The organism is Bradyrhizobium sp. Crot121 (assembly GCF_059512385.1).
Map to the genome: position 1 here is coordinate 1 of NZ_JCAMOR010000029.1, position 57,671 is coordinate 57,671.

At 62.6% G+C, this 57,671-nt stretch carries 50 protein-coding genes (1 of these 50 running past the window's edge); 7 read left to right on the plus strand and 43 right to left on the minus strand.

Annotated features, from left to right (window positions below):
- Positions 1–235: 235 nt before the first annotated feature.
- The 16 genes from lpxB to AC5ZGW_RS24020 form a co-directional block, all read right to left on the minus strand.
- Positions 236–1,423, minus strand: a complete 1,188-nt coding sequence (gene lpxB, locus AC5ZGW_RS23945) for a lipid-A-disaccharide synthase (protein ID WP_165435554.1) — start codon at positions 1,421–1,423, stop codon at positions 236–238.
- Positions 1,423–2,280 (minus strand): LpxI family protein, encoded by an 858-nt coding sequence (locus AC5ZGW_RS23950; RefSeq protein ID WP_130229734.1) that lies wholly within the window; start codon positions 2,278–2,280, stop codon positions 1,423–1,425. The genes lpxB and AC5ZGW_RS23950 overlap by 1 nt, the downstream gene beginning before the upstream one ends.
- 19 nt (positions 2,281–2,299) lie before the next feature.
- Positions 2,300–3,097 carry an acyl-ACP--UDP-N-acetylglucosamine O-acyltransferase gene (gene lpxA, locus AC5ZGW_RS23955; protein ID WP_130229733.1) on the minus strand — a complete coding sequence of 266 codons (798 nt, stop codon included), beginning with the start codon at positions 3,095–3,097 and terminating at the stop codon, positions 2,300–2,302.
- A gap of 156 nt (positions 3,098–3,253) precedes the next feature.
- Complete coding sequence (gene fabZ / locus AC5ZGW_RS23960) at positions 3,254–3,712, minus strand: 3-hydroxyacyl-ACP dehydratase FabZ (protein WP_028162751.1); 459 nt, start codon at positions 3,710–3,712, stop codon at positions 3,254–3,256.
- Positions 3,712–4,779 carry a UDP-3-O-(3-hydroxymyristoyl)glucosamine N-acyltransferase gene (lpxD, locus tag AC5ZGW_RS23965; RefSeq protein ID WP_130229732.1) on the minus strand — a complete coding sequence of 356 codons (1,068 nt, stop codon included), beginning with the start codon at positions 4,777–4,779 and terminating at the stop codon, positions 3,712–3,714. Before lpxD ends, fabZ begins: the two co-directional genes overlap by 1 nt.
- Positions 4,780–4,811: 32 nt before the next feature.
- The gene (gene bamA / locus AC5ZGW_RS23970; protein ID WP_130229731.1) at positions 4,812–7,391 is read right to left on the minus strand and encodes an outer membrane protein assembly factor BamA; all 2,580 of its coding nucleotides are present in this window, start codon (positions 7,389–7,391) and stop codon (positions 4,812–4,814) included.
- Positions 7,392–7,566: 175 nt separating this feature from the next.
- Positions 7,567–8,718 (minus strand): RIP metalloprotease RseP, encoded by a 1,152-nt coding sequence (gene rseP / locus AC5ZGW_RS23975; RefSeq protein WP_130229730.1) that lies wholly within the window; start codon positions 8,716–8,718, stop codon positions 7,567–7,569.
- A 42-nt stretch (positions 8,719–8,760) separates the two neighbouring features.
- Entirely contained in the window at positions 8,761–9,984 is a 1,224-nt protein-coding gene (gene dxr / locus AC5ZGW_RS23980) for a 1-deoxy-D-xylulose-5-phosphate reductoisomerase (RefSeq protein WP_130229729.1), read from the minus strand.
- A 4-nt stretch (positions 9,985–9,988) separates the two neighbouring features.
- Positions 9,989–10,837 (minus strand): phosphatidate cytidylyltransferase, encoded by an 849-nt coding sequence (locus tag AC5ZGW_RS23985; protein WP_130229728.1) that lies wholly within the window; start codon positions 10,835–10,837, stop codon positions 9,989–9,991.
- The gene (locus tag AC5ZGW_RS23990) at positions 10,834–11,592 is read right to left on the minus strand and encodes an isoprenyl transferase (protein WP_130229727.1); all 759 of its coding nucleotides are present in this window, start codon (positions 11,590–11,592) and stop codon (positions 10,834–10,836) included. The genes AC5ZGW_RS23985 and AC5ZGW_RS23990 overlap by 4 nt, the downstream gene beginning before the upstream one ends.
- 14 nt (positions 11,593–11,606) lie before the next feature.
- A complete protein-coding gene (gene frr, locus AC5ZGW_RS23995) occupies positions 11,607–12,170 on the minus strand; it encodes a ribosome recycling factor (protein ID WP_130229726.1) in 564 nt (187 codons plus the stop codon).
- A gap of 152 nt (positions 12,171–12,322) precedes the next feature.
- Positions 12,323–13,039: a UMP kinase gene (gene pyrH / locus AC5ZGW_RS24000; protein WP_028162759.1), complete on the minus strand. Its 717-nt coding sequence runs from the start codon at positions 13,037–13,039 to the stop codon at positions 12,323–12,325.
- Between the two features lie 66 nt (positions 13,040–13,105).
- A complete protein-coding gene (gene tsf / locus AC5ZGW_RS24005; protein ID WP_130229725.1) occupies positions 13,106–14,029 on the minus strand; it encodes a translation elongation factor Ts in 924 nt (307 codons plus the stop codon).
- 126 nt (positions 14,030–14,155) lie between these two features.
- Positions 14,156–15,154 carry a 30S ribosomal protein S2 gene (locus tag AC5ZGW_RS24010; RefSeq protein ID WP_130229724.1) on the minus strand — a complete coding sequence of 333 codons (999 nt, stop codon included), beginning with the start codon at positions 15,152–15,154 and terminating at the stop codon, positions 14,156–14,158.
- Between the two features lie 333 nt (positions 15,155–15,487).
- Positions 15,488–18,934, minus strand: coding sequence for a DNA polymerase III subunit alpha (gene dnaE / locus AC5ZGW_RS24015; RefSeq protein WP_463328388.1), 3,447 nt, complete (start codon positions 18,932–18,934; stop codon positions 15,488–15,490).
- A 766-nt stretch (positions 18,935–19,700) separates the two neighbouring features.
- Positions 19,701–20,447 carry an outer membrane protein gene (locus AC5ZGW_RS24020; protein ID WP_130226897.1) on the minus strand — a complete coding sequence of 249 codons (747 nt, stop codon included), beginning with the start codon at positions 20,445–20,447 and terminating at the stop codon, positions 19,701–19,703.
- A 304-nt stretch (positions 20,448–20,751) separates the two neighbouring features.
- On the opposite strand from AC5ZGW_RS24020, the gene AC5ZGW_RS24025 reads away from it, so the two are divergent.
- Entirely contained in the window at positions 20,752–21,048 is a 297-nt protein-coding gene (locus AC5ZGW_RS24025) for a DUF3551 domain-containing protein (protein ID WP_130226896.1), read from the plus strand.
- 139 nt (positions 21,049–21,187) lie between these two features.
- Complete coding sequence (locus AC5ZGW_RS24030; RefSeq protein ID WP_130226895.1) at positions 21,188–21,481, plus strand: DUF3551 domain-containing protein; 294 nt, start codon at positions 21,188–21,190, stop codon at positions 21,479–21,481.
- 65 nt (positions 21,482–21,546) lie between these two features.
- On the opposite strand, the gene AC5ZGW_RS24035 is transcribed toward AC5ZGW_RS24030, so the two are convergent.
- The 8 genes from AC5ZGW_RS24035 to AC5ZGW_RS24070 form a co-directional block, all read right to left on the minus strand.
- A complete protein-coding gene (locus AC5ZGW_RS24035; RefSeq protein ID WP_028162765.1) occupies positions 21,547–22,245 on the minus strand; it encodes an ABC transporter ATP-binding protein in 699 nt (232 codons plus the stop codon).
- An 8-nt stretch (positions 22,246–22,253) separates the two neighbouring features.
- On the minus strand, positions 22,254–23,534 hold the full coding sequence (locus tag AC5ZGW_RS24040; RefSeq protein ID WP_130226894.1) for a lipoprotein-releasing ABC transporter permease subunit: 1,281 nt from the start codon (positions 23,532–23,534) through the stop codon (positions 22,254–22,256).
- A gap of 75 nt (positions 23,535–23,609) precedes the next feature.
- On the minus strand, positions 23,610–24,929 hold the full coding sequence (proS, locus tag AC5ZGW_RS24045; protein ID WP_130226893.1) for a proline--tRNA ligase: 1,320 nt from the start codon (positions 24,927–24,929) through the stop codon (positions 23,610–23,612).
- 210 nt (positions 24,930–25,139) lie between these two features.
- Positions 25,140–25,667 carry a copper chaperone PCu(A)C gene (locus tag AC5ZGW_RS24050; RefSeq protein ID WP_130226892.1) on the minus strand — a complete coding sequence of 176 codons (528 nt, stop codon included), beginning with the start codon at positions 25,665–25,667 and terminating at the stop codon, positions 25,140–25,142.
- 31 nt (positions 25,668–25,698) lie between these two features.
- Positions 25,699–26,202: a TlpA family protein disulfide reductase gene (locus AC5ZGW_RS24055; RefSeq protein WP_028162769.1), complete on the minus strand. Its 504-nt coding sequence runs from the start codon at positions 26,200–26,202 to the stop codon at positions 25,699–25,701.
- Complete coding sequence (locus AC5ZGW_RS24060) at positions 26,199–27,425, minus strand: exo-alpha-sialidase (protein ID WP_496113968.1); 1,227 nt, start codon at positions 27,423–27,425, stop codon at positions 26,199–26,201. Before AC5ZGW_RS24060 ends, AC5ZGW_RS24055 begins: the two co-directional genes overlap by 4 nt.
- Before the next feature lie 11 nt (positions 27,426–27,436).
- Positions 27,437–29,830 (minus strand): TonB-dependent receptor family protein, encoded by a 2,394-nt coding sequence (locus AC5ZGW_RS24065; protein ID WP_130226891.1) that lies wholly within the window; start codon positions 29,828–29,830, stop codon positions 27,437–27,439.
- 87 nt (positions 29,831–29,917) lie between these two features.
- On the minus strand, positions 29,918–30,286 hold the full coding sequence (locus tag AC5ZGW_RS24070; protein WP_130226890.1) for a DUF2946 domain-containing protein: 369 nt from the start codon (positions 30,284–30,286) through the stop codon (positions 29,918–29,920).
- Between the two features lie 451 nt (positions 30,287–30,737).
- Here AC5ZGW_RS24070 and AC5ZGW_RS24075 point away from each other — a divergent pair, with 451 nt between their 5' ends.
- The 4 genes from AC5ZGW_RS24075 (at position 30,738) to AC5ZGW_RS24090 (ending at position 34,939) form a co-directional block, all read left to right on the plus strand.
- Positions 30,738–31,148, plus strand: a complete 411-nt coding sequence (locus AC5ZGW_RS24075) for a globin (protein ID WP_463328390.1) — start codon at positions 30,738–30,740, stop codon at positions 31,146–31,148.
- Between the two features lie 210 nt (positions 31,149–31,358).
- The gene (locus AC5ZGW_RS24080; protein ID WP_130226888.1) at positions 31,359–32,381 is read left to right on the plus strand and encodes a sugar ABC transporter substrate-binding protein; all 1,023 of its coding nucleotides are present in this window, start codon (positions 31,359–31,361) and stop codon (positions 32,379–32,381) included.
- Between the two features lie 9 nt (positions 32,382–32,390).
- On the plus strand, positions 32,391–33,893 hold the full coding sequence (locus tag AC5ZGW_RS24085) for a sugar ABC transporter ATP-binding protein (RefSeq protein WP_130226887.1): 1,503 nt from the start codon (positions 32,391–32,393) through the stop codon (positions 33,891–33,893).
- Between the two features lie 11 nt (positions 33,894–33,904).
- Positions 33,905–34,939: an ABC transporter permease gene (locus AC5ZGW_RS24090; RefSeq protein ID WP_245474784.1), complete on the plus strand. Its 1,035-nt coding sequence runs from the start codon at positions 33,905–33,907 to the stop codon at positions 34,937–34,939.
- 8 nt (positions 34,940–34,947) lie between these two features.
- On the opposite strand, the gene AC5ZGW_RS24095 is transcribed toward AC5ZGW_RS24090, so the two are convergent.
- From AC5ZGW_RS24095 to AC5ZGW_RS24105, 3 genes are all read right to left on the minus strand, one after another.
- A complete protein-coding gene (locus AC5ZGW_RS24095; protein ID WP_207231051.1) occupies positions 34,948–35,910 on the minus strand; it encodes a GntR family transcriptional regulator in 963 nt (320 codons plus the stop codon).
- A 123-nt stretch (positions 35,911–36,033) separates the two neighbouring features.
- A complete protein-coding gene (locus tag AC5ZGW_RS24100; protein WP_130226885.1) occupies positions 36,034–37,059 on the minus strand; it encodes an alpha/beta fold hydrolase in 1,026 nt (341 codons plus the stop codon).
- A complete protein-coding gene (locus tag AC5ZGW_RS24105; protein ID WP_130226884.1) occupies positions 37,060–37,884 on the minus strand; it encodes a phytanoyl-CoA dioxygenase family protein in 825 nt (274 codons plus the stop codon).
- 178 nt (positions 37,885–38,062) lie between these two features.
- Here AC5ZGW_RS24105 and AC5ZGW_RS24110 point away from each other — a divergent pair, with 178 nt between their 5' ends.
- The gene (locus AC5ZGW_RS24110) at positions 38,063–39,301 is read left to right on the plus strand and encodes an ABC transporter substrate-binding protein (protein WP_130226883.1); all 1,239 of its coding nucleotides are present in this window, start codon (positions 38,063–38,065) and stop codon (positions 39,299–39,301) included.
- Positions 39,302–39,415: 114 nt separating this feature from the next.
- Here AC5ZGW_RS24110 and AC5ZGW_RS24115 read toward each other — a convergent pair whose 3' ends face one another.
- The 16 genes from AC5ZGW_RS24115 to nuoH form a co-directional block, all read right to left on the minus strand.
- Entirely contained in the window at positions 39,416–41,218 is a 1,803-nt protein-coding gene (locus tag AC5ZGW_RS24115; protein WP_130226882.1) for an NAD(P)/FAD-dependent oxidoreductase, read from the minus strand.
- Positions 41,219–41,305: 87 nt separating this feature from the next.
- Positions 41,306–42,382: a 2,3-butanediol dehydrogenase gene (locus AC5ZGW_RS24120; protein WP_130226881.1), complete on the minus strand. Its 1,077-nt coding sequence runs from the start codon at positions 42,380–42,382 to the stop codon at positions 41,306–41,308.
- A gap of 148 nt (positions 42,383–42,530) precedes the next feature.
- Entirely contained in the window at positions 42,531–43,592 is a 1,062-nt protein-coding gene (locus tag AC5ZGW_RS24125) for a hypothetical protein (protein WP_130226880.1), read from the minus strand.
- A gap of 142 nt (positions 43,593–43,734) precedes the next feature.
- Positions 43,735–44,523, minus strand: a complete 789-nt coding sequence (locus AC5ZGW_RS24130; protein WP_130226879.1) for an SDR family NAD(P)-dependent oxidoreductase — start codon at positions 44,521–44,523, stop codon at positions 43,735–43,737.
- Between the two features lie 277 nt (positions 44,524–44,800).
- Positions 44,801–46,696 carry a sigma-54-dependent Fis family transcriptional regulator gene (locus AC5ZGW_RS24135; protein WP_130226878.1) on the minus strand — a complete coding sequence of 632 codons (1,896 nt, stop codon included), beginning with the start codon at positions 46,694–46,696 and terminating at the stop codon, positions 44,801–44,803.
- Positions 46,697–46,956: 260 nt separating this feature from the next.
- Positions 46,957–47,232, minus strand: coding sequence for a DUF1467 family protein (locus AC5ZGW_RS24140; protein WP_028162786.1), 276 nt, complete (start codon positions 47,230–47,232; stop codon positions 46,957–46,959).
- A gap of 106 nt (positions 47,233–47,338) precedes the next feature.
- The gene (gene mce / locus AC5ZGW_RS24145) at positions 47,339–47,743 is read right to left on the minus strand and encodes a methylmalonyl-CoA epimerase (RefSeq protein WP_028162787.1); all 405 of its coding nucleotides are present in this window, start codon (positions 47,741–47,743) and stop codon (positions 47,339–47,341) included.
- Between the two features lie 55 nt (positions 47,744–47,798).
- Entirely contained in the window at positions 47,799–49,469 is a 1,671-nt protein-coding gene (locus tag AC5ZGW_RS24150) for a ribonuclease J (RefSeq protein WP_463328393.1), read from the minus strand.
- Complete coding sequence (locus AC5ZGW_RS24155) at positions 49,469–50,281, minus strand: biotin--[acetyl-CoA-carboxylase] ligase (RefSeq protein WP_130226877.1); 813 nt, start codon at positions 50,279–50,281, stop codon at positions 49,469–49,471. Before AC5ZGW_RS24155 ends, AC5ZGW_RS24150 begins: the two co-directional genes overlap by 1 nt.
- Positions 50,282–51,718: an NADH-quinone oxidoreductase subunit NuoN gene (gene nuoN / locus AC5ZGW_RS24160; protein WP_130226876.1), complete on the minus strand. Its 1,437-nt coding sequence runs from the start codon at positions 51,716–51,718 to the stop codon at positions 50,282–50,284.
- A gap of 11 nt (positions 51,719–51,729) precedes the next feature.
- Entirely contained in the window at positions 51,730–53,241 is a 1,512-nt protein-coding gene (locus AC5ZGW_RS24165) for an NADH-quinone oxidoreductase subunit M (protein ID WP_028162791.1), read from the minus strand.
- Entirely contained in the window at positions 53,241–55,310 is a 2,070-nt protein-coding gene (nuoL, locus tag AC5ZGW_RS24170; RefSeq protein WP_130226875.1) for an NADH-quinone oxidoreductase subunit L, read from the minus strand. The genes AC5ZGW_RS24165 and nuoL overlap by 1 nt, the downstream gene beginning before the upstream one ends.
- Before the next feature lie 7 nt (positions 55,311–55,317).
- Complete coding sequence (nuoK, locus tag AC5ZGW_RS24175; protein WP_028162793.1) at positions 55,318–55,626, minus strand: NADH-quinone oxidoreductase subunit NuoK; 309 nt, start codon at positions 55,624–55,626, stop codon at positions 55,318–55,320.
- The gene (locus AC5ZGW_RS24180; RefSeq protein ID WP_130226874.1) at positions 55,623–56,261 is read right to left on the minus strand and encodes an NADH-quinone oxidoreductase subunit J; all 639 of its coding nucleotides are present in this window, start codon (positions 56,259–56,261) and stop codon (positions 55,623–55,625) included. The genes nuoK and AC5ZGW_RS24180 overlap by 4 nt, the downstream gene beginning before the upstream one ends.
- Positions 56,262–56,320: 59 nt before the next feature.
- Positions 56,321–56,809, minus strand: coding sequence for an NADH-quinone oxidoreductase subunit NuoI (nuoI, locus tag AC5ZGW_RS24185; RefSeq protein ID WP_027575308.1), 489 nt, complete (start codon positions 56,807–56,809; stop codon positions 56,321–56,323).
- Between the two features lie 7 nt (positions 56,810–56,816).
- Positions 56,817–57,671, minus strand: the 3' portion of a protein-coding gene (gene nuoH / locus AC5ZGW_RS24190) for an NADH-quinone oxidoreductase subunit NuoH (RefSeq protein ID WP_028162795.1). The gene runs 216 nt beyond the window's last position; the window shows 855 of its 1,071 coding nt (coding positions 217–1,071); its start codon lies off the right edge, out of view — the gene reads right to left on this strand; its stop codon occupies positions 56,817–56,819.

A 57,671-nucleotide genomic window follows, 5' to 3' on the forward strand; every position in this document is an offset into this window, starting at 1 on the left:
TCTCTTCTCAAGCCAGGAGTGCGCCAACTATCTCAAAAACTCAGGATATGTTTCTATATAAAAACATCATGCTCTAGGCAAGCTTCATGCAACTAAGTCGCAACTGCAATAAGCTGCGGAGCCTTGCTTGGGGCCAAGCACGGCTCGAGCGCGACCGACCGTAAGGCTCATAGGGATGGATGAAGACGAACCAGATGCCGGCGTGCTGGCCGGGTGTCTTGAACGACGGGCTAATTTAGTTCGTCTGCCGGCCGTTCCGCATTGTCGCCAGCACGATGTCGGCGGCGCGAACGCTTGGCGGCTGGTCGCCGGTCGACATGATCGCGTCCATCGTGGCGAAGGCCTCGATCTGGCTGCGGCGCAGCGCGGAATCCGCGAGCACCTCGCCGAGCGCCTGCGACAGCTTTTCGGGCGTCGCGTTCTCCTGCAGGAATTCCGGGATCACCTCCCGGCCGATCACGAGATTGGCCAGGATCACCGATGGCACGCGGATCGCGCGGCGCAGGATGAAGGCCTCGATGGCGCCGACGCGGTAGGCCGTCACCATCGGAACGCCTGACAGCGCCAGCTCCAGCGTCACGGTGCCGGATTTGGCGAACGCGGCATGTGCGATCCTGAACGCGGCGCGCTTCTCGCTCTCGCCGACCACGATCTGCGGCTTGACCTGCCAGCCCTGCACACCCTCGCGGATCACAGCTTCCAGATGCGGCATGGTCGGAAGGACCGGCTCGAACACAACGCCGCTTGCGCGCAATTGCGCCAGCGTTTCGCCGAACAGCGCGAGGTGATGCCTGATCTCGCTGCGCCGGCTCCCGGGCAGCACCAGCAGGACCGGCGGCTGCGCATCGCGCCGCTTTGCTTCCTCGTCGTTCGGCCGCAGCGAGGCAAACTGCTCGGTCAGGGGATGGCCGACATAGCTGCAGGGCGGCCCGCGCAGCTTGCGATATTCTTCCGGCTCGAACGGCAACAGCGCCAGCACGTGATCGACATAGCCGAGCATCGCGCGCGCCCTGCCCGGTCGCCAGGCCCAGACCGACGGCGACACATAGTCGACGATCGGAATGGTAGGATTGCGCGCCCGGACGCGACGGGCGACGCGATGGGTGAAGTCGGGGCTGTCGATGATGACCAGCACGTCCGGCGCCGCATCGATCACGGCATCCGTAGCGTGTCGGATCAATCGCAGGATTTTCGGCAACTGCTGCACAACAGCGGCAAGGCCGACAATCGAAAGTTCTTCGATCGGAAACAGCGACGTGAGGCCCTCGCGCGCCATCATGCGGCCGCCGACGCCGGCAAACTGCACGGCATCGCCGAGCCGCTGGCGCAGCACCTTCATCAGCGCCGCCCCGAGGCGATCGCCGGATTCCTCCGTCGCGATCAGGAAGATCTTGCGCGTGATGTCTGGGGCGCGGCCGTGCATCAGCTTGGCACACCGACGACGAACAGCCGTCTTGCGTCCGCAGCCTCGATCATCGCCTGCGGTTCGGCGGCAAGCGTATTGCCGGCAATGACGGCAATCCCGGCAAGGCCCGCTTTCGCGGCGCCCTCGACCGTGCGCGGCCCGACTGTCGGCAGATCGTAGCGCAGATCCTGGCTGCTCTTGGGCGCCTTCACCAGCACGCCGCGACCGCTCGGGGCACGGATGCGGCCGTCGGCACGCAGCCGCGCCACACGCGCCAGAAGCCCGTCGGTGCCCTCGATGTCCTCGACCGCGACCACATGCCCGTCGATCACAACCGCAGCCTGGCCGATGTCGAACGGACCGAGCGCGGCAAGCACCTCGCGCCCCCTTGCAATGTCGGCGCTGGCGTTGCCAGCCGGCGTCGTGCGCGTGATGCAACCTGCGGGCATCAGCAGATCCGGGGCGACATCCTTGATCCCGACCATGCGAAATCCATCCTGCTCGAGAATGCGGCCCACCCCCGATAGCAGATGATCGTCACCGCCTCGAAACGCGCGGATGACGTTTGCGAGAACACGGAGCGTCTTCAGATCCAGCCGGATTTCCGACAGCGCCGGCCGCATCAAGGTGCCGATGAAGATCAGGTCGCGGCAGCCCTCCTCGCGAAACAATCTGGTCGCCCGCCCGAGCTGGCCGACCGAAATCCAGCGGTGGCGGAAACCCTCGACACGGACCGGATCGCACGCACCGCGCAATGCGAACAGCACCGGCGCGATACCGCGTTTGGCAAGCGACTCCGCAACCGCAAACGGCATGGTGCCGCCGCCTGCGATGACGCCAACTGGAGAGGAAATCGCTGGAGCCGCTGACGTCATGGCTCGGGCGCCCCTCGCATCAGTGCTTGCCGTCGACAGCCGGAAGACAGAGCGGCCGCTTGCCTTTGCCGATGAAGGCGAGGATTTCGGCGATCGCCGGATCCTCGGCGGCCAGCGGCTGCACCGCGGCCAATCGCTCGGCGAAGACGCCCTCGCCATGGAATAGCTTCTGGTAGAAGGCGCGGACGGTCACCAGCCGCTCCCTGGTGAACTTGCGGCGCTTCATGCCGATGATGTTGAGACCTTCGAGCACGGCATACTGGCCGTTGGCGAGGCCGAACGGGATGATGTCGTCGCGCACGCCGCAGACGCCACCGACCATCACCTGTCGCCCGATCCGGGTGAACTGGTGCACGGCCGAAAGCCCGCCGATATAGACGAAGTCCCCGATCTCGCAGTGACCGCCAAGCGTGGCTGATGTCGCAAAGATCACATCATTGCCGACCATGCAGTCATGACCGACATGGCTGTTGTTCATGAAATAGCCGCGGTCGCCGACGCGCGTCAGCCCGCCGCCTTTCACCGTGCCGATGTTCATCGTCACACCTTCGCGGATGGTGCAGCCGGTGCCGATCTCAAGCCGCGTCGGCTCTCCGCGGTAGCTCAGATCCTGCGGCGGTCCGCCCAGCACCGCAAACGGCGAGATCACGCATTCCGCGCCGATCGACGTATGGCCGGAGACGGTCACATGCGCATCAAGCTTGCAGTTCGCGCCGATCGCGACGTTGGGGCCGATGATGCAATAGGGGCCGATCGAGGTGCTCTCGCCGATCACGGCGCCATCCGCAATCCGCGCGGTGGGATCGATCATGCTCATTACGACAGGCCCGCTACTGGTTGATGCGCAAGCGCGCTAAACAATCGAATTTTCCGGCTGTTAGCGCGACATTGCCCGGCATGTCCAGTGACGTATGATGACTGCATATTGCAGCGCGCGGTACACGGGACGAAGATTGAAGGCGCGCCGAGCCGATCAATCCGTCAGCATCGCGCCGACATCGGCTTCGGCGACGATCTGACCGTTGACCTTGGCGTCGCCGTGAAACCACCACATGGTCTTGCGGCGGCCGATCGAGCGCATGTGGTACTCGATGGTGTCGCCGGGCATCACGGGCTTACGGAATTTGCACTTGTCGATGGTGAGGAAGTAGACCGCGCGCGGCTTCTCGGTGCCCTCCACCGACTTGATGCCGATCACGCCGGCAGTCTGCGCCATGGCCTCGATCATCATCACGCCGGGATAGACGGGACGTTCGGGAAAATGCCCGAGGAACGATGGTTCGTTGTACGTGACGTTCTTGACCCCGATGCCGCTATAGTCGGCGCGGATGTTGATGACCCGGTCGATCAACAACATCGGATAGCGGTGCGGCAGCGTCTTGAGGATGTCGTTGATGTCCACAAGCTCGAACCTGACCGGTGACTCCTCCATCACTCCCTTTCCTCGCCTTTCGAATTCGGCGCACCGTCACGCACCAGGCGCTCCACCGCAAGGATCTCCCTAAACCACTGTTTGGTCGGTTTGGCAAAGTGACCGCCCCAGCGGCCGTTGGCTGGAATGTCGTCCTTCACGGCACTCATCGCGGTGACCTGGGCGCCGTCGCCGATCTTCAGATGGTTGTTGATGCCCACCTTGGCGCCCAGCGCGACATTGTCGCCAATGGTCAGGCTGCCCGCGAGCCCGATCTGGGCCGCCAACAAGCAGTGCCTGCCGATGGTCACATTGTGGCCGATCTGGACCTGGTTGTCGACTTTAGTACCCTCGCCGATCACGGAGTCACGCAGGCTACCGCGGTCGATGGTGGAACCGGCGCCGATCTCGACATTGTTCTGGATCAGGACCCGACCGGTCTGCGGCACCTTCAGATGGCCGTCGGGCCCGAAGAAGATGAAGCCGTAGCCGTCCTGGCCGATGTTGCAGCCGGGATGGATCAGCACGTTGTTGCCGATCAGCGTGTTCTGGATCGTCGTCTTGGCGCCGACATTGCAGTCGCGTCCGATCTTGACATCGGCCCCGATCACGGCGCCCGCCCCGACGACAGTCCCCGAACCGATCTCGACCCTGGCCCCGATCACGGCCAACGGGTCGACGATCACGCCGTCCTCCAGATGCGCCGTGGGGTCGATGATCGCCGACGGCGCGATGCCTTCGACACCGAACCACGAGCCCGGCCTGAGCGCGTCGCTGTGCCATTGCCGGGCCAGTTGCACGAAGGCGTGGAACGGCTTTGCGGCCCGCAACACGGCCACATGGGCAGGCACGTCCGCCTCGAAGCGCGGGCTGACCAGACAAGCGCCGGCCTTGGTTGCGGCGAGCTGGTCGACATATTTGAGATTGTCGAAAAACGTCAGATGCATCGGGCCAGCCTCGTCGAGCGAGGCAAGCCCCTTGATCACATGATCGCCCCTGGCGGGATCGACCAAATGCGCCTTCGTCAACGCGGCGATGTCAGCCAGCGTCGACGAAGGGGGACTCTTGAAGAAGATCGGCAGCGCCATTCCATCCGTCGCAGTGCGGCCGACGATCGCGGTTAGAACGATGTTCCGCCGCCAAACTTGAATTGCTGCACGCGATCGAACTGACCCTTGGTAAGTGGGACCGCGTAGTCGAACCGCAGCGGACCGAACGGCGATTGCCAGATCAGGCCGACACCGACCGAGGTGCGGACGACGTTACCATTATCGTACTGCAGTCCGAGGCAGGTTCCAGGATTGGACGGGACCACCCCATTGCCGACAGTTGGCGGAATGCAGCCCGGCACGTTGACCTCGCCCGTCTGCGCCCACGACGTCGGTCCCTTGTAGTCATAGAGACCACCGGCGTCAGCATAGATCGACCCCTTGAGCCCGACTTCCTTCGGCAGGAACCAGAACGGCATCTGCAATTCCGCCGACACGCCCCAGTACTTGGTGCCGCCGAGCGCGTCCATCGTGCCGAACGGGTTGATGTCGCGCGGACCAATGCCGTTCGGAGCAAAACCGCGGACCAGGTTCGGACCCATCTGGAAGTGGTCGAGCATCCGGATCTGATCGTTGCCGACCTGGTTGAGAATACCACCCTGGGCATGGATCAGGCCGACGATATCGGCGACCAGCGGGGTGTAGTACTTCACGTCGATCGCGGACTTGATGTAGCTGACGTCGCCACCGACGCCGGCGAAGTCCTGCTTGAAGTCGACCAGCAGGCCGTCCGTCGGGTTCTTGTTGTTGTCGAGCGTGTTGTAGTTGAGCGAGTAGCCGAGCGCCGACGTGAGCGTCTTGCCGCCCTGCAACTCCTTGCGGACCGGCAGCGAAGCTTCGCCGTCGCTGTAGCACCACAGGCCGAGTCCGGAGCTGTCGGTGGCGCTCTGGCCCCCAGCCGTCGCAGTGCCTCCCGCAGGAATTCCGTTCAATTGCGCGAAGGCCGGCGACGGGTTGAAGGCAAGCAGGCCGTTGTTGGGATTGTTGTTACAGTTCGCGAGCTGGTACGGCAGGCTGATCTTCTGCTGATAGATCGAGTAGCGGAGCTGCAACGCGAGGTCTTCACGCAGGCTGAAGCCTAGCCGCGGGCTGAAGCCGAGCGTTTCGGTACCGTACGAAATGTAGCTGTTTGCGAGTTGCTGGCGCTGGTACAGGTCGAGACCGAGCGCGACGCGATAGTCGAGCAAATACGGCTCGACGAACGACAGCGAGTAGCCGCGCGCATATTGTCCGTAGGTCACCGACGCCTTCGCAAACAGGCCTCGTCCCAGGAAGTTGCGTTCCGAGATACTGACTTCGGCGAGCGCACCGTCCGTGGTCGAATAGCCGCCCGAGACCGAGAAGTCGCCGGTCGACTTCTCCTCGAGATCGACGACCAGGACGACGCGGTCGCTGGACGAGCCCGGCTCGGTGGTGATCTTCACGCTCTTGAAGAAGTCGAGGTTCTTCAGCCGCCGCTCGGCGCGGTCGACCAGGGCGCGGTTGTAGGCGTCACCCTCGGAGAGATCGAACTCGCGGCGGATCACGTAGTCGCGGGTGCGGGTATTGCCGCGAATATTGATACGCTCGATATAGGTCCGCGGGCCCTCGTCCACGGCGAACACGATCGAGACCGTGTGATTCTCGAAATTGCGATCGCCGCGCGGCCGCACGACGGCGAAGGCGTAGCCGCGCCGCGAGGCTTCGATCTGCATTTCCTCAACCGATTTCTCCAGCGCCTCGGCGTTGTATAGAGAGCCGACGGAAACACGCGAGAACGAGCTCAGCGAGTTCGGATCCAGCGTCGCGATCGAAGACTGGTAGCTGACGGACGCCACCCGATACTGCTGTCCCTCCTCGATCTTGAAGGTGACGAGGAAGCCCTTCTTTTCGGGATCGTATTCGGTCAGCGCGGCCACCACCTGCACGTCGGCGAAGCCGTGCTTGAGGTAGAAACGGCGAATCAGGTCGCGGTCGGCCTCGACCCGATCGGGATCGTAGGTGTCGGCGCCGCCGAGGAAGCTCAGCAGGTTTGATTCGCGGGTCTTGATGACGTCGCGCAGGCGATAAGAGGAATAGTAATTGTTGCCGATGAACTCGATCGACCGGACACCGGTCTTCTGGCCTTCGGTGATGGTGAAGATCAGGTCGACGCGGTTGTTCGGCTGCTCGATGATCTCCGGGTTGACGCGCACGTCATAGCGGCCAGAACGGCGGTAGATTTCGACGATACGCTGGGCATCGGACTGCACCATCGGGCGCGAGAAGGTACCGCGCGGCTTCGACTGGATTTCAGCCGAAAGCTGGTCGTCCTTGATCTTCTTGTTGCCCTCAAAGGCGATGCGGCCGATCACGGGGTTTTCGACCACGGTGACGACGATCCGGCCGCCGGCGGGCGTGATTCGAACGTCCTGGAACAGGCCGGTCTCGATCAGCGCCTTCAGGCCATCGTCGATGTCAGCCTGGCTCAGGCGCCCGCCCGGACCCGGCTTGAAGTAGGAGCGGATGGTCTCGACCTCGACACGGCGGTTCCCCTCCACCGTGATCGATTCCACCGTCTGCGCAACGGCAGGCGCAGACACAAACATTGCCGCCAGCGAGGCAGCTACCGGCACAGCGAACATGATCAGAGCGGCAAGCAAGCCCCCCCGCACTCGCATTCCAACAATCATGCGCACCGCGCCCTTATCATTCCACGGCCGGCCCGTTCCCCAACGGACCGGCAGATTCCCAACCTTGCTGCACAGCTTGTAGCCAATTTTGTTACGTCGGCAACCGACTGACGGCTGTGCAATTCCATTTTCATTCCAAGACGTTGCCGTTAGGCAACGCCACAAAAAAGCCGTTTCACGATGCCGCGAGATGGAGAATGTCGTTGTAGGTCGCGAACACCATCAGCATTAGCACCAGAGCGAGGCCGATTCGGAACCCCATTTCCTGAGCGCGTTCAGACAACGGCCGGCCGCGGATCGCCTCGACCGCATAGAACAGAAGGTGACCGCCATCGAGCAGCGGTACCGGGAACAGGTTGAGAAGCCCGATCGAGATCGAGAGCACGGCGGCAAGGTGAATCAGAGCGGCAATGCCGATGCTGGCGACCTGGCCCGAGATTCGCGCGATCCCAAGCGGCCCGCCGACCTGGTTTGCCGCCTCGCGCCCGGTGAACACACCGCCGATATAGGACAGTGTCCGATCGACCACGAACCAGGTCTCCTTCACCCCGAGCCAGAGCGCGGTGGCGGGATCGACCCGCTCGGTCACTTGCTCGCCCGGAGCGGTGGCGCGGGTGATTCCCAGGATGCCCTGTCGGTGGGTGTTCCCGAAGGGATCCTTGATGTCGCGAAGCTCAGGCGTCGCCTGCAACTGGATCGTGGAACCGCTGCGTTTGACGGTGAAAGTCAGCTGATCGCCGCCGTGGATGCTGACGACCCGCTGCATGTCCGAGAAGCTGCCGATCGTAGTACCGTCGATCGCGGTGATGACGTCACCGACCTGGAAACCGGCGACCGCCGCGGCACTTCCCGGCTCGACCTTATCGACCTGCGCCGTGGTGCTCGGCTTGCCGAAGAAGGTGAACAGGCAGGTGAAGATCACGATCGCCAGGATGAAATTGGCAATCGGGCCGGCGGCGACGATCGCCGCGCGCGGCGCGACCTTTTTGTGATGGAAGCTGCCCTTCCGCTCCTCCGCCGTCATGCCCGAGAGGGTCTCGGTCGAGGGCGTGGAAGCTTCACTGTCATCGCCGAAGAATTTGACATAGCCGCCGAGCGGAATCGCGGAGAGCTTCCAGCGCGTGCCATGCCGGTCGTTGAAGCCGAACAGCTCCGGCCCGAAGCCGAGCGAGAAGGTCAACACCCTGACGCCGACCCAGCGGGCGACCAGGAAATGGCCGAGCTCGTGAAAGAAGACGACGATGGTCAGGACAAATAGGAAGGGAACCACATAACCGACGAGCCCGTGGCTCAACGTGTTGAAACCATGTACGAAAAACTCGGTCATTCAGTTCCCCTCAACCAGGGCAACAGGCCCGGTTCCAACCCTCTAAGATGCCTTTAAGGCAATTTGAGGCAATAGGGAGGCAGCCCTATTTCTCGCGTTATGGTCAACGGAAATCGCATCATCTGCCGATGTCAGAGGCGCCAGATTGCCGGACCTGATCCAGTCGTCCAGGGTCGCCTCCACCAGCCGCGCGATCGCGCCGAACTTGATCTTGCCGGCAATGAAGGCGGCAACCGCCACCTCATTGGCTGCATTATATACCGTGGTCGCGCCCCGACCGGTCCTTAACGATTCGTAAGCCAGCCGTAGCCCCGGGAACCGCTCGAAATCCGGCGCCTCGAAGGTCAACTGGCCGATCTTGGCCAGGTCGAGCTTGGCTGACGGCCCGACTATGCGATCGGGCCAACCGAGGCAATGCGCGATCGGAATCCGCATGTCGGGCGTCCCGAGCTGGGCGACCACCGAACGGTCCGAGAACTCCACCATGCCATGGATGATCGACTGCGGATGCACGAGCACGTCGATCTGATCCGGTGTCAGCGCGAACAGATAGGAGGCCTCGATCACCTCGAGCCCCTTGTTCATCATCGAGGCCGAGTCGATCGTGATCTTCTGGCCCATGCTCCAGTTCGGATGCTTCAGCGCCTGCTCGAGGGTGGCTTGCTCGATGTCGGCGGGAGCCCAGGTGCGAAACGGACCGCCGGAAGCGGTGATGATCACCCGCACCAGCTCCTCGCGATTGCCGGAGCTCAGCGCCTGAAACAGCGCGTTATGCTCGGAATCGGCCGGCAGGATGCAGGCGCCCCCCTTCAGCGCGCGCTGCATGAAAAAATCGCCGGCGCAGACCAGGCATTCCTTGTTGGCGAGCGCGACCGTCGCTCCGCGATCGACCGCCGCGAGCGCGGGCTTCAGGCCCGCTGCGCCACTGACCGCCGCCATCACCCAATCCGCCGGCCGTGCGGCCGCCTCGATGATCGCGCTGTCGCCGGCGCCGCATTCGATACGGGTGCCCGCCAGCGCATCCTTCAATTCGGACAACTTGCTCGGATCGGCCACGGCCGCAAAACGCACGTTGAATTCCCGGGCGAGCTTGGCCAGGGCCTGCGCATTGCCGTTGGCGGTCAGCGCCTCGACGCGGAAACGGTCGCGCGCACCGCGCAGCAAGTCCATGGTGCTGTCGCCGATCGAGCCGGTGGCGCCCAGCACGGTCACCGTGCGGACCGCGGAGGCCGCAGCCTTGTTGTTTCGCAATGGGACAGCACTCATTTTCTCACCAAACCATAAGACCGCGGCCGACGCCATCCGCGCCGCCCCGCAAGAAGCCAAAAATTGCGGCAACGGCAACCGCGGCGACGAAGCCGTCCAGCCGGTCCATCAGCCCGCCATGGCCGGGAATGAGATGGCTGGAATCCTTCACGCCGAACCGCCGCTTCACTGCGGACTCGAAGAGATCGCCGAACTGGGAAACCACCGAGAGCACCGCGCCCAAGACCAGCAGCGGCACAACCGCGCCGAGGCCGAACACCGCAAAACCCGCCGCGACGACGAGACTACCGACGAAGCTGCCGACCGCGCCCGCCCAGGTCTTCTTCGGGCTGACCCGTGGCCAGAGTTTTGGGCCCCCAATGCTGCGACCGGCGAAATAGCCGCCGATGTCGGTCGCCCAGACGACCAACAACACGAACAGCAGCGCCACAAAGCCTTCTTCCGGATCCTGCCGCAGCAGGACCGAGGCGACTTCCGCGACGGCGGCGTAACAAAATCCAGCGATCGTCCACCGACGTTGCTCGGATGAAATCACAGCGATCACGATCAGCCCGATCGCCAGCACCGATACCGCGGCGTCAAGCCGCCCTGCCCCGAGACAGAGCCCAGCGCCCGCCAGCGCAAGCGCACCGGCCATGGTCATGCGCAGCGTGTGTCCGGCGCCAATGACCATCAGCCATTCGACATAGAGGCCGATCGCGGCGAGCGTGACCAGAAGCGTCCAGAGAACACCGCCCGCATAGGCGATTGCAATCGCAACCGGCGCCAAGACCAGCGCCGCGATGATGCGCATCAAGAGATTGCGCGAGGACGGCTCGCTCCTTGCCGCGGGTGCGGCTTTATCTTGGGTCACGATGCGGTTTTCGCAGCCAGACCGCCGAAGCGGCGCTCGCGTCTGGCGTATTCGGCGATCGCACTTTCCAGCGCCGCCTTGTCGAAGTCCGGCCAATGGATCGGCACAAACACGAGCTCGCTATAGGCCGCCTGCCACATCAGGAAATTCGACAGCCGCTGTTCGCCGCTGGTGCGGATGATCAGATCGGGGTCGGGAATGTCGGGCGTGCCGAGATATTGCCCGAGTGTGTCGGCATCGATCGATGCGGGATCGCGCCTTCCTTCCGCCACCTCCCGCGCCAGCCGCCGCGCGGCGCCGGCGATCTCCTGGCGCGAGCCATAATTGAAGGCGACGACGAGATTGAGCTTGGTGTTTGCCCTGGTCAGCTCTTCTGCTTCGTTGAGCAGCGCGCAGATATCCGGATCGAGTCCCTCGCGCTCGCCGATGACGCGCACCCTCACCCCGTCCCGGTGCAACGTCGCCAGATCGTTGCGGATGAAGCGGCGCAACAGGCCGAAGAGATCGCCGATCTCGGTCGTCGGACGCGACCAGTTCTCCGACGAGAACGAGAAGATGGTGAGATAGAGGATGCCGAGTTCGTGCGAGGCCCGCACCACCCGGCGCAACGCCTCCACGCCGCGCCGATGTCCCTCCGCGCGCGGCAGGCCGCGTGCCGCCGCCCAGCGCCCGTTGCCGTCCATGATGATCGCCACATGCAACGGACTGCCGGTTCGATCCGGTCCGGCAGTTGCAGGTGCGGGGGCGTTCGACATTGGCGCTGTCCAAATCAAACGGTCAGGATTTCCTTTTCCTTGGCCGCCAGCAACTGATCGATCTCGGCGATCACGCCGTCGGTCGCCTTCTGCACCTCGGCGGCGAGCCGCTCCTGATCGTCCTCGGAGATCTCGTGATTCTTCTCGAGCTTCTTGACGACATCGAGCCCGTCGCGGCGGACATGGCGGACCGCCACCTTGGCCGCTTCCGCATATTTATGCGCGACCTTGACGAGTTCCTTGCGACGCTCGGCGTTGAGTTCGGGAATACGCAGCCGCAACACCTGGCCTTCGGTCGCGGGCGAGAGGCCGAGATTCGAATCGACGATCGCCTTCTCCACCGCCTTGACCATCGTCTTGTCCCAGACCTGCACCGAGAGCAGCCGCGGCTCGGGCACGCTGACGGTAGCGAGCTGGTTGAGCGGCATATGCGAGCCATAGGCCTCGACCTGGACCGGCTCCAGCATCGACGCCGCGGCACGGCCGGTACGCAGGCCGCCCAATTCGTGCTTGAGGGACTGGGTCGCACCTTGCATACGGCGCTTTACTTCGTTGATGTCAAAACCAGGCGTGGGCATGACGCTCTCCCTTCCTCTGCATCAGCGTCCGATCAGGTCGGATCGGATCACGATCTAATCACTTCGTTTGAGCATGATCTCTGCGGAAAACCGGTTTCCACTTTTCCGGATCATGCTCGAGAAACCAACCGCCTTGCCGCAACGCCCAAGCGTCAGCCGGCGACGACCGTACCGTGGCCCGTGCCGCGCAGGATGGCGCCGATCGAACCAGGCTCGGCGATCGAAAACACAATGATAGGCAGCGACGTCTCGCGGGCAAGCGCGAATGCGGTCGCGTCCATGACCTTGTAACCGCCGGCAATCGCCTGCGAATGCGTCAGGCGATCGAAACGTTTGGCCGACGGGTCCTTCTTGGGATCGGCGCTGTAGACGCCGTCGACATTGGTGGCCTTCAAGACCGCGTCCGCGCCGATCTCGGCCGCGCGCAGGACCGCGGTGGTATCGGTGGTGAAGAACGGATTGCCGGTTCCACCACCGAGCAGGATGATCTTGCCCTCGGCGAGGTATTTGTGCGCCGCACTGCGGGTGAACAATTCGGAGATTTCCGGCATCACGAAGGCTGACAGGGTGCGCGCCGGCGTGCCCTTGCGCTCGACCGCCGATTCCAGCGCGAGGCAGTTCATGACGGTCGCCAGCATGCCCATGGTGTCGCCGGTGGTGCGGGACACGCCATGGGACGACACCTGCACGCCGCGTACCATATTGCCGCCGCCGACCACGACCGCAATCTCAGTGCCGAGATGGCGCGCCGCGATCAGGTCGTCGGCGATGCGGTCGATGGTGGGCTGGTCGATGCCGAAGGATTGGCTGCCGGCGAGGTATTCGCCTGAAAGCTTGATCACCACGCGACGATAGACCGGCTCAGCCATGATGCTCCCTCATCCCGCGCAAGCAGGTTCCGGCACGATGGCGCCGGAACCGTTCGACCCACGCGGTTACTTCTTGCCGCTGGCCGCCGCGACTTCGGCTGCGAAATCGGATTCCTGCTTCTCGATTCCCTCACCAAGAGCATAGCGCACAAAACCGGCAATCTTCACCGGACCGCCGACCTTGCCCTCAGCTTCCTTGACCGCCTGCGCCACGGACTTTCCGCTATCGTGGATGAAAGCCTGCTCCAGCAGGCAGACTTCCTTGTAGAAGGTCTTCAGGCCGGACTCGACGATCTTCTCGATCACGTTCTCGGGCTTGCCCTGCTGACGGTACTTGTCGGCCAGCACATCTTTCTCGCGCCGGACGACGTCAGGATCGAGCCCGGCGGGATCGATCGCCTGCGGGTTGGCCGCGGCGACATGCATGGCCAGCTGGCGGCCGAGCAGGGCAAGCTCATCGGTCTTGCCGGCCGATTCCAGCGCCACGATCACGCCCATCTTGCCGGCGCCCTCGATGACTGCGTTGTGGACGTAGCTCGACACCACGCCCTTGCCGACCTCGAGCGAAGCCGCGCGGCGCAGCGTCATGTTCTCGCCGATGGTCGCAATCGCATCGTTGATCGCAGCCTCAACAGTGACGTCGCCGACCTTGGCCGCCTTGATCTTCTCGACGTCGGCGCCGACCTCGAGCGCGACCTGGGCGACCATCTTGACCAGGCCCTGGAATTGATCGTTGCGCGCGACGAAGTCGGTCTCGGAATTGACCTCGACGACGACGCCCTTGGTGCCCTGGGTCAGGGCGCCGATCAGGCCCTCGGCGGCAACGCGACCGGCCTTCTTGGCGGCCTTCGACAGGCCCTTCTTGCGCAGCCAGTCCTGCGCGGCCTGCATGTCGCCGGCGGCCTCGGTCAGCGCCGCCTTGCAATCCATCATTCCCGCGCCGGTCGACTCGCGCAGGTCCTTGACCATCGCTGCTGTGATCGTTGCCATCATTGAATTCCTTCTTGCCTGTGAAGCGCGGCGGCGCCCTTAGGGCGCCGCCGTCAGCGACAGGGAATGCCTTGATCTGGGAATTGAAGCGCTGGCCGGAAAGGTCCGGCCACGCGGCCGTTCAGGTTATTCCGCTTCCGCGGTAAGCGCCTTGGCCTGGGCGACCCAAGCGTCGGCACGGCTCGGCAGACCGACCTGTTCGCCGATCTTGTGGGCGGTGTCGTGATCGAGCTCGGCGAGCTGCCAGTAGTGGAAGACGCCGAGGTCATTGAGCTTCTTCTCGATGGTGCCCGACACACCGGTGAGCTTCTTGAGGTTGTCGGCAGTGCCACGCGGCCCCGGCAGACCCTGGAAGCCGGTCGTCGCCGACGGCGCCGGGAGTTCTTCCTGTTCCGGCTGGACGGAGGCGCCGATATCGATGCCGGCATCGCCCTGCGCGCGCGAGATGCCGTCGATCGCGGCCCGCGCGACCAGGTCGCAATAGAGCGAAATCGCCCGGCCGGCGTCGTCATTGCCCGGCACCACATAGGTGATGCCCTTCGGGTCCGAATTGGTGTCGACGATCGCGGCGACAGGGATGTTGAGCCGCTGCGCTTCCTGGATCGCGATGTCTTCCTTGTTGGTGTCGATCACAAAGATCATGTCGGGCAGGCCGCCCATGTCCTTGATGCCGCCGAGCGAACGGTCAAGCTTGTCGCGCTCGCGCTGCAGCGTCAGCCGTTCCTTCTTGGTGTAGGAATTGGCTTCGCCGGACGAGAGCACCTCGTCCAGATGGCGCAGCCGCTTGATCGAGGCCGAGATCGTCTTCCAGTTGGTCAGCGTGCCGCCGAGCCAGCGCGAATTGACGAAATACTGCGCCGAGCGCTTGGCCGCATCCGCGACCCCGTCCTGCGCCTGCCGCTTGGTGCCGACGAACAGGATACGGCCGCCCTTGGCGACGGTATCGCTGACCGCCTGCAACGCACGGTGCAGCATCGGCACGGTCTGGGCGAGATCGATGATATGGATGTTGTTGCGGGCGCCGAAAATGTACTCCGCCATTTTCGGGTTCCAGCGGTGGGCCTGGTGGCCAAAGTGCACGCCAGCTTCCAAAAGCTGACGCATGGTGAAATCGGGTACCGACATCGTTTTGATTCTCCGGTTGGTTCCTCCGGAAACGTGTGAGCAAGCGAGCCTTGTCGGCCCGGCTGCCACCGGACGGCCTTCTAGAGCCATGTTTCCGTGTGAGATGGCGCGCTGTATAGCGCGATTTCCGCCAGAAGCAAGGAAATATGGGCGGATTTGGGGGCGCCTGGCGGCTTTAGGCGATTGGCGACGATTCGCACGCCCATTTCCTCGACATCTCGGCGGCGACACCATTTCCCAATGGCAGCAATCACTTATCTCGGTTCAACAACCGAATCTGTGAAGAATGCAATCCGCCGCGCCGTCGGTGGCGTTGGATCCGCAATCCGGCGCTCACAGCGTTTCGACCATCTCGACGCCGGTCACCGCCTTGATTGCGCCGGCGATCTGCGGGGATACCTGGAAGCGGCCTTCGAGCTTGAATTCGACCTCGGTCTCCAGATCGAGCCGCAGCACCAGCGCGACATCGCCACCGGTGCCGTTGCCCGGCTGAAGCCGCTTGGCGATCGAGTCCAGCGGCTTGGTGTCGCGCAGGAAGATGCGCAGGCCCTTTTGCGTCTTGGCGGCTGCGGCATCGAGCGGCTCGGCATGCAGCACGCGGGCGCGGACGTCCTCGCCCTGCAGCTCGGCGCCGAGCTGCAGCAGCACGGCTGCGCCCGGCTCCAGCACGTCGCGGTATTGCGCCAATCCTTCGGAAAACAGCACCGCCTCGAAATGGCCGGTGGGATCAGACAGGCCCATGATGCCCATCTTGTTGCCGGTCTTGGTGCGCCGCTCCATGCGCGACACCACCGTTGCCGCGACCTTGCCGGCGGTCGCACCGGTTTTGACCGCGCGCGAGAACTCGGCCCAGGATTGCACGCGCAATCGCTTCAAAGCTGTGGCGTAGTCATCGAGCGGGTGACCCGAGAGGAAGAATCCGATGGCGTCGTATTCGCGTCGCAGCCGATCCGCCGGCAGCCACGGCTCGACCTGCGGCAGCACGATGCTCGGCGCGTCCGAAAGCCCGCCAAACATATCGTTCTGGCCCGATGTCGCGGCCTCATGGCTCCGCTGGCAGGCGGCGAGGATCGCATCGGCGCCGGCGAAGACGCGGGCCCGGTTCGGGTCGAGCGAATCGAAGGCGCCGGCGGCGGCGAGGCTTTCGATGATGCGCTTATTGATTGCGCGCGGGCTCACGCGCGCCGCGAAATCGGCCAGCGATGTGAAGGCCCCCTTGCGCCGCTCCTCCACGATCTGCTCGACCGCCTGCAGACCGACGCCTTTCAGCGCGGCCAATGCGTAGTAGATCGTCTTGTCGCCGACATCGAACGTTGCGCCGGAACGATTGACGTCGGGCGGCTCGACCTTGATCCCCAGCCGCTGTGCCTCGGCACGGAATTCGGAGAGCTTGTCCGTATTGTTGAGTTCGAGCGTCATCGACGCTGCCAGGAACTCCACGGGATAATGCGCCTTCATATAGGCGGTCTGATAGGAGACCAGCGCATAGGCCGCGGCGTGGCTCTTGTTGAAGCCGTAGTCGGCGAACTTGGCGAGCAGTTCGAAGATCGTCTCCGCCTGCCCTTTCGGCACGCCATTCTTGACCGCGCCGGCGACGAAGATCTCGCGCTGCTTCTCCATCTCGGCGCGAATCTTCTTGCCCATGGCGCGGCGCAACAGGTCGGCTTGGCCGAGCGTGTAGCCCGCCATCTGCTGCGCGATCTGCATCACCTGCTCCTGGTAGATGATGACGCCGAACGTCTCTTTCAGGATCGGCTCCAGGATCGGATGCAGATATTCCGGCTCTTCGTCGCCGTGCTTGCGCGCGCAATAGGTCGGGATGTTGGCCATCGGGCCGGGGCGATACAGCGCCACCAGCGCGATGATGTCCTCGAAACGGTCCGGCCGCATGTCGATCAGCGCGCGCCGCATGCCCTGGCTTTCAACCTGGAACACGCCGACCACATCGCCCCGCGCCAGCATCTGGTAACTTTCGGCATCGTCGATCGGCAGCGTCGCCAGATCGACATGCACATCGCGCTGCTTGAGCAGCCTCACGGCAACATCAAGCACCGTCAGCGTCTTCAGGCCGAGGAAGTCGAACTTCACAAGCCCCGCCGGCTCGACCCATTTCATGTTGAACTGGGTCACCGGCATGTCGGATTTGGGATCGCGGTAGAGCGGCACGAGCTCGCTCAAGGGGCGGTCGCCGATCACGATACCGGCGGCGTGGGTCGACGCGTGCCGCGTCAGACCTTCCAGGCGCTGCGCGATGTCGAAGGCGCGCGCGACCACCGGATCCTCGTCGCGGAAAGCCTGCAGCTTGGGTTCGCCCTCGATCGCCTGCGCCAGCGTCACGGGCGCGGCGGGATTTTGCGGCACCAGCTTGGTTAGCTTGTCGACCTGGCCATAGGGCATCTGCAGCACACGGCCGACGTCGCGCAGCACGCCGCGCGCCTGCAGCGTACCGAAGGTGATGATCTGCGCCACCTGGTCGCGGCCGTAGCGCTCCTGCACATAGGAGATCACCTCGCCGCGACGATCCTGGCAGAAGTCGATGTCGAAGTCCGGCATCGACACGCGTTCGGGATTGAGGAAGCGCTCGAACAGCAGCCCGAATCGGATCGGATCAAGATCGGTGATCGTCAGCGCCCAGGCAACCAGCGAGCCTGCGCCGGAGCCACGGCCCGGCCCGACCGGGATGTCGTGGGCCTTGGCCCATTTGATGAAGTCGGAGACGATCAGGAAGTAGCCCGCATAGTTCATGCGGTTGATGACGTCGATCTCGAAGGCGAGACGCTTCTGATAGTCCTCTTCCGTGATGCCCGGCGACAAGCCGTGGATCCGCAGACGCCTCGCGAGCCCCTCCTCGGCCTGGCGCATCAGCTCCGCCGCCTCCTCGCTTGCCGCATCGGAGGCCGATCCGGCGCCGACCGTGAAGCGCGGCAAGATCGGCTTGCGTGTCCTCGGCCGAAACGAGCAGCGCTCGGCGATCTCGACCGTCGACGCCAGGGCTTCCGGAATATCCGCAAACAGCACCGCCATCTCGGCGCGCGTCTTGAAGCGGTGGTCGGGCGTGAGCTGCTCGCGATCGGTCTCTGCGATCAGCCGGCCGCCGGCAATGCACAGCAGCGCATCGTGGGCCTCGTAGTCGTCGGTGCTCGCGAAATAGGGCTCGTTGGTCGCAACCAGCGGCAGCCCCTTCGTATAGGCAAGATCGATCAGGCCGGCCTCGGTGCGGCGCTCTTTGTCGATGCCGTGGCGCTGCAGCTCGATATAGAGGCGGTCGCCGAACAGGCTTGCCAGCCGGTCGCAACGCGTGGCGGCAAGGCTCGCTTGATCGGCCGCGAACGCAAGCGTGATCGGCCCGTCCGGACCGCCGGTCAGCGCGATCAGGTCCTCGGCATCGTCCGTCAGCCAGTCGAACTTGATATGCGGCAACTGGTGGACGGGCGTCTCCAGGAACGCCCGCGAGTTCAGCCGCATCAGGCTGCGATAGCCGCGTTCGCGCGCGGCGAGCAGCACGATTCGGGCCGGAGCGCCGGCCAGCACACTGCGCGAATTCGGATCGACGTCGCCGAAATCGATCGCGAGCTCACAGCCGACAATAGGCTGGATGCCATAGCCGGCCATCTTGTCGGAGAATTCCAGCGCCCCGAACATGTTGTCGGTGTCGGTCAGCGCCAGCGCCGGCTGGCGGTCCGCCTTGGCGAGCTCGCCGAGCTTGGCGATCTTGATCGAACCCTTCAGCAGCGAATAGGCCGAATGAACGTGAAGATGGACGAATCCGGCACTGGGCATGGGTGATTCGAACGGCCTTGGTTTGATGGAGGAACGCAACCGCCGGGCCTGGGCACATGGCCGCCGATCCCGACTCGCCATTCAATGGTGATGCGTCCGATCCCCGGAGTCCACGCCGAACGCGCCATCGTGATGCGGCGTCCCGCTTTTCCCCAAGGGATGGCAACCGATGGCGGCCGACGAAATCGATGCGCCCTCCTCCCACTCAGAACTGCGGAATCAACTGCGCCCAGACCGCGATCATTCCAATGAACAGCGTGATCGATGCCAGCGCCGCCGCCTCTTCGACGAAAATCTTCAACATCGGTCGTCTCCTTGATGAGAACATACGAGGAACATTGTTCCTTATTTGTTCATGGAGTCAAGGCCGAGCCGTCGGGCTGCCGCGGAGAATCGAACGCGAATGAAGCGGGTGGTTAATGCGCGGCCGCAACCGGCAAGGTCATCCGAACACTTTTTCCGGTTGGACCGTCAGCCTGTGAGCGACGTAGGGCTCCTCGCTGTAGCGCTCGAGGATTTCATTGCAGACGAGGCAACGGAATTCCCCCGGCTGACCGGGAAGCGAATCGACCTCGATGCGGCGGTAACCGGCTTCGCATCTCGGACATTGCACGTCGGATTTCAGCGGGGCGTTGGGGATGCGCCGCGATCGCGGCATTTTCGCGCCGCGCGGCGAGAATGATCAGGAGCCGATCGCAGGCAAACCAAGAAAAAAGCCCCGGGCAGATCGCCCGGGGCTGATTGTGCCGCGTTGGTTTCGCGAGGATCAGTACTTGCCGATGAGCGGAGCGCCACCGAAGCCGAACTTGTAGTTCAGGCGGACGGTGACGAGGTCGGCGTCCTGCTTGATGTCGTCGATACGCGTGACGCCGAAGCCCGGGTTGACGAAGGTGTTGCGCTCGGTGTCGAGGAACAAGTGGTTGTACTCGACGCCAGCCGACCAGCCCGGAGCGAACGCGAATTCGAGGCCTGCACCAATGCTGCCACCCCAACGGGTCTTTTCCACGCTGTCGCCGACCACACCGAGGAACAAGCCCTCATGCTTGCTGTTGACGACCGCTCCACCGCCCTTCACGTAGAGCAGGACGTTGTTCCAGGCGTAACCGACCTGGCCGGTGAACAGGCCGAAGGCGTCGATCTTGGTGCGGTTAGTGACCAACAGGGCATTGCTGGCGTTGGAGCCGCTGAAGTCGGCCCAGTTGCCCTGCGCTTCCACGCCGAACACCCAGTTGCCAGTCTGCCAGCGATAGCCGACCTGACCACCGACCGTGCCGCCGGTCGAATCATGGGAACCCTCGCCGACGGGGAAACCGAAGTCCGACACGTTGGTCCAGGTGTTGTGGCTCGAGCCCCAGCCGCCGTTGACGCCGATGTAGAAGCCGCTCCAGTCATAGATGGCGGCAACCACCGGCGGAGCCTTCGTATAAGGACGCGCAGCCAGATCCGCAGCGACCGCGGGCGCAGCGGCGCCAAGGGCGACCAAGCTCGCCGTTACAAGCAAAACCTTTTTCATTTTATTTCCCGTTCCAGATGTGACGACCCCACGGCCTTCACGCGCCTCAATAAACAGGGTTCCTCAAAATTGCTGTAACTTGGCTGCAACAGATACGGCGAAACGATTCTGACGAAAACGTGAGTTAATGTTGTATTACTTACACTTAGCCTCCGAAGATCGTACCGTCCCCCTGCCACAAAAAATTCACAGTTCGGCCTTCGCCACACTCCTTGTGTTGCATATTTGTTTGACGTCCTCTCGGTTGTACGGCTTGGATCGGGTGACGAGCGAACGAGCGACGAGCTGCGATCAAGGAGAAGAGATGCGCAACGTAATCCTGGTTTTGTCCGCGGCCGCCGCGATCGGCGCCCTTGGAACCGCGCCGGCCGCAGCGGTCGGCACGCGCTATCCATTCTGTATCCAGGGGAACGAACAGCCCGGGCTCAGCAACTGCACCTTCACCAGCTATGAGCAGTGCCAGGCAACGGCGTCCGGGCGCTTCCTGTGGTGCGTACCCAATCCCTTCTATGCCGGCGGCGGCAACGGTCCGCGGGCTTCGCGCCGGCCTCTGCCGCCGCCCCCGCCCGCAATCCCCTTCTTCGAGCCTTTCAACGATTGAGTCGGGGTGCACGTCCGCTCCGCGAAGACCATATGATCGGCGCGGGAACGTGACTTGACGGTCCCGCCCGCGAATACTCTGTTCCGAGCGGGGTTAGCGATGGGAGGACGGAATAGTCGTCCTGACGCGGGAGGAACCGATGCGCATTCCGATGTTGGCGATCCTGACGCTTGGCGCGGTCGCGGCGGCGTCATCCGCCCGCGCGCAGACTTATGACCCGAATTATCCGGTCTGCCTGCATGTCTACGGCCCCGTCACCTATTACGACTGCAGCTACACCTCGCTGCCCCAATGCGCGATGTCCGCGTCGGGCCGGGCGGCCCAGTGCGTGATCAATCCTTACGCGGCCAACGCCTACCCTCATCCTTACGCGGCCAACGCGTATGTCAACTCGTCACCGCGGCGTCACAAACGATATCGCCGGGTCTACTGAGAGACCTTTGTTTAAGCATAATCTCCGCGGAAACGCTTCGCGTTCGTCGCGAGGAGAAACGTGCTCTAATCAAGCTCGACCACCTGCCCGTTCGCCAGCGACACGCGGCGGTCCATCCGGGCGGCAAGGTCCATGTTGTGGGTCGCGATCAGCATCGCAACCCGCGTCGCCTTCACCAGTTGCATCAGCGCGTTGAAGACGTGGTCAGCAGTCTGCGGATCAAGGTTGCCGGTCGGCTCGTCGGCCAGCAGCGCCCGTGGCGCGTTCGCAACTGCCCGCGCAATGGCGACCCGCTGCTGCTCACCGCCGGAAAGCTCGGCCGGCCGATGCTTGATACGGTCTCCGAGACCAAGATAGGACAATATCTCGGTCGAGCGTTTCACGGTCTCGGAGCGTTTGAGGCCGCGGATCATCTGCGGCAGCATCACGTTCTCCAGCGCGGAGAATTCCGGCAATAGCCGGTGCGACTGGTAGACGAAGCCGATATCGGTGCGGCGAATCTGGGTGCGGTCGATATCCGACATTTGCGACGTCGGCGTGCCTCCGACGTAGACTTCGCCGTCGTCGGGGGTCTCGAGCAGACCCGCGATGTGCAGGAGCGTCGATTTGCCCGAGCCGGACGGGGCCACCAGCGCCACGGACTGTCCCGGCCACAGCGCGAGCTTGGCGCCGTCGAGAATCGTCAGCGTCGCCTCACCCTGCCGGTACTGGCGCTTGATGTCGTGGAGATAGATGACCGGCACATCTTGCGCCCCCTCCGCCATCTCAGCCCTCATTCGTAGCGCAGCGCTTCGACGGGATCGAGCCGCGCGGCCCGCCACGACGGATAAAGCGTCGCCAGGAACGACAGCGTCAGCGCCATGATGACGACGGCCGTGGTTTCGCCGAAATCGATCTCGGCCGGCAGCTTCGACAGGAAGTAGAGCGTCGGGTCGAACAATTCGGTGCTGGTGAGCCAGGACAGGAATTGCCGGATCGATTCGATGTTCATGCAGATCAGCATGCCCACGAGGAAGCCGACGATGGTGCCCACGACACCGATCGAGGCGCCCGTGATCAGGAAGATGCGCATGATCGATCCTTGCGAGGCGCCCATCGTGCGCAGGATCGCAATGTCCTGTCCCTTGTCCTTTACCAGCATGATCAGGCCGGAGACGATGTTGAGCGCCGCGACCAATACGATCATGGTCAGGATCAGGAACATCACGTTGCGCTCGACCTGCAGCGCGTTGAAGAAGGTCGAGTTGCGCTGCCGCCAGTCGACCAGGAACACTGGCCGTCCCGCGGCTTCCGTCACGGTCTTGCGAAATGTGTCGATGCGATCGGGATTGGTGGTGAATATCTCGATCGCGGTGACGTCGTTGTTGCGGTTGAAATAGGCCTGCGATTCCGCAAGCGGCATGAACACGAAACCCGAGTCATATTCGGACATGCCGATCTCGAACACCGCCGCGATCTTGTAAGGCTTGATGCGCGGCGTCGTCCCCATCGGCGTCACCGCACCGCGCGGGGCCACCAGGGTGATGCTGTCGCCAGCATGCAGCGATAGTTGATCGGCCAGGCGGCGGCCGATCGCGACCCCCTGCGCTTCGTCGAAATTCTCGAGGCTGCCCTGCTTGATGTTCTTCGCGATCGAGAACAGGTTGTTCAGATCTTCCGCCCGCATGCCGCGCACGAGCACGCCGGAGGCATTGAAGGCGGAGGACGCCAGCGCCTGGCCGTCCACCACCGGCGCCGCAAGCCGGACGCCCTGCACCTGGCTGATGCGCTCGGCGACATCCTTCCAGTCGGTGAGTGGCGATTCCAGCGGCTGGACCAGGAGATGGCCATTGAGGCCGAGGATCTTGTCGAGCAATTCCTTGCGGAAGCCGTTCATCACGGCCATCACCACGATCAGCGTGGCGACGCCGAGCATGATGCCGAGAAAGGAAAAGCCGGCAATGACGGAAATGAAACCCTCCCTGCGACGCGCCCGCAGGTAACGTCCGGACAGCAGCCACTCGAAGGGCGCGAAAGGCGGGGTGCGGACTTTTTCGGTCATGGCCTCATCCATGTGTCGATAATCCCATGATTCGGGGCCAAATGTGGCCGGACTGGCCAACCGCACGCGGTTGCGGTGGATAAAACGCTACCCCGCGATCTTCACAAGCGCGTCGTCGAGCGTGAGGTTTTCGCGCGTGCCGTCGCTGCGCCGTTTGATCTCAACCTTGCCTTCGGCGAGGCCTTTCGGGCCGACCAGGACCTGCCAGGGGATGCCGATCAGGTCGGCGGCGGCGAATTTCGCGCCGGCGCGCTGATCAGTATCGTCATAGAGCACGTCGACGCCCTTGGCCTTCAAATCCGCGTAGAGCTTTTCGCAGGCCGCATCAACGGCGGCATCGCCCTGCTTCAGGTTCAGGATCGCCGCCTTGAACGGCGCAACCGCCTCCGGCCATTTGATGCCGGCATCATCGTGGCAAGCCTCGATGATGGCGCCGACCAGCCGCGAGACCCCGACGCCATAGGAGCCGCCATGGATCGGCACTTCCGCGCCATCGGGACCCGCGACCAGCGCCTTCATGGTGTCGGAATATTTGGTGCCGAAATAGAAGATCTGGCCGACCTCGATGCCACGGGTGTTGACCCGCTTCTCCGCCGGCACCTCACTTTCGAAGCGCGCAGCGTCATGGACGTCCTCGGTCGCGGCATAGACTGAGGTCCACTGCTTGATGATCGGGGTGAGGTCGCCGTCGTAGTCGACGTCATCGGGTGGAATCGGCAAATCGAGCACGTCGCTGTTGCAGAACACGCCGGACTCGCCGGTCTCCGCCAGCACGATGAATTCATGGCTCAAGTCGCCGCCGATCGGCCCGGTTTCGGCGCGCATCGGGATCGCCTTCAGCCCCATCCGCGCGAACGTGCGCAGGTAAGCCACGAACATCTTGTTGTAGGCGCGCCGCGCGCCGGCCTCGTCGAGATCGAAGGAATAGGCGTCCTTCATCAGGAACTCGCGGCCGCGCATCACCCCGAAGCGCGGGCGCTGCTCGTCACGGAACTTCCACTGGATGTGGTAGAGATTGAGCGGCAGGCTCTTGTACGACTTCACATAGGCACGGAAGATTTCCGTGATCATTTCCTCGTTGGTCGGCCCGTAAAGCAGCTCGCGCTTGTGGCGGTCGGTGATGCGCAGCATTTCCGGACCGTAGGCATCGTACCGGCCGCTCTCGCGCCAGAGGTCGGCGAGTTGCAGGGTCGGCATCATCAGTTCCAGCGCGCCGGCGCGGTCCTGCTCCTCGCGCACGATCTGCTCGATCTTCTGCAGGACCTTGAAGCCGAGCGGCAGCCAGGCATAGATGCCCGCGGCCTCCTGCCGGATCATGCCGGCGCGCAGCATCAGGCGATGCGAGACGATCTCCGCCTCTTTCGGGTTTTCTTTCAGGATAGGCAGGAAAAACCGCGACAATCGCATGGGCGCACTCAGGAATCAGTTGAGGAGGCAAGAGAAACGCAGTGAAACCGGATCGGGTGCGAAAACACAAGGCCGGCAATTGCGAAAAAGCCGCCAAATAAGCCGATTTGCGGGCGTTGCGCCGATTTGTAATGAGATCGCCGGGGGTGGGTAAAGCGAACCTTACCAGCCGTTCACACTAAATCTGGCCCACCCCACGGCTCCATTGCCTCACTTGCTGCCGGAATGATCGTGCGACTTCTTCATTTCCATGTGGCCGCCCTGATCGCCGCCCGGCGCCTGTGCGCCGACGGCCTGCACATCGAGCGACAGCGTCACCTTGCCCGCCTTCTCGAATTCGAGCGTGACCGGCACCTTGTCGCCCTGCTTCAGCGGCTGCTTCAGGTCGAACATCATCAGATGATAGCCGCCGGGCGCGAGCTTCACGGTCTTGCCGGGCTCGATCGCGAGGCCCTTGTCCAGCGGCCGCATCTTCATCACGCCGTTCTCCGTCGCCATCTCGTGCACCTCGAGCTTGCCGGCGATGTCGCCGGAGGCCCCCACCAGCCGGTCCGGTGACGAGCCCTTGTTCTCGATCGTGAGATAGCCGCCAGCGACCTTCGCGCCGCTCGGCGTCGCCCGGCTCCAGGCCTGGCTGATGACGAGATCGCCGGCCTTGATGTCTTCGGCCTGCGCCGGGGCACCGAACAAGACGGCCAGCAGAGGAGCGAGCGCAATGATGGAAGAGAGTTTCTTCATGTTGTTCTATCCCGTATTTCAGATTGACTTGTTATCTTGATCCCGTCGTCGCGGCCTGTCCTTGTGCCCATTTGTCGAGCTCCGGCATCTCGGCCGCTCCCTCGATGGTGGTGACTGCGCCGCCGCGCGCGATCAGCATCGTGCGCGGAATATCGCCCTGCCAGGCCGGATCGATTTCAAATCGCAGCCGATCGGCAAAGCCATCGCTGAACATCCAGTTCTCGGCCGCGGAGAGCCCGGCTTTCTGCAGCATCGATTGCGTCGCCTCCGGGAGGTTGGGCACCAGGTCCGCACTGATCGTGACCACATCGATTCCAGGATGGTCCTTCATGAACTTGCCGAGCTGGGGCAACTCGACCTTGCACGGACCACAGGTCACGCCCCAGAAATGAACCAGGGTCGGACGACCGGCGTGTGAACGCAGAATTTGCTGCCAGCTTCCGCGTTCGAATGACTTGAGCTCGGCGTCATCCGCGGTTGCTGCGGCGGAAAGCGTCCCCAACAGAAATGCTGCGGCAAGCAGTTCGCGTTTCATGGCTGTCTCTCGATTGGTTGGAAACGATATCCATCGGCCTTCGTCATCCAGGAGAGATAGACTCTCCGGCTGTCCGAGACGAGCAGCGGATGGTCGGAATTGTCGGTCGTGCTGGCGATCACCCTGGATGTCGACCAGGTCGCTCCATCATCTTGTGACGTCATCAGCTTCACCTCGGTCTTCTCGCCGTCGAACTCCTTCCAGACCATCACAAGCCCTTCCGGTCCGGCGATGACCTGCGGCCGCGACGGGCTTCGGCTGGGCTCGCCGATCGGCAGCGGATTCGAGAAGGTTTTTCCGCCGTCGGTCGAGCGCGCATAGAAGAGCCCCTTGCGCGCCTTGCCGTTCGTGTACCAGGCGACATGATAGGTTCCATTCGGCGAGATTGACAGGCTCGGTCCGTGGTGCGGACAGGCCGCGATCTGCCAGTCATCCCGGCTGACGCGATGGACCTCTCCCGGCGATACCGGATCTGCGAAGGTGACGACAGCATGATCGCGGACACCGCCTTCAAAGATGTTCCTGAATACGATGACCGGGCGGCCGCTACCATCCAGGGCCAGGCCGAGGCGACAACATTCGCAGGTGTTGTCGGCGACGAGCTGCGCGTCGGAGTAAGTCGAACCGCCGTCCTTCGATGTCGCGAAGAACAGGCCCGCGCCATCATAGGGCTTGCCGTTCTGCCGCGCCGGCACGCGGTTGCGCTTGTCGAGCCAGGCCGCGAACGCGGTGCCATCAGGCTCCAAGGCAATGGCCTCGAAGCGCTGGCTCTCGTTATCAGCGGTGATCGGGCGCAACGGAGCAAAGCTCTTGCCGCCATCGGTCGATTGCGTCGCGAGCACCTGACCGTTGAAGGCCTTGTCCCTGAAGATCGAGAACGCCAGCACAATCCGTCCCTTGCCATCGATGGCGATCTTCGGACGGGCGTCCGGTCCCCAATCCAGATTTAAGCTCTCGCGCGTGACCTGTACCGGCGAGGAGAAGGTCTTTCCGTCGTCCTTCGAACTTGCAACGGAGATCTGGCCGCCGGCCATCCACACCAGCCAAAGCGTGCCGTCGGCACCGAACGCGGGCGTGACCTTGCTTGCACAGCGCAGGAGCGTTTCCTCGCACGCGGCTTCCGATGCGTGCTGATGGTTCATCTGCGCGAATGCACCGCCGTGCCAAAGCGTGGAGACCGCCGCCATGGCAGCAGCGCCAAGGATAGCTCTGAGATCCCTCATGACAACGCACCTCATTTGAACGCTAGTTTCATGCCGGCCACAAACGTTCTTGGCGCTCCGGCATAGATCGAGCCGGTGGTGTTGGCCAGCACGCTCGCGGGGTTTTGAATGCCCGCCGCCGTTACCGTGTCACCAATGTTGTTGGCGGAAGCCACATATGTGCGGTCAAAGACGTTCCGCACCTCGAGGTAGAAGTTGACCGCCTTGAAGTAGTCCGAGACCAGGTCGGTGCCATAGTGGACATTGAGGTTGACCAGCTCATAGCCGGGCGCCTTCAGGAGGTTGGCGTTGTCCATGTAGAAGGAGTCCTTCCACTGCACTTCCACGAACGCGCCGAGCCCTCGCAGCGGCCCAGACAACTGGTCGTAGGAAAGCCGTGCGGTCAACTCGTTCGGCGAGATGCCCGGGATCTTGTTGCCCGCGCGGTTGAAGCCGAACACCGCACCATTGGTGATGTTCTCGATGTACTCCGTGTAGATCTCATCGAGATAGGTGTAGGCCGCCGTCAGCCGCCAGCCCGAATAGAAACGCCAGTCGACGGCAAGCTCCACGCCGCGATGCTCGGATCGCGGTGCATTGAACGTATAGCTCGCATTGGGTGCTCCGACCGGCGTTGCCTGCGTCACCAGTTCGTCCTTGAAGAACTCGTAGAAACCGGTGGCGCTCAGCCTGAGCGCGCTGTTCGGTGTCCAGTCGAAGCCCAGATCATAGCCGAGATTTTTCTGGGCCTGCAGCCCTGTATTGTTGCCGTTCTGGCCGTTCGGCAGCACGAAGAGATTGCTGACCTGCGGCGTCCCGTAGCCGGTCGCCACCCTGCCGCGGAATTGCCACTCGCTGTTCAGCCGGTAGAGAAGCGCAAGCTCCGGCGCGGTGTTCTGGAATTGCCGATCGGCGGTCGTCACCATCGTCGTCGTGATCGGTATCGGCCCCGTATAAGTGTACGCCGTGTTCCTTCCCTTGAGGTTGGTCGTTTCCCAGCCAATGCCCGCAATCGCCGTGAGCTGCGGGTTGAGCTTGAGTTCCTGGCGCGCGCGAACGCCGTAGTTGGATGTATCGCTATAGAGATTGCTGGATAGCGCGCCGAGCGTGGCATTGCCGCCCGGCGCGACATTGCGCGTGTCGCTGGAGGCGACGAGCGTGTTGTACCAACCCCCGAAATAGGTGGTCGATTCCATGCCAAGGATCTCGCCGCGCCGCGTGACGTCGCTCATATAATTGTAGGACGGGAAGTCGCCGATCGCGCTGGTCGCCCCGGTGGGCTGGTTGATGTTGCGGTCGTCGAACACGAACTGGTTGCGCCAGGTGGTCTGGTTGTCGAAATCGTGCTCCCAGCGGCCGCCGACGATGGTGCGGCGATCGTTGCGACCGAGGCCTGCCTGCAGCGCAGTCTCCCTGTCGATTCCTCCCGCTGCGTTGAAGCCATTGTTGAACAGCGGCACCGTTGCGCAGCCAAGCGCGGCCGTGGCTCCGGTGACGCAGCCCCGCTGGAACGGGTTTTGGTCATATTGATTCAACGACAGCCGGATCGGCAGCCGCGCGCTCAAGTCGTTGTTGATGAACTTGACGGTGAAGCGGTCATCGGGCGTGGCCTGCAGCGTGCCGAGGAAATTCACCGTCTGGGTGTTGAACCAGCTATTGGTGATGTAACCGTCGCCGCGCGCATCGCTCGCAAACAGCGAGCCCTCGAAATTGCCGACCTTCTTGCCCGCAGCCAGATAGTTGTTCAGGTAACCGAAGCTGCCGCCGTCGACGCCGTATTCGACACCGTCGATCGTACCGCCCGGCCGCGTCCGGAAATTCAGCGCGCCGCCGGTTGCGTAGTTGCCGTAGAGCGCCGAGGACGGTCCACGGATCACGTCGATCGCGCCATAGGCGTGCGGATCGATCAGGTCGCTGCGCGACAGTCCGTCCGGCTGGGTGACCGGAAAACCGTCCTCGAAGATGACGAGGTTGCGAATCCCGAAGCCGTTGCGGGCATTCGATCCGCGGATCGAAATGCCGACGTCGCGCGGCCCGTTGCCCTGCTTGATCGAGATGCCGGGGCTCTCTCGCAGCACGTCTCCGACCGAAAACGCCGGCCGATTGTCGAACTGACTGCGGTCGACGGTGGTTTGAGTTTGGCCACTGGGAGCCTGGTTCAGCCCGTCGCGCAGAACCGTGGGCGTGACGTCGCGCTGCACCACGACGGTCGGGATGGCGGTGGTCCTTGGCGGCGTCACCCGCGGCCGGGCGGCGAGCGTGCGTCCCGCCGGCTTCGGTTTCGCCGGCTTGGCGCGGGCTTCTCGGGGAGCCTCCACGTTGACCGGCGGCAAGGCGGTTTGCGCCGTAGCCGGTGATGGATCGGTGGCGAGCATGGCACCGAGCACCATTGTGCCGGCACCGCTCAGGTAAGCGAGGCGTAACATTGAGAAATTCCTGACACCGGCTCTGCGGCCGGCTTGATGGACGACGTCAACCGGCGCAGCGAAGGCCTAACCGGCAGCGAACGGCAGTCAGGAAATCGATGGTGGGGCGCGCGCCTGCGCGTGGGAGCGTGCCCGGACATCCGCCAGACGGGAGACGAAATCGAGCCATGCCACCTGTTCGGGCGACCGCTCGATAACGCCGGCGGTCATCTCGGGTGGATCGACCGGAGTGCCGGTCTGCAGCACATTACAGATCGAGCAGCAGCCGTCGCGGACGTGCGGCCCGCCCGGGTCGGTTTCGCCGGAAGCGGCGCTGTTGTCATGGCAGATGATGGCGGCGGCCAGCGGATCGGAGGCGGCGATTCCGGCCGCCCAACAGGCCGCGATCGGCGCAAAGATTTGCACCATCAGCGCAATCAGGAAAACGGGCAGAAAATTCTTCAGCCGCCGGCGCATCGCAAAACCCATCCGATGGCGGAAGTAATCACTGCGCCGGGCCGGAGTCGAGAGCCGAAACGCCGCCTTTTTGTCCCGGCACAAGGAATAATCGGGTCCGGATCGGCACCCTCTTACCCCCTACTTTCATACCCCGTGACGGGTCTTAAACGCGGATTTACAACCGATAGTGGCGAAATCCCAATCATTTCGCAAATTGCTCGAATTTTGAACAATCGTTGCTGAAATTGATGACAAAACAAAAAAGATGGTCTACCAATTCAGGCTCAGGCCAGCCACAGGGCGGACGGTCTGGTGGTCCAAGTCTCGGGAGGAGCCCGGCGCGCAGAAGCAGCGTCACCCCATCAATCAAGATCAAATCCGAATTTTTGGGGAAATAGGGTCGACACAATTCCTCGAGCAGGGCTAGGAGCCCTGCTCTTTTTTCTTTGGGCCATCGCGATCGCTGATCATGTCATCGGCAAATCCGATCGAGCGCAGCTTCGAACTTGCGGCGGCGCGCTGCGATGATCTGACACCGCTGATCTATCGTCGCTTGTTCGAAGCGCATCCCGAAACCGTCGCAATGTTTCGCACCGAAGGCAGTGAGCTCGTCAAAGGCTCGATGCTGGCGCTGACGATCGAAGCGATTCTCGATTTCGCCGGCGAGCGGCGCGGCAACTTCCGGATGATCGAATGCGAGGTCGCCTCGCACGATGCTTACGGCACGCCCCGAGATTTATTCGTCGCGTTCTTCGCCGTGATCGCGGGCACGCTCCAGGAAATTCTTGGTGTGGAGTGGACAGCCGAGATCGATGCTGCGTGGCAAAAACTGCTGCGCGACATCGAAACGATCGTGATGCCGGATGTCGCTAAAGCATGATCCGGAAAAGTGGGTACCGGTTTTCCGAACAGATCATGCTCAAACAAAGAGCTAAAGCGGGACGACGATTCGAAGAAGCGTCGTCTCGCTTTAGCAGCCGCGGAATCGGAACCGTTGGCATGAACGCTCCGATTGTGACAGACTTTCCCTGATCCGCGGCGCGCGCAACAGACGCCGACGGCGCCAAGAACAGACATCAGGGAGCGTGCGATGCCAACGAAGGACACATCTTCAAGGACCAGGCGCGATCTTCTTCAGACGGCGGCAGCCGGCGGCGCAGCAGCCGCGCTGCTCGGCGGGATTGGCGTGAGCCCCGCGCTCGCGGCGGAAGTGGGACGTTCCGAGAAACCGCTGAAGGCTGCATTCTCCAACGCCGGCCTGCAGGCCACCTGGTGCGCGCAAGGCAAACAGGCGGCCGAATATTGGGGCAAGCTCTTCAACGTCGAGGTCACATGGTTCGACGGCCAGCTCGATGCGGTCAAGCAGCGCGCCGCGATCGACAATATGGCGTCGCAAAAATGGGACTTCGTCGCCATCCAGGCGTTCGGCATCGGCACGCTGACCCAGCCGGTGCAGAAGATGATTGACGCCGGCATTCCCGTCATCGACATGGATACGCTGATCGCTCCGCTCGATCAGATCAACGTCCATTCCTTCCTCGCCCCGGACAATGAATTCATGGGGTCCTCGGTGACGCAGGCGCTCGTCAACGCCATCGGCGGCAAGGGCAAGATCATCATGACGCAAGGCGCACTCGGCCATACCGGCGCGCAGGGCCGCGCCAAGGGCTTCAACGCAGTCGTGAAGCAGTATCCGAACATCGAGGTGCTCGACACCCAGCCGGCCGATTGGGATGTCTCCAAGACCGCGCGTCTGTGGGAGACCTATCTCACCAAATACCCGCAGATCGACGCCGCCTTCTTCCACAATGACGACATGGCGCTCGCCGCCTACAACATCATGAAGGCGCGCAACCGCACCAACATCCTGATCGGCGGGGTCGACGCCATGCCACCGGCGATCCAGGCGGTGAGCGAAGGCCGCATGTTCGCGACCGTCCGTAATCCATCGTGCCGCATCCACGGCGGCGCCATCATCGCGGGCGTCGCCGCGGTGACCGCGGGCGAGAAGAGCGGACAGGGCATTCCAAAGAGCGTGGTGACCGACGGTCCGGTGGTAACCAAAGCCAATGCCGCTGGCATGCAATGGATGGAGGATCATTTTCTGATCTGAGCCGCCCGCATGCCACAGGGACGCTCACCGATCCTCGAATTGAAGGAGATCACGAAGGCTTTCGGCGGTGTCGAAGCGCTTCGTGGGGTCGACTTCGCGCTTTACGCCGGCGAGATCCACGGTCTCGTCGGCGAAAACGGCGCTGGAAAGAGCACGCTGATGAAAATCATCGCCGGCGTGCATCCGGAATTCTCCGGCCGCTTCGTACTCGACGGACGCCAGACCCGTTTCCGCAGGGCGAGCGATGCGCATGCAGCCGGTGTCGCCATGGTGCATCAGGAACTCAGCGTCGCGCCCGATCTTTCCGTTGCCGAGAACGTCTTTCTCGGGGCGCAGCCGACCAACCGTTTCGGTATCGTTCAGTGGCGGAGAATGGCGCGCGAGGCGGGCGAGCAGCTTGCGCGTTTCGGCATCGACGTCGATCCGATGACGCGGCTGGGCGATCTGCCGATCGGCCTGCAGCAACTGATCGAGATCGCGCGCGTGCTATTCTCCGGCGCCCGCATCGTCATCCTGGACGAGCCAACCTCGGCGCTCTCCCCGCCCGAGGTCGAGCGGTTGTTCGCGACTTTGCGACGGCTGCGCGACGAGGGCACCGGCATCGTCTTCATCTCCCATTTCATCGAGGACATCCTGCGCATTTCCGACACCGTGACGGTGTTCCGCAATGGGCGGAAGGTCCACGAAACCGAAGCCGCCGCGACCAGCAAGGCCGCACTGATCGAAGCGATGATCGGCAAGGGCCGCGAGGCGCTGGAAGAGACCTATGCGCATGACATCACGCTGCCGCCGCGCGGTGACCGTCCAGTGGTCTTGAAAGCCGACGCACTGTCGCTCGCCCGCAGCGTCCAGGACGTCTCGTTCGACGTGCGCGCCGGCGAAGTGCTCGGCATCTACGGCTTCATGGGATGCGGCCAGTTGGAATTGGCGCGCGTCCTGTTTGGCAAGATCAAGCCCGACAGCGGCACGGTGGTCATCGACGACAACCGCACAGCCTTCCGCAGCACGGCCGCGGCCCGGCGCGCCGGAATCGCCTTTGTCCCCGAGAGCCGACGCGCGATGCTGTTTCACCAGGAGCCGGTCTACAAGAACATCTCGATCAGCGTGCTCGACCGTATATCTGCACTTCTGCTCAAGCCGTCGCGCGAGCGCTCGATTGCCGCCCGGCAGGTCGAGCAATTGCAGATCCGCCCGGCGGCGGTTGAGCTCGACCTCGGGATGCTCTCGGGCGGCAATCAGCAGAAGGTGGCGCTGGCAAAGTGGCTGAGCTATCCGCCGCGGGTGCTGGTGCTGTGTGAGCCGACCCGCGGCATGGATGTCGGCGCCAAGAACGATGTCATCAACATCGTCCGCGAGCTCAGCGCCAAAGGGCTCGCCGTCATCGTGCTCTCGACCGAACCGGAGACGGTGTTGTCGCTTGCCGATCGCATCATCGTCATGAAACGCGGCGCGGTGGTGCGCGAATTTGCGGGTGAGGTGGTCAGCAAGGACCGCCTGCTCGAGGCGGCCTAACGGAGAACAGCATGGCAAGCAGCGAAGGGGTGACTGCAACGGTGCATCGCGGCGGACAGCGCAACGCGACTGCGATCCTGCGCTCGCAGATGCGCAACATCGCGCCGTTCCTGACACTGATCTGCCTGAGCGGGTTCTTCGCAATCGCGAGCCCCTCCTTCGCGACCCTCGACAATCTCGGCAACATCCTGACGCAAGTCTCCGTCACCGGCATCATCGCCGTCGGCCTGACCTTCGTGATCCTGTGCGCCGAGATCGATCTCTCGATCGCCGCCATCGCCAACGTCACCGGCATTGCCGTTGCCTATTTCACGCTGCAGGAATCCTATGTGAACATCGCCAATGTACCGTTGCCGGGCTGGGCGGCGATCATGCTGTCATTGGCGCTCTGCGCACTGCTCGGCCTCGTCAATGCCCTGGGGCTGACCGTGATCGGCATCCCCTCCTTCATCATGACGCTGGCGATGATGCAGATCGCGGCCGGCATCTCGGCGCTGCTGGTGCGCGGCCAGATCGCCTACAAGGTGCCCGACCTGGTCGCGACGCTCGGATCCGGATCCATCGGCGGCATTCCATGGATCGTGATCGTCGCGGCGGTGATGCTGCTCGCCGGCCACCTGGTGCTCACCTACACCCGCTTCGGCCGCTACGTCTACATGGTCGGCGGCAATCGCGAAGCGGCGGAATATTCCGGGCTCAACGTCAAGCTGATCCTGGGCAGCGTGATGGTGATCTCAGCAGTCTGCTCCGGCATCGCCGGCATGCTCGGCGTCGCGCATTTCGGCAGCGCCCAGCAGAACGAATTCGACACCTACCTGCTCGATTCGATCGCCGCTGTGGTGGTCGGCGGCACCAGCCTGTTCGGCGGCCGCGGCGGCATCGGCAACACCATTGTCGGCCTGTTCGTGCTGGGCGTGCTCAACAACGGCCTCGACCACGTCAATATCGACAGCTTCCTGAAAATCCTGATCCGCGGCCTGATCCTGCTCGCCGCGCTCGTCATCAATGTCTACGCGCAGCGGCTGCGAGCACGGACGGCGGAATAGTGTGCGGATCAGCTCGAACCCGTATCCTTGAACGGAGACAGATAAGGCGGCAGCGGCGACCGGTCCGCCTTCGAAAAAATCTCGAAACGCTCGAGCCAGCGTGTTGCTGCGGAGCCCAGATGCTCGCGCAACAATCTGGCGGCCTTGCTGACATTGTCGCGACGGAGCTGCTCGACGATCGCGAGATGCTCCTCCAGGGCATCGTGCATGGTCCCCTGCGGAACGCTCAGGCTGGAGTCGAGCAGATAAAGGCTCGGCACAAACAGGATATGCGTTCTCTGCAGCGCCTTGACGATCTCGCGGTTGGGACAATGGTCCAGCAGATTGATGTGGAGGTCAGTTTCGAGTTGCCCGACTGGTCCGATTTCGACCGGACCGTTTGATATCGCACGCCGCAGGTCGGCATGCATGCGTCCGAGTTCCGCAGCTGGCGCCAGCGGCGCGGCGCGCATCAGCGCCTCCGGCTCGAGGATCGCACGCATCTCGAACAGTTCGCGGATCTTGTCCGACGACACATGCGGCGCAATCCAATGGCCGAGCCCGTCCTTTCCGACCATCCCCACGCTGTGCATGCGGGCAAGGACATCGCGGGCGACGGTGCGGCTGACATTGAAGAAGTCAGCTAACGCCGCTTCGGTAATCCTGAGCGATCCGAACAGCACGCGAATCCAGAGTTCCTGCTCGACCTTCTTGTAAACCCGTTCCCATTGCGGCAATGGAGCGATCCGCGATTCGCCAAGCGAGGCGATCTGTCCGACATGCTCAGCCTTCGGACGGCCGGCGACCTGATAACCCCGCCCCTCCAATGGATGGACGATCTTCGCCTCGCACAGCGCCCGCAACGCATGTCTGGCGGGTGAACGGCTGATGCCGAATGCTTTGGCGACCTGCACTTCCAGCAATTTCTCACCGGGCCGAATCCGCCCCTGCTCGATCATGTCCTTGAGCAACAGAAATGCATCCCGTTGCATCGACGTCTTCTCGAATGCTTCGGCAGCAGCGGCGGCTTGCGGTGACGCTTTCATGTTCCCAACGTCTGGTTGCAGACTTCGCCGGAACTTAACCGGCGAACAGCGCTTCGCGAAGATATACCTTCATCGCAGGAAGGCAGCTATCCGCCGGTTCAGCTCGGAGGCGGCGGCTGGATCGGTTGCACTGGCAACCTGGTGGCCGGAATCCGACATCACCTCCACCAATTCGCAATCGGCGATGTGCCGCGCCGCCCAGCGGCCGGCTTCCGTCGGATTGTAGAGATCCAGCGGCGGGATCGCGATCAGCGTCCGCGCCCAGATCGATCGCAGCGCGGCGATGGTATCTCCCCGAAAGCCCGGCGTATCGCCGACATCATGGCCGTCATACGCGAACGACTGATAGATCCAATCAAGCGGATCGAACCCCTGCTCCAGCCAAAGCCGCGTACGATCCGACAACCAGCGCCTGATCTCATCAGGACCGCTGAACTGCCTGTCAATATGCTGCGGCGTCCGCGCGCCGAGAAGCTGCATGACCGCGCTCCAGCTTTCCCAGCGGTTCGGAAGCTGGTCCGGACATATATCCGGATCCGCCGCATGGCTTTGCAGGGCAAGCCGCGCGGCATGGTTGACGGCGCCCGACCAGGCGGTCGTCTTCGCCATCGGCGTCATGGCCACGACCTGCCGCACAATATCGGGATAGGAAACCGCCCATTGCAGCGCCTGCATCCCGCCCATCGAGGCGCCGATCACGAGATCGACGGTTTCGATGCCGAGATGCTGCATCAGCAGCTTCTGGCTGTTCACCATGTCGCGGATGGTGAAGCGGGGGAAGTTCAGGCGCGGCTGCCTGCGCGACAGTGACGGTGAGCTGCTCAGGCCGTTGCCGATTGCATCGATCGCGAAGATCCTGGCCCGGCCGGGATCGAGCGCCCGGCCCTCCCCGATCAGGAAATCAAGCCGGTGGTGGCTGCTTCCGATGGCGCAGAGGGCGACGATGACCGGAAGCGAACGATCATCGATGTCGCCATGGACGGCATAGGACAGCTCGAAGTCCTCGATCGCTTCACCGCTCTCCAGCACGAGACGAGGCAGGTTCAGCCGGCCGTGCGGCGCATCGATCCAGCCGGGCTGCACGGGAGGGCGCATCTATGCCGGCACCTTCACGCCCTTATAGAGGATCTTCACCGAACGTTCGTGCTGCTTGCGATGAAACTCGACCGCCACAGGATCCATGTCGCGGCTTGGAATCGGTTCGTGCTCGAAAGTCCGGTAAGTATCGACGCCACGCACCAGCGAGGCACTGTCTTCCCCTTCAACCTGGCGCACCGATGTTGGCATGTAGCGGATCGCAAAGCCGATGCGGCGACGCTTCGACGGATTGGGCGCCGAGCCGTGGATCAGGCGCACATGGTGCAACGACATTTCGCCCGGCTCGAGTTCGAGCATGACCGCCATTTTCGGATCGACCTCTACCGCAACCTCCTGTCCGCGCGTGAGCATGTTGTTCTTGGAGAACGTATCGCGATGCGGGATCTGATCCTGCAGATGCGTGCCGGGCACGACTTCCAGGGCGCCGTTCGCCTTGTTGCTCTCCGACAGCGCAACCCATGCGGTGACGACATCCGGGCTCGACAGGCCCCAATAGGTGGAGTCCTGGTGCCATGACACGAATGACGGGTCCTCCGCTTCCTTGATGAAGAAACTGCTCGCCCAACACAGGATATTCTCGCCGTAGAGATCCTCGATCGCATCGACGATCCGCTCTTCGCGGATCAAGTCGCTCAGCCAGGTGAACAATAGATGGCTCCGTCCGCGCAGCGACCCGCTGAGCGGACCGCCGATGGTTCGCTCGAACGCCTCAAGCTTCGCGCGGATCGAAGCCGCTTGCTCGGTCGATATCGCGCGGATGGGAGCGACATATCCATCTTTCCAAAAGCCTTCGATTTGCGCAGGCGACAACACCTTCGGCATTTCCTTCTCCCCTTGTTCTTCCCTACCCTCTTATGATGTACATTGCATTCAATGTACATTGATGGCAGGATATCGCGTCAAGTTCGGACCGGTCAACCCTCCAGCATGACGGTCCGGCCGGACCGATCCAATGAGGCCGCGCGAAGAAAGCGGCCCGCGCAAGCTAGGGAGAGTTGGAATGTCATTGAGCCATACCGTCCGGCGGGTGTTTTTCGCGGCCGTCGCTGTGCTTGCCGCAACCAGCACGGCCTCGGCGCAGAAGAAATACGACGTCGGCGCCACCGATACCGAGATCAAGATTGGCAACATCATGCCCTATAGCGGGCCGCTGTCCGCCTATGGCGTCATCGGCGAGACCGAAGCGGCCTACTTCAGGATGATCAACGAACAGGGCGGCATCAACGGCCGCAAGATCAACTTCATCTCATATGACGACGCCTACTCACCGCCGAAGACGGTCGAGCAGGCCCGCAAGCTGGTCGAAAGCGATGAAGTGCTCCTGATCTTCCATGCATTGGGAACGCCGACCAACAGCGCCATCCACAAATACATGAACACGAAAAAAGTGCCGCATCTCTTCGTCTCCAGCGGCGCCACCAAGTGGAACGACCCGAAGCACTTCCCCTGGACCACGGGCTGGCAGCCGAACTACCAGAGCGAAGCCCGCAGCTTCGCGAAATACGTACTGAACGAGAAGCCCGACGCCAGGATCGGCGTATTCTTCCAGAATGACGATTCCGGCGTCGACTTCATGAAAGGCTTCAGGGACGGGCTGGGCGACAAGGCTCGCTCGATGATCGTCGCCGAGGAGAGCTATGAGACCTCGGAGCCGACGATCGACTCGCACATCGTGAAGATGAAGTCAGCCAATGTCGACGTCATCGTCAACTTCGCGACTCCCAAGTTTGCCGCGCAAGCCATCAAGAAGATCGCGGAAATCGGCTGGAAGCCCATGCACGTCATGACCAGCGTCTCGATTTCGGTCGCGAGCGTGATGAAACCGGCCGGCCTGGAGAACGGCCATGGCATCGTGTCAGCCACCTATCTGAAGGATGCGACGGACCCCCAGTGGAAGGACGATCCCGGCATCCGCCGTTTCGACGAGTTTCTGACGAAGTATTACCCGAGGGGAAATCGGGCCGACGTGCTGGTGCTGACGGGATATTCAGCCGCCCAATCGCTGGTCCATGTCCTGAAAGCCTGCGGCGACAACCTGACGCGCGAGAACGTCATGAAGCAGGCCGCTTCGCTGAAGGACGTCGAGCTTGACGGGCTGCTGCCGGGCATCAAGATGAACACGAGCGCCAACGATTTCGGCCCGATCCAGGACCTGCAGCTCATTCGCTTCAAGGGCGAAAGCTGGGAGCGGTTCGGCGACGTCATATCCGGACGCCGCTCCGCGAGCGAGACGAACTAGTCTAGCGCTCGGGCGCCCCCTCTCCCTGTAAGAACGGAGAGAGGGAGGAAGAAACCCGGGCTCGCTTCGCGTGCGGCGACAGAAATCGCCGCACGCCACCCGCGCAAATGAACCTCAGGAAAGATGATGGACTTCCTGCAGGCCGTAAACCGGCGTCGCAAGTCCCTCCTTTCGGGCCTTTAGCTGCAACGAAAGATACTGCGAGTAGTGGCGCGACTGGTGCAGATTGCCGCCGTGGAACCACAGACCTTCCTGTTGCGTCGGTTTCCACATGTTGCGCTGTTCGCCTTCCCACGGACCAGGGTCCTTGGTCGTGTTGGAGCCAAGTCCCCAGCATTTGCCGACCTTGTCGGCCACGTCCTTGGAGATCAGGTCCGCAGCCCAACCATTCATCGAGCCGTAGCCGGTGGCGTAAACGATCAGATCCGCATCCAGCTCGCGGCCATCATCCAACAGGATGGAATGCTCCTTGAGCTCGCGAACGTTCACGCCGCTCACCAGCTTGATCCTTCCATCGGCAACGAGATCGCAGGCTCCAACATCTATGTAATATCCCGAGCCGCGGCGCAGATATTTCATGAACAGGCCGGACTCGTCGTCGCCGAAATCCAGCATGAAACCTGCCTTTTCCAAGCGCTTGTAGAACGCTGCATCCTTCTTGCGAATGGCGTTGTAAATCGGGATCTGGAATTCGTGCATGATGCGATAGGGGAGCGAGGCGAAAATCAGATCCGCCTTGCGGGTCGTCATGCCTGAGGCGACGGCACGCTCGGAATAGAGATCGCCAAGGCCGATTTCCATCAGCGAGTCCGATTTCACGATGTGGGTCGACGAGCGCTGCAACATCGTGACATCGGCCCCGGCTTCCCAGAGCGCCGCGCAGATATCGTGCGCGGAGTTGTTGGATCCGACGACAACCACCTTCTTTCCCTTGTAGGCGTCCGGTCCCGGATGTTGCGACGAATGCTGCTGCTCGCCCTTGAAAACATCCTGCCCCCTGAACTTCGGGATGTTTGCCTTGCCCGACATCCCGGTCGCCAGCACGAGCTGTTTCGGTTTCAGCACGATCTCCTCCCCGCCACGCTCGACGACGACCGTCCACTCCTTTGCCTTCTCGTCGTACTTGGCGGATTTGCACGTCGTGGAACTCCAGTAGTTCAGCTCCATGACCTTCGTGTACATTTCCAGCCAATCGCCGATCTTGTCCTTGGGCGCGAACACCGGCCAGTTCTCCGGGAACGGGATGTAGGGCAAGTGGTCGTACCAGACCGGATCGTGCAGGCAGAGCGACTTGTAGCGCTTGCGCCAGCTATCGCCCGGCCGCTCGTTCTTCTCGACGATAATGGTCGGCACGCCGAGCTGCCGCAATCGTGCGCCAAGGGCGATGCCGCCCTGACCGCCGCCGACGATAACGACGTAGGGTTGCGTCTTGACGCCGAGCTCGGCGATCTCCTGTTCGCGCTTTTCCTTCCAGGTCTTGCGAGCAGGATCGCTGCCGTGCTCGGCCCCCATGGGCCGCATCGACCCTTTCGGCTCCTCGTGGCCTTTCAGCTCCGTCATGGTTGTGAGCAGCGTCCATATCAGCCCGTTCTTCAGCCGGATATGGCCGTAGCCGCGCGCCACTTCGGTTTCGAACTCAAACCAGCCGTCCGCGACGCCGTCGACTTCGCTCGCGGGATTGCTTGCGTCCTGACGAAAATGGCGGGGTTTGATGCCGGCGAGCTGCGCCGTCAACATCTCGCGAACCTGGCCCTGACCTTCCATGGTGCGCAGGTTCCAGGTGAAGGCCACGAGATCGCGCCAGTAGCAATCGGCCTGAAACAGATTCACCGCAACATCGATCTCGCCGCCGGCGAGCGCGTCCTCCAGCTTACCGAGGGCAGCCTCCACCTTGGTGTGAGGGCTATTGTCCAGCATAGTCGTCTCCTCTCTCTTGTATTTTGGTAACATCAGTCAACGCGGGCGCTCGCTATGCATGGCGAGCGCCCGCGCCTTTCGCAGAAGCTATTTCGTCAGATCGATCAGGATTTTCAGATGCTGACCGGCGGGATCGAGCAGCACGTCGAAGCCTCCTCCGACCGCCTGATCCAGCGTGATCTTCTTGGTCACCACCTTCTTTGCCGGCAGCAGACCGGTGCTAATCAGCCTGATGACACGCGGCCAGTAATGCGTGGGATAGGCCCACGATCCCCGTATATCGATGTCCTTGAACGTGACCTGGAACCAGTCGAGCGGATTTTCGTGGGGATGAAGACCGGTCTGCACCACCACCCCCTGCTTCCGCACCGCGTCCGTGCAGGCCTTGAGAGCCTGCTCGTTACCGACGCATTCGATCGCGACGTCGCAGCCGACATTCCCTTCGCTCAGCGAGCGGACCACATCGCCGGGATTGTCGCGCTTCGGATTGATGGTGACGACGTCAGGCAAGATGGACTTGGCGAATTTCAATCGCGCGTCGTTGATGTCTGAAACGAAAAGCTGAGCAGCACCCGCCGCCCGCGCAGCCAGCAGCGTCAGGATCCCGATTGGACCTGCGCCGGTGACCAGCACGCTGTTGCCTGCCGTCACGCCACCGCGGTCGCAGGCGTAGACGGCCACCGCTGTCGGCTCGACAAGCGCGGCTTCCTCATCAGTCATCTCGTCTGGAATCTTCTCAACATTGTATTCGTTGAGCAGGGCATATTCCGCCATTCCGCCAGACACCCAGCTCAACCCCGCCAATGCAAGTTGCGGGCTGAGATGGAAGAGACCGCGGTCGGCGAAATAATCGCCGGCGCGTGGCATGATCAACGGCTGAACCGATACGCGGTCGCCCGGCTTCACCGATGTAACCCCCTTCCCGACCGCTTCAACCACGCCGCCGAATTCGTGACCGAGAACCTGCGGCCCGCTGACACCTGTAAACGGATGCGGTTCGACGGGGATGAAGATCGGCCCGTAGGCATACTCGTGCAGGTCGGTGCCGCAGATGCCGACGAAGCGGTTCCGGATCAGGACCTGACCCGCGGCTGGCGTTTCCGCCGGTATTGGAATCGTATCGAGACGCAGATCTTTGGCTGCATGAAATCGCAAGGCTTTCATTCTTTCCTCCTGTAACTATTTGCGTTTGTGGTTTGCTGCATTCGGCTTCAATGCCTGGTCCGGCTCATGCCGGGCTGGAGGTCATGGAAGGAAATTTGCCTGGACCGGCTATGATCGCGAGTTGCCCGGTTCGGCTTCTCTCTCATCCTCACGGGACATCATCCCATGAGCCTGGTGTCCTCTGTCCCTTCCAGAGATAGGGCTCGGCCAGCCCGTAACCGAACAGCATCGGAACTATGAAGGACCAGTGCGTGCCCATGTAGCCGTAGGTGAAGGCTTCGCTGATGTTGCCGAAAACCGGCCCGATCAGGTCGAACAAGAGTTTCGTCACCAGATAGGCGAGCAATAGGCAAAAGCTGGACGCCGCCAATCCACCCCACGGCATGGGAATCTGGGAGAACGGCCAGTTGTGAATGGGGATCAAAACGCCATAGGTAACCGAACAGGCGACCATGAACCACAACAGCCAGTATTGATCGTCGGTGAAGTATCCGATGGACCAGAAATTCCCGACGCCGGGCTTGGCGGAATCCCACAGCCCCAAATAGCGGCTGGCCCATAGGCAGAGCAGCACGGTCAGGAAGAGGATCGCCATCTGCGTAAACCCGCGACCCGGTTGTTTCATACCCCGCGTCCAGTATGCGAGCAGCCCCGTAGCGGCCCCCATCTGCACGAAGGGAAACCACCAGGCCGGTATCCAGCGCACCACCGAACTCGTAACGAGATAGGTGCAGAAGCCGATCAGAACCAGCAGAATGAAAAACTGCCGGTACGGCGGCATACCCGCCACGATCCAGTTCTCACCCGTGAATGAAAAGAACGCCAGAAAGAAGAAGATGCATCCGACGATCGGAAATATCCAATCGGCGCCAAGCCCGCTCCAGTAGATCGACTTTGCCGATAGCCAGCCCAACATCCACGAAGCTGCAACGATGACAAATCCGCGCGCGAGATTGTTCTTGATCCGATCAAACGGCCAGCCGCAACATACGATTGACAGCAGGGCCCACCACAGACTGAGCAATTGCCAGGTGACGTTATCCAGCCAGAACATCTGGCTGATCTGATCGCTGCTCCATGGTCCGATCGGCATCGCCTTCACGATCAGATTGACGATGAAACACGAAAGTATCGTGAGCCCGTAGACCAACGCCAATCCCTTGATCGACGAATTAAGTCGTAATGGCGCAACCTCGATCGCATACTGCATGTTTGTTTCCCCTCCTGGAGCCTTTCCGGCGCTGATGGAATCAAGCCGGGGTTCTGGTTTGTTTTGATGCGGTTTCTTCGCGCGAACCGCTTTTCACGTCGCTCAAAAACGCAATAGAGCGTGATGATTTTTCTTCGCGACCTCAGATAAGAACCATGCCTCCGTCGACGACGAGACTCTGGCCGGTCATGTAGTCGGATGCGGATGACGCCAGGAACCGCGAAACACCGCAGAGATCGTCCGCCGCGGATGGACGCCCGAGCAGAATCCCGGCAGAGAACGTCTCGAAGGCTTCGTTGTCGCGCGAGGTCAAACCCTCGTCCTTGAAGCCCTTGTCGATGAGCTTCCACATGTCCGTCGCCACGACACCCGGACAGATGGCATTGACGTTGATCTTCTGCGCTCCGAAAGCGCGGGCCGCCGCCTGCGTCAACGCCACGACGCCGAACTTGCTGGCCGAATAATGAGCGAGCGGTTCATAACCCTGCTTGCCCGCGATAGAGGCGGTGTTGATGATCTTGCCTCCGTGGCCCTGCGCGATCATCTGCTTGATCGCCTCCTGCATGCAGATGAGAACACCGAGACCGTTGGTATCCATAACCCTGCGCCAATCCTGCTCGGTGATGGACAGGAACGGCTTCGTCTGCGCTATGCCCGCATTGTTGAAGATCACATCCAGCTTGCGGTGCGCCTTCACCGTCGCGGCGATCATGGCCTTGACGCTGTCGCGGCTGGTGACATCGACGCGGACGGCAATCGCCTTGCCGCCTGCGGCGCGAATTCCTTCCGCGACTGTCGAAGCATTGCCTTCGTCAATGTCCGCGATCGTCAGGAGCGCCCCATCCGCCGCAAGACCGCGTGCGATGGCTTCGCCGATGCCGCGGCCGGATCCGGTCACGACAATCGCGCACCCCTCGAGATCGAATGGCATGAAAATCCTCCCATTTGCTGTTGCACTCTTACGAATGCTTGCAAATGAAAGGAGCAATCGCCGTGCCAACGGCAAAACCCGAAGAAATCCTTCGTTTTCTGGAGCGTTTTCGAGCGAAGTGGACACCGGTTCGCGTGAAGAAAACGCGTCAAAACAAGAATCTAGAGCTTCGGTTCTGATTCAATCAGAACCGAAAATGCTCTAGCGAAACAGCGGCCGCTACTGTTGCACGGACTGCAACAGACGCCACACCTGTTGCAGTCGCACCGCGACAGCGTCAGGTACGTTGGCTCAAACCGTATCGCTTGATTTGACGATGAACGGTGGACCGGTCGACACCCAGCCTGCGCGCGGCTTCCGAAATATTTCCGCCGCAGGCCGCAAGCATCGTTTCCAGCATCGTCTTCTGCGAATGCGGCTCTTTCGCCTTTGCGACGCCGGTCGTTCTTAGCAAAGCATCCGGAAGATCGTGAGGTTCGATGACGCCGTTCTGACAGAGCGCCGCGGCGACCGAGATGACATTGTCCAGTTCACGGATGTTGCCAGGCCAGGCGTATGTCTCAAGCACATCGAGCGCTGCCGGGGACACCACCAGCGAATCTTCCTTCGCCCGATGCCTCTCCACGATCTTGCCCAGCAGCCACGCAAAGTCGGATCGCTCCCTGAGCGGCGGCAAGAACAGCGTTGCGGCGTTCAGCCGGTAAAACAAGTCCTCACGAAAGGACCCTTCCCTCACGAGCGTTTCGATCATGCGGTGGGAGGCGGAGATCACGCGAACATCGACCGGCTTCGGACGGGTCGCACCGATCGGCATCAGCTCCTTCTCGGCGAGCACACGCAACAACCGGCTCTGCAGCGGTAGCGGCATGTCACCGATCTCGTCGAGGAACAACGTGCCGCCGTCAGCCTCTTCAATCAGACCCTTGCGGCCCTTGGCATTGGCCCCGGTGAAAGCCCCCGGAACATGGCCGAACAGTTCGCCTTCGATCAACTGCTCGGGAATCGCCGCACAATTGACGGCGACAAACCTGCCCTTGACGGCGCTGCTGTCATGGATCGCACGGGCGAGATATTCCTTGCCCGTCCCCGTTTCGCCCTGAATGAGGATCGACAACGGCTTTGCGGCAAGTTTTGCAGCCTTGACCTGAAGTGTCGCGATTTGCGGATCGCCTCGGCCGAGATCGCGCAACGAGGCGGGAATCTCGTGCCTGATGCTTGCGGGGGCGCGCACGGCGATGTTCGGTTCGATCGCATGGGCAAACAGCGCGTTGCCGTCGCGGGCAAAGACGAGGCGATCCTGCGTGCGGCGTTGTCGTGTCAGATTCGGCAAGTCGTTGATATCAATTTCAAAGAAGCGCGAAAGGGGCTGCCCGATCAGATCGTCGGGCTGGCGCCAGTCGCGGCTCACGGAACGTGCCAATATCTTGGCGCCACCATTGGTCATCCCGATGATGCGTCCAGATCCGTCGATGGAAATGGCCGCCTCCGGATCGACGTCCAGAAATTCCGGCGATCGGGCGAAGCGCAGCACCCACTCCCGGCTTGCCAGCGCCATCAAGTTGGCCAGTTCGATACGCCGCACGGTCGCCGTGACCAGGTGCAAAGCGAGATTCTGGCTCGCCTTCTTGATGGGAGAACTCAGGAGCGAAATGTCCAGCACCGCCGCGAGCGCACCGCGAACATCGTAGATCGGCGCAGCAGTGCAGGACAGCGGCGTGTGCGTATTGTCGAAATGATCGGTCTGATGAATGCTTAGCGCATCCCCGCTTTCGATGCAGGCGCCTACGGCGCAGGTACCCGCCCGGGATTCCGACCACTCTGAGCCAAGATAGAGCCCCGCCTTGCGCAGATTATTGTCGAACAGCGGATCTCCAAGAAATTCGACCGTCACGCCCTGGCGGTCCGAGAGCAGCAACACATAGTTCTGTCCGGCGACCTGCCGAAACAGGTTCTCAAGTCCAGACCGCGCGATCGATATCAGTACTTCCGACTGCTGACGGTGCTCACGCAATTCGGTATCGGGGACGATATAGGCTTCGCAAGCCTGTGCTGGATCGAGCCGGTGTTGGTTGATGCAGCGCAGCCAGCTCTGCACGACAATATCATCACGGTTGGTTGCCGCGCCGAGACTGACGCTTTCGATTTCGCGGATATGGTCAGAATGCGAAAACATGCGACAATCCGCGCTGCCTCCCAACGGCCACGGCCATATTTTCTCTTTTTTCCCAGGCCGCGCAAGTCTGCACGAGTTTTGTCGAATGTAAACACGCTTCTTCCAGCGGATCAGTTCGCATCAAGCGCCTGTGTCCGCCGCATCGCACAGCAGCATCTCAAATAGACCGGACCGTGCCGGAAGGCCCAAGAGTGAAGCGCCCATCCTTCCCATGAGGAACAGGCCGAAAGTCGGTGGACTAGTCAAAAAAACAACACGCGCTAGAACGGCGTTCCCATCAACTTCGACAATCTTTCGATGCTGAGATAGCCGGCGTTGTAGGCCCACATCGCAACAGCAAAAATGGCCGCCGAGATCAGCGTGGTCCAAAGCAGCTTGCGGCCCATCCGCGCCATGATCGGCGCGCCGGGATCGGTGCCTTCGACGCCCCCGCCCTCCTCGTGCTGGCTGCGCACGCCGAACGGCAACGTCAGGAACAGCACGACCCACCATAAGACGAAGTAGATCGCGAACGCGGTTGAGATGCTGTAGGCCATACCGTAGCGTTTTCAAGCGAAGTGGATGCCGGCTCGCGTCAAGAAAACGCGTCAAGACAAAAGCTAGAGCCTGATCGGTTCTGATGCAATCAGAACCGATCAGGCGCTACTCCTGCTCAATCTCGACCAGCGCGCCGGAAAAATCCTTCGGATGGAAGAACAGCACCGGCTTGCCGTGGGCGCCGATCTTGGGCTGGCCGTCGCCGAGCACGCGCGCGCCTTCGGCGATCAGCCGGTCGCGCGCGGCGATGATGTCGGGCACGTCATAGCAGACGTGATGGATGCCGCCGTCGGCATTGCGCTCGACGAATTTTGCGATCGGCGAAGCATCGCCGAGCGGCTCGATGAACTCGATCTTGGTGTTGGGCAAGGTCACGAACACGGTGATGACACCGTGCTCCGGCAACGGCACTGCATCCGAAATCTCGGCGCCGAATGCCGCGCCGTAGATCTTGGCCGCCTTCTTGGCGTCCTTGACCGCTATCGCGACGTGGTTGAGCCGGCCCAGCATGTTGTCTCTCCCTCGCAGATACGCTTGTTCTTGTCGCCGCCGTGCCGAACCGGCGTCAGACCGTCAGCACGTGAACGACGCAAATCGGCTTTTTGCCCCAATGCTCGTTCACGGTCCCGCGCACTGCGCGGCGGACCGACTCCGCGACCGCATCCGGGTCGCGCCGGCGCGCCCGCGGCAGGCCTTCCACGGTCGATACCACCACATCGAACACGATCTCGTCGAGCACCTCGCCTACGCTATTTTTCTCCGGCACGCCGACCAGGTCGACCTCCGGATCTTCGGCCAGTTCCCCCTGCGCCGTCATGACGATCGCAACGAAGGCGCAGCCGGCAAATCCCAGCCGCCGCCGCTCGACCACGGCGCGCGACTTGGCGTCCTCCAGAATGATGCCATCCTTGTAGAGCCGCCCTGAGGGCACCTCGGCGATGATCCCGGGCTCGCCGGGCCCGAGCTTGACCAAGTCGCCATTGCGGCACTCGATCACTTTTGGCACGCCCGCAGCACGCGCGAGCTTGGCGTGCTCGTGCAAATGCAGCGCTTCACCATGTACCGGGATCAGAACCTGCGGCCGCACCCAGGACAGCAGGTCGCGCACCTCGTCGCGGCGCGGATGGCCGGAGACATGGACCAGATGGTCGCGATCGGTGATGACCTCGATACCCTGCTCGACCAGATCGTTGATGATCGAGCCGACCGCCTTCTCATTGCCTGGAATGGTGCGAGAGGAGAAGATCACGCAATCGCCCTTGTTGAGCGTGATCTCAGGATGATCGTCCTTGGCGATCCGCGCCAGCGCCGCGCGCGGCTCGCCCTGGCTGCCGGTGCAGATCGCCAGCACCTTGTCAGCCGGGAAATGGCCGTAGAGATCGGGCCCGCGGAAATTCTGCACGCCGTCGAGGTAGCCGGTCTCGCGCGCAACCTGGACCACGCGGTCCATGGCGCGCCCGACCACCACGACCTCGCGGTCCGCTATCCGCGCCGCATCGGCAACCGCCTTGATGCGTGCGACGTTGGAAGCAAAGGTCGTCACCGCGACCCGGCCCTTCGCGCCCTTGACCAGCTCGGCGATGGTCTTCGACACCTCGGCTTCCGAGGGCGAACGCCCGTCGCGTACCGCGTTGGTGGAATCGCCGACCAGCGCCAGCACGCCGGCGTCGCCAAGCTCGCGCAAGCGTTTCTCATCGGTCGGCGGCCCGACGGTCGGCGTCGGGTCGAGCTTCCAGTCGCCGGTGTGCAGGACGGTGCCGACCTCGGTGTGGATCGCGAGCGCATGCGACTCAGGGATTGAATGCGCGACCGGGATGAATTCGACGTTGAACGGGCCGATATCGACGCGCCCGCCCGAGGGCACCACGGTGATCGGGATTTTCGGCGGGTTGCGCTCGGCGGCGCATTTGGCCTCGAACAGCGCCGCGCTAAACTTCGTCGCGTAGATCTTGCACTGCAGCTTCGGCCAGAGATCGATGATGGCGCCGAAGTGGTCCTCGTGGGCGTGCGTCAGCACCAGGCCCATCAGGTTCTGTCGTTCCTTCTCCAGGAACGAGATGTCGGGCATGATCAGGTCGATGCCGGGCAGATGCTCCTCGTCACCGAAGGAGACGCCGAGATCGACCGCGAGCCAGGACCGCTGCTGGCGGTTGCCGAGCCCATAGATCGACAGGTTCATGCCGATCTCGCCGACGCCGCCGAGCGGCGCAAAGGTCAGTTCATCCGGCCGTGCCATCAGGCAGATCCTACTGAGGCCGCCGTACCGAAATAGACCTCGCCTGCGGTTACGGGGACGTGCTTGCCGTCGGGCAGCCGGATAATCATGCAACCTGTCTCATCGATGGTGTCGAACGTGCCTTCGAGAATAGCGTTCCCCGTCTGGACCGCCACATTCTCCCCCAGCCGGGCCGCACGCGCGAGCCAAAGCCTGCGGATTTCCGCAAAACCGCGGCCGTTGTCCCAGACGCCGCGGAATTCCACCCAGGCCTCCGAAAGCGCGGTAAACAGCTCCTCGGCGCCGACATGGACGCCAAGAGCGGCCAGCGAGGTCGCGGGCGTCGGCGTGCCCTCCGGCGCCCCTACGACATTGGTGCCGATGCCGACCACGACGGCAAGGCGGCCGCCCGCGACGATCTCGGCCTCGAGCAGGATGCCGGCGAGCTTCTTGTTCCCGGCCAGCACGTCGTTCGGCCATTTCAGGGAGAACTTCAGCGCATCCGTCCCGCCCAGACGCAGCGCCGCCTCGACGCTGATCTTTTGCAGCGCAGCCTCCAGCGACAGCCCCGCGGCAAAGCCGAGCGTCGCCGCGACCGCGGGCGCGACGTCCATGACCTCAAGGATGCTGCTGGCGAGATTGCCGCGTGGCGCGATCCAGGTCCGCTGCCGTCGGCCGCGCCCCGCCGTCTGCTCAGTCGTCACGAACCACATCGGTCCGCGCTCGCCTTCACGGGCGCAGACCAGAGCCTCCGCATTCGTCGAGCCGACCTGGTCAAAGGCGGCTAGCCTGTAGCCGGCGGAAGTGGCGCGATGACCAAGTGTAAACGGCATCTAGAAAAGTGACTTCGCCGCGGCGGTCGCAACGCTGACCAGCGGTCCTGGATAAGCGAAGAAGAAGATGTTGAAGAGGCCCGCGACCGCCAGCACCCCGCGCAATTCGATCCGGACCGGATCGAGATTGCCCACCGGCTCGTCGAAATACATCGTCTTGATGATGGCGAGATAGTAGTAGGCGCCCACCACGCTGGTCAGCACGCCGATCACGGCGAGGGTGAACAGGTTGGCCTTGATCGCCGCGACGAAGACGTACCACTTGGCGAAGAAGCCCGCGAGCGGCGGAATGCCGGCGAGCGAGAACAGGAGCATCGCGAAGAAGAAGGCGAGCAGCGGATTGGTGCGCGAGAGGCCTGCGAAATCGCTGATCTGCTCGACATGCTGTCCGTTGCGCTTCATCGCGAGGATGATTGCGAATGAGCCGAGCGTCATCGCGACATAGATCGCGACGTACATCAGCACGCCCTGCGCGCCTTCCACCGTGCCGGCGGCGAGGCCGACCAGCGCAAAGCCCATGTGGCCAATCGAGGAATAGGCCATCAGGCGCTTGATGTTCTTCTGCCCGATCGCAGCGAATGAGCCGAGCGCCATCGAGGCGATGGAGACGAACACCAGGATCTGCTGCCACTGCGGCACGATGCCAGGGAACGCGGTCAGCGTCGCGCGGGTGAACACTGCCATCGCCGCGACCTTCGGAGCGGAAGCGAAGAACGCCGTGACCGGCGTCGGCGCGCCCTCATAGACGTCGGGCGTCCACATGTGGAACGGCACCGCCGAGACCTTGAAGCAGAGGCCGGCGAGCAGGAACACCAGCCCGAACACGATGCCGGGCGTGCCGGTCGTCGCAGCCGCCGCGATGCCAGCGAAATTGACAGTGCCGGTGAAGCCATAGATCAGCGAGGCGCCATAGAGCAGCATGCCCGAGGACAGCGCGCCCAGCACAAAATACTTGAGTCCGGCTTCGGTCGACTTGGCGTTGTCGCGGTGGCTGGCGGCGACGACGTAGAGCGCTAGGCTCATCAGCTCGAGCCCGAGATAGAGCGCAATCAGGTCGCCCGCTGAGATCAGCACCATCATGCCGAGCGTCGAGAGCAGCACCAGGATCGAATATTCGAAGATGCGACGCGACGGGTCGGACAGGAATTCCGTCGACAGGATCAGCGTTGCCGCCGAGCCGATCAGCGCGAGGATCTTCAGGAAGCGGGCAAAGTCGTCGACGATGAAGCTGCCGCCGAAGGTGACGAGCTTACCGGACGGCAGCATCAGTATGAGCACGCCGGTGAGGATGAGCAGCAACGTCGCAAGCGTGGTCACGAGCCGGGTCGTCCCCTGCCCGCGATAGGCCCCGATCATCAACAGCACCATCGAGCCGACCGCGAGCACGAGCTCGGGCAGCACCGGCTGCAACTGATAACCTGCACTCGAGAAGCTCATGGGTTAAGGCCTTACTGGAGCAGCGCGGCTGCCTTCACGGCAGTCACGGCGGTGTTGTAATTATTGACGAGCTGCTGGACCGATGCTTCGGACATGTCGAGCACCGGCTTCGGATAGACGCCGAACAGGATGGTCAGCGCCACCAGCGGGAACAGGATCAGGCATTCGCGCGCCGTCAGATCCTTGATGCTCATCAAGGACGGCTTGACCAGCGCGCCGAACACCACCTTGCGATAGAGCCACAACGCGTAGGCCGCGGACAGGATCACGCCGGTGGTGGCAAGCACCGTGGTCGGCAGCGACACCTTGAACGTGCCGAGCAGCGTCATGAATTCGCCGATGAACCCGCTGGTCCCGGGCAGGCCGACATTGGCCATGGTGAAGACCATGAACACCAGCGCATAGAGCGGCATCCGGTTCACCAGGCCGCCATAGGCGGCGATCTCGCGGGTATGCATGCGATCGTAGACGATGCCGACGCAGAGGAACAGCGCGCCGGAGACGATGCCGTGGGAGATCATCTGGAACACGCCGCCGGCGACACCCTGCATGGTCCCGGCGAAAACGCCCATGGTGACGAAGCCCATATGGGCGACGGACGAATAGGCGATCAGCTTCTTGATGTCCTCCTGCATCAGGGCCACCAGCGAGGTGTAGATGATGGCGATGACGGACAGCGCGAAGACCAGCGGCGCGAAGTCGTGCGACGCCAGCGGGAACATCGGCAGCGAGAAGCGCAGGAAGCCGTAGCCGCCCATCTTCAAGAGGATCGCCGCCAGGATCACCGAGCCCGCGGTCGGCGCTTCGACGTGGGCGTCAGGCAGCCAGGTGTGCACCGGCCACATCGGCATCTTCACCGCGAAGGAGGCAAAGAACGCGAGCCACGCCCACTTCTGCAGGTTGTACGGCACGGCGGTGTGCATCAGGGTCGGAATGTCGGTCGTACCCGCGTTCCAGTACAGCGCCATGATGGCAAGCAGCATCAGCACCGAGCCGAGGAGCGTGTAGAGGAAGAACTTGAAGGAGGCATAGACCCGGCGCGGGCCGCCCCAGACGCCAATGATCAGGAACATCGGGATCAGGCCGCCTTCGAAGAACAGGTAGAACAGCACGAGGTCGAGCGCCGAGAACGTGCCGACCATCAGCGTTTCCAGGATCAGAAACGCCATCATGTATTCGCTCACGCGCTGCGTGACCGATTTCCAGCTCGCTATGATGCAGAACGGCATGACTGCGGTGGTCAGGATGAGCAACGGCAGCGAGATGCCGTCGACGCCCATGTGATAGTTGATGCCGGTGGCGAGCCACGACGCCTTCTCGACGAACTGGAAGTCGGCGTTCGCCGGATCGAACCGCACCACCAGGATCAGCGAAATCAGGAAGGTGATCAGCGTGGTCCAGAACGAAATCCAGCGGGCGTTGCGGTTCGCCGCTTCGTCCCCGCCCCGCGCGAGCAGATAGACCAGAAGCGCGCCGAGCGCCGGCAGGAAGGTAACTACGGAAAGGATGGGCCAGGTCGTCATCACTGGCCTCCCAGGCCGAACATGAACCAGGTGATCAGGCCGGCAGCCCCGATCAGCATGGCGAAGGCGTAGTGGTAGAGATAGCCGGTCTGGATCTTCACAGCATTACGGGCGACATCGAGCACACGCGCCGACACGCCATCCGGCCCGAAGCCGTCGATGATGGCGCCGTCACCCTTCTTCCAGAGCGTGTAACCGATCCACTTGGCGGGCCGCACGAAGATCAGATCGTACAGCTCGTCGAAATACCACTTGTTGAGCAGGAACTGGTAGAGCATCGGCTGCTGCTTGGCGAGCTCAACCGGCAGATAGGGCCGGCTGATGTAGAAGAGATACGCGATCAGGAAGCCCAGCACCATCATGACCGTCGGCAGGAAGGCGATGCTCTCAGGGATGTGGTGCATTTCCTCGATGATATGCGGGTTCATCTTCACGGATTCGCGGAAGAACTCCTCGATGCCGTGACCCGCGAACAATTCCTTGAACGGGAAACCGGCGAGGAAGGAGCCGACCGCGAGCACGCCGATCGGGATCAGCATCCAGATCGGGCTCTCATGTGCGGCCTCGTAGTGCTCCTCGTCGCGCGGCGTGCCGTGGAAGGTCTTGAAGATCAGGCGCCAGGAATAGAACGAGGTCAGGAGGGCGGCGAACACCGTCAGCAGGAAGCCGTAGAACGCGAACGGATTATGCGAGGCATAGGCCGACTCGATGATCGCGTCCTTGGAGAAGTAGCCGGCGGTCAGCGGGAAGCCCGTCAGCGCGAGCGTGCCGACCACCATCACCGCGTAGGTATAGGGGATCTTGCGCCACAGCCCGCCCATGTTGCGGATGTCCTGCTCGTGATGCATCGCGTAGATCACCGAGCCGGAACCCAAGAACAGCAACGCCTTGAAGAAGGCGTGGGTGAACAGATGGAACATGCCGACCGAATAGGCCCCCGCTCCCATCGCCACGAACATGTAGCCGAGCTGGGAACAGGTCGAATAAGCGACGATGCGCTTGATGTCGTTCTGTACCAGGCCGATGGTCGCGGCAAAGAACGCGGTGGTCGCGCCGAAGAACATCACCACGGCCTGCGCGTTCGGCGCCAGCTCAAACAGCGGCGACAGCCGCGCCACCATGAAGACGCCGGCGGTCACCATGGTCGCGGCATGGATCAGCGCCGAGACCGGCGTCGGGCCTTCCATCGCGTCCGGCAACCAGGTGTGGAGCAGGAACTGCGCCGATTTGCCCATTGCACCCATGAACAGCAGGACGCAGGTGAGCGTCAGCGCATCGACATGCCAGCCGAAGAAATTGATGGTCTTGCCGGTCAGGCCCCCGGCGCCGCCGAAGATGGTGTCGAAATCGGTCGAGCCGATCAGCGCGAAGATCGAGAAGATGCCGAGCAAGAAGCCGAAATCGCCGATACGGTTGACGACGAACGCCTTGATCGCGGCGGCATTTGCTGTCGGTTTCTGATACCAGAAGCCAATCAACAGGTAGCTCGCTAGGCCCACGCCTTCCCAGCCGAAGAACATCTGCGCCAGATTGTCCGCGGTCACCAGCATCAGCATCGCGAAGGTGAACAGCGACAAATAGGCGAAGAAGCGCGGCCGGTTCGGGTCCTCGTCCATGTAGCCGATGGAGTAGAGGTGCACGAGCGAGGACACGGTGTTGACGACGACCAGCATCACCGCAGTCAGCGTGTCGATCCGTAGCGCCCAGGAGACCTGCAGGTCGCCGGAAGTGATCCAGGGAAACAGCGGGACGCGGGCGTCGTGGTGCAGGAAGCCGACGTCGACCAGCGCAAACCAGGACAACGCCGCGGAGACGAACAACAGCCCGGTCGTGATCAACTCGGCCGCACGTGAGCCGGCGGCCGGCGGCTCGCTCACGTGGTGGTCGTCGTGGCCATGACCGCCGTGGGCATGTTCATCGTGGGCCGCGGAGGCATGGGCATCGCCATGCGCATCGTCGTGATGTTCGACGGTGTCGCCGCTCGGGTTGCGCGCATGGGCGCCGACGATCGCGATGAGCCCTGCGAGAATGGCGCCCAGCAGCGGCAGGAAGACGATTGCCTGGTACATCGGCGCGTTAGCCCTTCATCAGATTGACGTCTTCAACCGCGATCGAACCGCGGTTGCGGAAATAGACCACCAGGACGGCAAGCCCGATCGCGGCTTCCGCGGCCGCCACCGTGAGCACCAGGAGCGCGAACACCTGGCCGACGATGTCGCCGAGGAAGGTCGAGAACGCCACCAGGTTGATGTTGACCGAAAGCAGGATCAATTCGATCGACATCAGGATGACGATGATGTTCTTGCGGTTGAGGAAGATGCCGAGGATCCCGAGCGTGAACAGGATCGCGCCGACCGAGAGATAGTGTCCGAGCCCGATCGTCATTTCACCCACTCCGCCGCATCGGCTTCCTGCAGCCCCTGCCCCGACGTCACCTTGCGCAGCGCCATCGCCATTTCGGGCGTGCGCGCGTTCTGCACGGTGATGTTCTGCCGCTTGACATTCGCTTTGTGGCGCAGCGTCAGCACGATGGCGCCGATCATCGCGACCAGCAGCACGAGGCCCGCGATCTGGAAGTAGAAGATGTACTTCGTGTAGAGCACGAGCCCGAGCGCCTCGGTATTGGAGACGTTGGTCGGGATCGCCGCGGTGATCGTCTTGGTGACGGCGGGATTGATCACCCAGGCGCCGGCTATCAAGAGAAGCTCGAACATGAAGATGCCGCCGATCACGAGCCCGACCGGCAGGTATTCGAGGAAGCCCTCGCGAAGCTCGGCGAAATCGACGTCGAGCATCATGATCACGAACAGGAACAGCACCGCGACCGCGCCGACATAGACGACGATCAGGATCATCGCCAGGAACTCGGCGCCCATCAGCACGAACAGACCCGAGGCGTTGACGAAGGCCAGGATCAGATACAGCACCGAATGGACGGGGTTGCGCGACACAACCACCATCACCGCCGACGCCACGCAGACCGCGGCAAACAGGTAGAAGAACAGTGCGGGAAGGATCATCGGCGAGCCTCCGCGCCCCGGAATGACGTGGGAATGTTCTGAAGGATCATGCCCTCACCTCAGCGGTATGGCGCGTCGAGCTCGATCGCCTTTGCGATCTCGCGCTCCCAGCGGTCGCCATTGGCGAGCAGCTTGGCCTTGTCATAGTAGAGTTCCTCGCGAGTCTCGGTCGCGAATTCGAAATTCGGTCCTTCGACGATCGCATCGACCGGGCAGGCCTCCTGGCACAGGCCGCAATAGATGCACTTCACCATGTCGATGTCGTAGCGCACGGTGCGGCGGGTACCGTCGTTGCGGCGCGGCCCTGCCTCGATCGTGATCGCCTGGGCCGGGCAGATCGCCTCGCACAGTTTGCAGGCGATGCAGCGCTCCTCGCCGTTCGGGTACCGGCGCAGCGCATGCTCACCGCGGAAGCGTGGCGAGATCGGGTTCTTCTCGAAGGGATAGTTGATGGTCGGCTTCGGCTGGAAGAAATAGCGCATGGCGAGGAAGAACGCCGAGACGAATTCCGAGAGCAGAAGCGAGCGGGCTGTTGCGTTGATATTCATGACGGCCTCACTTCGGCGCGATGCCGGCGAACTGCAGCACAGCGGCAACGACCACCACCATCACCAGCGACAGCGGCAGGAACACCTTCCAGCCAAGCCGCATCAGTTGATCGTAGCGGTAGCGCGGCACGATCGCCTTCGCCATCGCGAACAGGAAGAACATGAAGAAGAGTTTCAGCGCGAACCAGATCACGCCGGGGATCCAGGTGAACGGCGGCAGCGCCACCGGCGGCAGCCAGCCGCCGAGGAACAGGATCGTCGCCAGCGCGCACATCGTGGTGATCGCGACATACTCGCCGAGCATGAACAGAAGATACGGCGTCGAGCCGTATTCGACCATGAAGCCCGCGACCAGTTCGGATTCCGCTTCCACGAGGTCGAACGGCGGGCGGTTGGTTTCCGCCAGCGACGAGACGTAGAACACCACGAACATCGGCAACAGCGGCCACACATACCAGTTCAGGATGGTGAGCTGCGGCAGGCCGATCAGGTGGGCCAGCCCGCGGGTGTTCTGCGCTTCGACCACCGCGGAGAGATTGAGCGAACCGGCGCAGAGCAGCACGGTGATGATCACGAAGCCGATCGAGACTTCATAGGACACCATCTGCGCCGCCGAGCGGAGCGCGGCCAGGAACGGGTATTTCGAGTTCGACGACCAGCCGGCCATGATGATGCCGTAGATCGACAGCGAGGAGATCGCGAAGATGTAGAGCACGCCGACATTGATGTCGGAGATCACCCAGCCGAAATTCATCGGGATCACCGCCCAGGCGGCGAGCGCGAGGACGCAGGACACCAGCGGCGCCAACAGGAACACGCCCTTGTTGGCGCTGGCCGGGATCGTCGGCTCCTTCAGCACGAA

What these genes read in the sequence shown, in the direction of transcription:
- lpxB (WP_165435554.1), bottom strand. Translation starts at nt 1,423, where the DNA reads ATGCACGGCCGCGCCCCAGACATCACGCGCAAGATCTTCCTGATCGCG.
- AC5ZGW_RS23950 (WP_130229734.1), bottom strand. Translation starts at nt 2,280, where the DNA reads ATGACGTCAGCGGCTCCAGCGATTTCCTCTCCAGTTGGCGTCATCGCA.
- lpxA (WP_130229733.1), bottom strand. Translation starts at nt 3,097, where the DNA reads ATGAGCATGATCGATCCCACCGCGCGGATTGCGGATGGCGCCGTGATC.
- fabZ (WP_028162751.1), bottom strand. Translation starts at nt 3,712, where the DNA reads ATGGAGGAGTCACCGGTCAGGTTCGAGCTTGTGGACATCAACGACATC.
- lpxD (WP_130229732.1), bottom strand. Translation starts at nt 4,779, where the DNA reads ATGGCGCTGCCGATCTTCTTCAAGAGTCCCCCTTCGTCGACGCTGGCT.
- bamA (WP_130229731.1), bottom strand. Translation starts at nt 7,391, where the DNA reads ATGATTGTTGGAATGCGAGTGCGGGGGGGCTTGCTTGCCGCTCTGATC.
- rseP (WP_130229730.1), bottom strand. Translation starts at nt 8,718, where the DNA reads ATGACCGAGTTTTTCGTACATGGTTTCAACACGTTGAGCCACGGGCTC.
- dxr (WP_130229729.1), bottom strand. Translation starts at nt 9,984, where the DNA reads ATGAGTGCTGTCCCATTGCGAAACAACAAGGCTGCGGCCTCCGCGGTC.
- AC5ZGW_RS23990 (WP_130229727.1), bottom strand. Translation starts at nt 11,592, where the DNA reads ATGTCGAACGCCCCCGCACCTGCAACTGCCGGACCGGATCGAACCGGC.
- frr (WP_130229726.1), bottom strand. Translation starts at nt 12,170, where the DNA reads ATGCCCACGCCTGGTTTTGACATCAACGAAGTAAAGCGCCGTATGCAA.
- pyrH (WP_028162759.1), bottom strand. Translation starts at nt 13,039, where the DNA reads ATGGCTGAGCCGGTCTATCGTCGCGTGGTGATCAAGCTTTCAGGCGAA.
- tsf (WP_130229725.1), bottom strand. Translation starts at nt 14,029, where the DNA reads ATGGCAACGATCACAGCAGCGATGGTCAAGGACCTGCGCGAGTCGACC.
- AC5ZGW_RS24010 (WP_130229724.1), bottom strand. Translation starts at nt 15,154, where the DNA reads ATGTCGGTACCCGATTTCACCATGCGTCAGCTTTTGGAAGCTGGCGTG.
- dnaE (WP_463328388.1), bottom strand. Translation starts at nt 18,934, where the DNA reads ATGCCCAGTGCCGGATTCGTCCATCTTCACGTTCATTCGGCCTATTCG.
- AC5ZGW_RS24020 (WP_130226897.1), bottom strand. Translation starts at nt 20,447, where the DNA reads ATGAAAAAGGTTTTGCTTGTAACGGCGAGCTTGGTCGCCCTTGGCGCC.
- AC5ZGW_RS24025 (WP_130226896.1), top strand. Translation starts at nt 20,752, where the DNA reads ATGCGCAACGTAATCCTGGTTTTGTCCGCGGCCGCCGCGATCGGCGCC.
- AC5ZGW_RS24030 (WP_130226895.1), top strand. Translation starts at nt 21,188, where the DNA reads ATGCGCATTCCGATGTTGGCGATCCTGACGCTTGGCGCGGTCGCGGCG.
- AC5ZGW_RS24035 (WP_028162765.1), bottom strand. Translation starts at nt 22,245, where the DNA reads ATGGCGGAGGGGGCGCAAGATGTGCCGGTCATCTATCTCCACGACATC.
- AC5ZGW_RS24040 (WP_130226894.1), bottom strand. Translation starts at nt 23,534, where the DNA reads ATGGATGAGGCCATGACCGAAAAAGTCCGCACCCCGCCTTTCGCGCCC.
- proS (WP_130226893.1), bottom strand. Translation starts at nt 24,929, where the DNA reads ATGCGATTGTCGCGGTTTTTCCTGCCTATCCTGAAAGAAAACCCGAAA.
- AC5ZGW_RS24050 (WP_130226892.1), bottom strand. Translation starts at nt 25,667, where the DNA reads ATGAAGAAACTCTCTTCCATCATTGCGCTCGCTCCTCTGCTGGCCGTC.
- AC5ZGW_RS24055 (WP_028162769.1), bottom strand. Translation starts at nt 26,202, where the DNA reads ATGAAACGCGAACTGCTTGCCGCAGCATTTCTGTTGGGGACGCTTTCC.
- AC5ZGW_RS24060 (WP_496113968.1), bottom strand. Translation starts at nt 27,425, where the DNA reads ATGAGGGATCTCAGAGCTATCCTTGGCGCTGCTGCCATGGCGGCGGTC.
- AC5ZGW_RS24065 (WP_130226891.1), bottom strand. Translation starts at nt 29,830, where the DNA reads ATGTTACGCCTCGCTTACCTGAGCGGTGCCGGCACAATGGTGCTCGGT.
- AC5ZGW_RS24070 (WP_130226890.1), bottom strand. Translation starts at nt 30,286, where the DNA reads ATGCGCCGGCGGCTGAAGAATTTTCTGCCCGTTTTCCTGATTGCGCTG.
- AC5ZGW_RS24075 (WP_463328390.1), top strand. Translation starts at nt 30,738, where the DNA reads ATGTCATCGGCAAATCCGATCGAGCGCAGCTTCGAACTTGCGGCGGCG.
- AC5ZGW_RS24080 (WP_130226888.1), top strand. Translation starts at nt 31,359, where the DNA reads ATGCCAACGAAGGACACATCTTCAAGGACCAGGCGCGATCTTCTTCAG.
- AC5ZGW_RS24085 (WP_130226887.1), top strand. Translation starts at nt 32,391, where the DNA reads ATGCCACAGGGACGCTCACCGATCCTCGAATTGAAGGAGATCACGAAG.
- AC5ZGW_RS24090 (WP_245474784.1), top strand. Translation starts at nt 33,905, where the DNA reads ATGGCAAGCAGCGAAGGGGTGACTGCAACGGTGCATCGCGGCGGACAG.
- AC5ZGW_RS24095 (WP_207231051.1), bottom strand. Translation starts at nt 35,910, where the DNA reads ATGCAACGGGATGCATTTCTGTTGCTCAAGGACATGATCGAGCAGGGG.
- AC5ZGW_RS24100 (WP_130226885.1), bottom strand. Translation starts at nt 37,059, where the DNA reads ATGCGCCCTCCCGTGCAGCCCGGCTGGATCGATGCGCCGCACGGCCGG.
- AC5ZGW_RS24105 (WP_130226884.1), bottom strand. Translation starts at nt 37,884, where the DNA reads ATGCCGAAGGTGTTGTCGCCTGCGCAAATCGAAGGCTTTTGGAAAGAT.
- AC5ZGW_RS24110 (WP_130226883.1), top strand. Translation starts at nt 38,063, where the DNA reads ATGTCATTGAGCCATACCGTCCGGCGGGTGTTTTTCGCGGCCGTCGCT.
- AC5ZGW_RS24115 (WP_130226882.1), bottom strand. Translation starts at nt 41,218, where the DNA reads ATGCTGGACAATAGCCCTCACACCAAGGTGGAGGCTGCCCTCGGTAAG.
- AC5ZGW_RS24120 (WP_130226881.1), bottom strand. Translation starts at nt 42,382, where the DNA reads ATGAAAGCCTTGCGATTTCATGCAGCCAAAGATCTGCGTCTCGATACG.
- AC5ZGW_RS24125 (WP_130226880.1), bottom strand. Translation starts at nt 43,592, where the DNA reads ATGCAGTATGCGATCGAGGTTGCGCCATTACGACTTAATTCGTCGATC.
- AC5ZGW_RS24130 (WP_130226879.1), bottom strand. Translation starts at nt 44,523, where the DNA reads ATGCCATTCGATCTCGAGGGGTGCGCGATTGTCGTGACCGGATCCGGC.
- AC5ZGW_RS24135 (WP_130226878.1), bottom strand. Translation starts at nt 46,696, where the DNA reads ATGTTTTCGCATTCTGACCATATCCGCGAAATCGAAAGCGTCAGTCTC.
- AC5ZGW_RS24140 (WP_028162786.1), bottom strand. Translation starts at nt 47,232, where the DNA reads ATGGCCTACAGCATCTCAACCGCGTTCGCGATCTACTTCGTCTTATGG.
- mce (WP_028162787.1), bottom strand. Translation starts at nt 47,743, where the DNA reads ATGCTGGGCCGGCTCAACCACGTCGCGATAGCGGTCAAGGACGCCAAG.
- AC5ZGW_RS24150 (WP_463328393.1), bottom strand. Translation starts at nt 49,469, where the DNA reads ATGGCACGGCCGGATGAACTGACCTTTGCGCCGCTCGGCGGCGTCGGC.
- AC5ZGW_RS24155 (WP_130226877.1), bottom strand. Translation starts at nt 50,281, where the DNA reads ATGCCGTTTACACTTGGTCATCGCGCCACTTCCGCCGGCTACAGGCTA.
- nuoN (WP_130226876.1), bottom strand. Translation starts at nt 51,718, where the DNA reads ATGAGCTTCTCGAGTGCAGGTTATCAGTTGCAGCCGGTGCTGCCCGAG.
- AC5ZGW_RS24165 (WP_028162791.1), bottom strand. Translation starts at nt 53,241, where the DNA reads ATGACGACCTGGCCCATCCTTTCCGTAGTTACCTTCCTGCCGGCGCTC.
- nuoL (WP_130226875.1), bottom strand. Translation starts at nt 55,310, where the DNA reads ATGTACCAGGCAATCGTCTTCCTGCCGCTGCTGGGCGCCATTCTCGCA.
- nuoK (WP_028162793.1), bottom strand. Translation starts at nt 55,626, where the DNA reads ATGACGATCGGGCTCGGACACTATCTCTCGGTCGGCGCGATCCTGTTC.
- AC5ZGW_RS24180 (WP_130226874.1), bottom strand. Translation starts at nt 56,261, where the DNA reads ATGATCCTTCCCGCACTGTTCTTCTACCTGTTTGCCGCGGTCTGCGTG.
- nuoI (WP_027575308.1), bottom strand. Translation starts at nt 56,809, where the DNA reads ATGAATATCAACGCAACAGCCCGCTCGCTTCTGCTCTCGGAATTCGTC.